Origin of the sequence: Sphingopyxis sp. JAI128 (assembly GCF_014207235.1) — a bacterium.
Taxonomy (GTDB): Bacteria; Pseudomonadota; Alphaproteobacteria; order Sphingomonadales; family Sphingomonadaceae; genus Sphingopyxis.
Window position 1 is genome coordinate 114,732 of sequence record NZ_JACHDA010000009.1, and the last position, 53,842, is coordinate 168,573.

Consider the following 53,842-nt stretch of genomic DNA (forward strand, 5'->3'; position numbering starts at 1 on the left):
GTAGGAAAGGCCTTTTTTGCAGGCGTCGGATTTGGGGACCTCACGCCATCAGCCCCTCCGTCAGCGCTGCGCGCTGCCACCTCCCCATGGCTTCGCCACAGGGAGGAGCGAACGGCAGTTTGCCGTCGCTGTGCGAAGTTGTCTGATACGCAGCGTCCATGTCCCGTCGATGCAGGTCCTTCCCCCTTACCGGCATGGGTCTCCCGCATATTTTTCCGGATCCTGTCACGCGCCGCAGCTTGCTTGACCAAAAGTTTCAGGTTGCTACTCATCTTCGACATAAAGAAAGCAACGATTCCCGGAGATGATGCCCGATGCACCCCTCAGTCCACGCGCGTAGCAATCCTGACAAAGCCGCGATCATTGTCGCCGAGACCGGCGAGACGATCAGCTATGGCGAACTCGACGCGGCGTCGAACCGCGCCGCGCAGCTCTTCCGCTCGCACGGGCTGGGCCATGAGGATGTCGTCGCCTTCATGCTCGACAACACGCCGCATTATTATGGCCTGACCTGGGGCGCACAGCGCGCGGGGCTCCGCTATGTCTGCATTTCGTCGCGACTGACGCAGGACGAGACCGACTATATCCTCGACAATTCGGGCGCGAAAATCCTTGTCGTTTCGGCGAGCCTTGCCGCCGCGGCGCAGCAGTTGACCACAGGGATCAAACGATTCGTCATGGGCGGCGAAATTCCGGGCTACGCAAGCTGGGAGGATGCCGTTGCCGCCATGCCCGCGACGCCCGCCGCCGACGAGCGCGCCGGGGTCGATATGCTCTATTCGTCGGGGACCACGGGGCGTCCCAAGGGCGTGCGCGTGCCGCTGCCCGAAGATCCCGCGATCGATGCGGCGAACAGTCTCGTCATGCTTGCGTCCGCCGTCTTTCAGATCGATTCGGACAGCATCTACCTGTCGCCCGCGCCGCTCTATCACGCGGCGCCGCTGCGCTGGTCGATGACGATTCACCGGTTGGGCGGCACGGTCGTGCTGATGAAGAAGTTCGACCCCGAAGCGGCGCTGGCGCATATCGAGAAATATCGCGTGAATTCGAGCCAGTGGGTGCCGACGCATTTCGTGCGGATGCTCAAGCTGCCCGATGAGGTCCGCATCCGCTACGACACCTCGTCGCTGAAGGTCGCGATCCACGCGGCGGCGCCGTGCCCGGTGCCGGTGAAGCAGGCGATGATCGACTGGTGGGGACCGGTGCTCTTTGAATATTATGCCGGGTCCGAAGGCAATGGCATGACCTTCATCTCCAGCACCGACTGGCTGACGCACCGGGGCAGCGTCGGGCGTCCGATCCTTGGCACCGTGCATATCATGGGCGAGGACAATGAGACCGAGCTTGGCGCAGGTGAGGAAGGCACGGTTTTCTTCGAGAGCGAGAATGTTTTCGAATATCACGGCGATGACGAAAAGACAGCGTCGAGCCGCAATTCAAAGGGTTGGTCGACGCTCGGCGATGTCGGCAAGCTGGACGCCGAAGGCTTTCTCTACCTGACCGACCGCAAGAGCTTCATGATCATTTCGGGCGGGGTGAACATCTATCCGCAGGAAATCGAAAATCATCTCGTCACTCATCCCAAGGTCGCCGACGTCGCGGTGGTCGGCGGTCCGCATGAGGAGATGGGCGAGGAGGTTATCGCGGTGATCCAGCCCGCCGACATGGCCGAGGCAGGCGAGGCGTTGCGTGACGAACTCATCGCCTTTGCGCGCGAGAAGCTGTCGGGGGTGAAGATCCCGCGCCGGATCGACTTCCTCGAAGCGCTGCCGCGCCACGACACGGGCAAGCTCTACAAGCGGCTGCTGCGCGACCAATATTGGGAGAAAGCGAAGGCGGAGGCCTGAGTATGGCCGCGCGCGTCGAATTTTTCTTCGACCTCTCTTCGCCCTGGACGTGTCTCGCGTTCCACAATCTGCCGGCTGTGCTCGATCAGACGGGTGCGACCGCGATCTACCGGCCGATCCTTGTCGGCGGGGTGTTCAACGCGGTGAACCCGGCCGTCTATGCGGCGCGCGAGCAGGCCGATAACCGGCGGCTCCAGCATAGCTGGAAGATTTTGAAGGACTGGGCGCGGCTCGCGGAGGTTCCGATGAATTTCCCGTCGAAGTGGCATCCCGCGAAAAGCATCGCCGCGATGCGTTTCTGCTGTGCGCTCGAAGGGGATCAGGCCGCGCTCGTACGGTTCGCGCGCGGCGCTTTTGCGAGCTATTTCGACCGGCAGGAGAATCTCGACGATCCCGCCGTGCTCGCCGCGGTCGCCGATGCCGAGGGCCTCGACGGCGCCGCGCTCGTCGCCGCCGCCGCCAGCGACTCGGTCAAGGCGCGGCTGCGCGCGAATACCGATGAAGTCATCGCGCGCGGCGGCTATGGGTCGCCGACGATCTTCGTCGATCGCGACGATATGTATTTCGGCAACGACCAGCTTCCGCTCGTCGAAGCCGCCTTGAAGCGCTGAAAGGGACGCTCCCGTGAAAGACCGCATTTCGATTACCATGCTGGAAGGCGGCATTGCCGACGTCCGGCTGATCCGCTCCGACAAGATGAACGCGCTCGACCCGGCGATGTGGGAAGCGCTCGCCGAGGCGGTCGACCGGCTCAAGGCGACCGCGGGCCTGCGCGTCGTCGTGCTGTCGGGCGAGGGGCGCGCTTTCTGTGCCGGGCTCGACCTCTCCAGCCTCTCGGGCGATCGCGACCCGGGCGCGAGCAGCGCGGGCGGCAGCTTGGCCGAGCGCACGAAGGGCATCGCAAACAATGCCCAATATGCTGCATGGGGCTGGCGCGAACTGCCGGTGCCAGTGATCGCTGCGGTGCACGGCGTCGCGTTCGGGGCGGGGAGCCAGATCATGGCCGCGGCCGACATCCGCATCGTCCACCCCGACACGCGCATCGCGATCATGGAGATGCGCTGGGGCCTCGTCCCCGACGTTGCGGGCATGGCGCTGTGGCGCACGCAGGTCGCCGACGATGTGCTGCGCGAGTTGATCTATACCAACCGCGAATTCAACGGTTCGGAGGCGAAGCTGCTCGGCTTCGCAACGCATGTTTCCGACGACCCGCTGGCGAAGGCGATGGAACTGGCCGCGGTGATTGCCGACAAGAATCCGCACGCGATCCGCGGGGCGAAGCGGCTGTGCAATATGCTGGCCGACGCGAGCGATGCCGAAATATTGCAGGCCGAGAGCGACGAGCAGGTGAAGGTCATCCGCACGCCCAACCAGATGGAGGCGGTGATGGCGGGAATGCAGAAGCGCAAGCCGAATTTCGTCGACTAGAGCAGGGTCAGGAATCGCGCCGCATTGTCCCAGTCGCGCTTGTTCGCCGCGCGCGCCTTTTGCGCTTCGCTGTCGGCGCCCCAGCGGCGTTCCTGATAAAGATCGTCGAGGCTGACCGCCTGCCACACGGTGTCGGCGTCATAGGCTTCGGCGAGCAGCGCGAGGCCGGCGACGAGCGAGCCGCCGATGGTCGTCAGCGGCGTCAGCGCGGTGATGCGCCATTGGTCCTGCGCGAACACCGCATCCTGCAGCGCCGCGACGGTCGCCTGGGGCTGGTCGACTGGCAGCACGCCCTGCGTCAGTGTAAATTCGATGGCGTACCGTGCTTCGGCCCAGGCAAGCAGGGGGTTCCATGCCGCCGCCTGTTCGGCCTGCAACGCCGCATCGCGGGCGTCGCGGTAGCAGAAGAGGTCGCCCGCGGCATAGGCCGCGACCGGCGCGGCAAAGGCGGCGAGGTCGCGCGCGGCGAGGTCGATCGCCGCGTTGGCGAGCCCGGTCATCGGCATCGCGCCGGGATCGATCGTTTCGCCGACGTCGCGCCATTCGGCGGCAATCGCCTCGGCCAGCGCAATGCTGCCGACCGCCAGCGGCGCGCGCTGCGGCGTGCGCACCGGCCGGCCGTCGAGCGCAATCCCCCAGCCGCCGTCATCCCGGGCGACGGCGACCTCTTTCCAGAAGCGCTTCACAGATCTTTGGGCGAGCGCCAGCGGCGCGCGAGAAGCAAAGGCATCACCGCGAAATCGAATGCGCCGACCAGCACGATCGCCGTGCCGATCCAGCGATCGGTCGGCTGGCCCGCCAGGGCAAAACCGCCGCTGATCAGGATGAACCCGATCGCGACGAAAGCCGCGCCCATCAGGCGCATCAGGTTGAGCGCAAAAAAGCGTTTCCTGGCGAGCGCATCATCGATTTGGTTCATGCGCCTTCCCTATCGCTGCCGAGGTGGCGCATCAACTGCGCGAGCGCGCCATGGCCGGTCGCCTCCAAGCCCGCGACGACCCTGTCACGTTCATCGGCGGACTTGTTCTGCGACAGCTTGATCGTCGGGCGCCAGGCGGCGATCCGCATTTCGAAGCCGACTATGGCGCCGGTCATCTTGCCGAACAGCGCGGGGTTCATCTTGTCGCGCGTCCATGGCGGGTCGGCGCCCACGCGCGTTTCATGCCGGGCGGACAATGTGTGGAGCTGCGCAACCAGTTCGGTGTCGTCCAGTCTGCGCGCTACGCCTTCCATTTCGACCGCGACATAATTCCATGTCGGCACCTGGTCGGCGTCGGCGTACCAGCTCGCGCTGACATAGGCGTCGGGGCCCTGCACGACGGCGAGCGCGGTTGCGCCATCGAGGTGGCGGGTGAGCGCATTGCCGCGTGCGAGGTGGAATTGCAGCGCCCGCCCGTCGTCGCTCAGCACCACCGGCGCATGCGCGACGCGCGGTCCGTCGGGGGTCGCTGCAAAGATCGCGGCAAAGCCGATTTCGCGCACCAGCAGTTCGGCGAGGTCGCCCTGCTTTGGCCGAAAGGCGCTGTTCGGGTGCATCAGCGCGGCCGAGCGGGGCGGGGTTGCGGTTTCTTGGTGCCGGGCTTGCGGTTCGCGGGTTTGCCGCTCTTCGCCTTCGGTTTGCCGACATGGTCGGTGGGCTTGCTCGTCGCGGTGCGGCCGCGTCGTTCGCCCCGCCTCGCCTTGCGGATCGCCTTGCTATGCGCCTTTGCCGCGGCTTTCTCGGCGGCCTTGGGCGAGGGGCCCTTGGCAAGATCGTCGACGCCGACCTCGCCGAGCAGCGGGTCGAAGCCGAGCGCATCGAGGCTCGCGGCGAAATGCTCGGGCACCTCGGCGCTGATGTCGATCGCGCCGCCGTCGGGGTGGTCGATGCGCAGGCGGCGGCTGTGCAAGTGCATCTTGCGGCTGATCGTCCCGGTCAGGAAGGCACTCTTGCCGCCATATTTGCCGTCGCCGACGATCGGATGTCCGATCGCAGCCATATGGACGCGCAACTGGTGCGTGCGTCCGGTCAGCGGTTGCAGTTCGACCCACGCGGCGCTGTTGCCTGCGCGCTCGATGACGCGGTAGCGCGTCTTCGACGCGAGGCCGCTGTCATGGACATGCATCTTCTCGCCGCCCGACCCCGGTTGCTTGGCGAGCGGCAGGTCGATTTCGCCTTGCGCGATATCGGGCACGCCGACGACGATCGCCCAATAGGTCTTGCGCGCGCTGCGGTTCGAAAAGCTCTTCGCGAAATAGGCCGCGGCGCGCGGGGTGCGCGCGATCAGCAACGCTCCCGACGTATCCTTGTCGAGCCGATGGACGAGCTTGGGGCGTGTCGGCCCGTCGAACTTCAGCGCGTCGAGCAAGCCGTCGACGTGGCTCTCGGTCTTGGTGCCGCCTTGCGTCGCGAGTCCCGGCAGCTTGTTGAGCACGATCGCGCTCGCGTCGCGGTGGATCATCATCCCGGTCGCAAGTTCGATGTCGGCGTCGGTCAGCGGTCGCCCCTTTCGCGCTGGTCGCGCTTCGGCCTCGACCGGCGGGATCGGCATGACCAGCTTTTGCCCGGCCGCGATCCGGTCGGACACGTCGGCCTTCTTGCCGTCGAGCGTGAGTTGCCCCGAGCGCGCCCAACGCGCGAGCAGCGCGTGCGGCGTACCCTCGCGGTGGCGCTTGAACCAGCGGTCGAGGCGGATGCCGTCATCCTCCTCGGCGATCGTCGCGCCGTCGAGCCTGGTCTTCGGCTCGCTCATGCCGGCACCTGCCGTATGACGAACAGGCCGAGCCCGCAGGCGGCGATCGCGCCGATCACCGATGCGAGGACATAGGCGGCCGCCTGAGCATTTTGACCGCGTTCGAAAAGCATCCAGAATTCCATGCTGAAAGAGGAAAAGGTAGTGAAGCCGCCGAGGATTCCGACACCGATAAACAGGCGCGCAGTCTCGCCCCCATCGCTGCTCCGCGCAAGTGCGCCGATCAACAGCCCCATCAGGAGACCGCCGGCGATATTGATCGACAGCGTCCACCACGGGAAGCCGGGGCCGAGCCGCGCAAGCATCGCCTGGCCAACCAGATGGCGGGCGCCGGCGCCGATCGCGCCGCCGATCATGACGGGAAACAGGCTGTTCATATGGCTCGCCCTAGCCGGAAACTGCGGCGAGGCATAGCGGGTGCGTCGCTGGGGGCGGCCTGACGCTAAGCGTCGGGCCAAGTCAGCGCGGTAGCCGGCCGTTCATGCGCCGCGCGCCAGTCGGCGGGCCGCACAAAATCGCCTTGCCAGATCCCGCGCCGCTTCGCCCGAGCCTCGGCCTCTTCGATCCTGTAGGCATCGCCGGTCGCGACCGCGCCGCCGAGCCGCACCATCTCGGCCCCGATGTCGATGCCGCCGGGCAGGGGGCGGGTGCGGCAGGCGGCAAGCGTGCGGTCGTACCGATCCTTTGCGGCGATTTCGCAGGTGAGGGGACCGTCGCCCGCAATCTTTACCAGCATCGCGCGCGCCTCGCGGCCGCACGGCCAGCGAGTCGCATCGGCGCGCCCGCAATCCTGCAGATATTCGGCAGCGTCGATATCTGTCAGGCGGATGGTCAGCGTGGCGCCATCGTGCCGCACGGTCAGGCTGTCGCCATCGATGATGTGGACGAGCGGGAGGGTCGCAACGGGCGCGGGGAACCACGACCATGCGGCCAGCGCGAAAACCGCGAGCACCAACAGTGCGGCCAGCGATCGCAAGCGCCGGCGCCAACGCATGCGGCTGAGGGGAGACGGGCAGCGGATCATGGCCCCCGAGTGCGCGAGGAGCCGCCGGATTGGCAAGCCCGAATAAAAAGTTGACGAAGAGAACAAACCATGTCCAAAATGGATCATATCGGCCCGGCCCGCATGCTGCCGACCCGGACAGGTCATGTGCTTGGGTCCGGATTGGCGGCAAAGAGGAGCGAACAAAAAGTGAATGGTGCCGGAATGACGACATAGTTACGCCAAGGTGGAGCGATGGAAACGGGGGACTCGGCATGATGGACCAGAAGGTGCAAATCGACTTTGATGGGATGACGGTCCCCGAAGGCGGTTTTTATTCGGGCGAAGTGTGGGCCGGCCCCCGAAGGGGCGATCAAATCCCGGGAGCCGTCGCGTCGCCGCTACTGGTGGTCGGCAGCCGGTCCGACTTGCCGGATATGGCTCTCCTCCCTGACATACGCGTCGCGGCGACGCTCGCGGCGTCGGATGCGGGGGGGCATATCCGGCAGTCCGATACGCTCGACATCATATGGCTGGCGGCGGCAGACACGATCGAGACCGACCTGCTGGCCGATATCTGCGCGGCAGTGGATGAGCGGGGTTGCAACCTGATTTGCGAAACCTCGATGGCGGGTCTCGACAGGGTTGTCGCAGCGATTCCTGCGACGTTTTCGGCGCAATTGCTGGTCGATGCCGACCCGGCGGACAAGCTCGTCGCGCTGGCGGCCGCACGGCGGACGCGGCATGCGCTGCTCCACGATATCGCGCGCGACGATGCGATGGAGCGGATCGACCGGCTGCAGGAGGAGGTCTCGCGCATTTCGCGCCTGCTCGGCGATATTGCGGGGCAGCGGGGCGGGCTTCCTGGCGCCCCCGCCGATTATGCGCCGCGCGTCGACGATCTGGCCGGTCACGCGGGGCAGGTGCGGGCCCCCGCGCGCGATTTTGCAGCGATGCCGCGCAGCTTCTTTCCCGAAGAACGTACGCTCGATCGGCAGCGAGCCAAAGCGGTGCGCCGGATGCTGCGCCAACGGCGGATGCGCGAGCAATATTTTCCGGCCGATCTGTTTGCCGACCCGGCGTGGGATATGTTGCTCGACCTCTATGCGGCGCGGCTCGAGCGCCAGCCGGTGTCGGTGTCGAGCCTTTGCATCGCGGCAGCGGTTCCCGCGACGACGGCGTTGCGCTGGATCAAGACGATGACCGACGCAGGACTGTTTCTGCGCGAAGCCGATCCGCACGACGGGCGCCGCATCTTTATCGCGCTGGCCGAGGGCGCATATGATGCGCTGGCCCGCTATTTCGAAGCGCTCGAAGAATAGGGTTGCGCTTGCCAGCAACGCCGGCTTGTGGCAGGGGCGCACCTCCCTTCGGGGGCGCTTAGCTCAGTTGGTAGAGCATCTCGTTTACACCGAGAGGGTCGGCGGTTCGAGCCCGTCAGCGCCCACCATCCTCCCGCTCCCTTCGATCGCGCGTCCGTGCAAGCAGACGCTCACGGCGCGAAACGGGCGCGTCCCATCCTAAAGGCTCTGTCGGAGCGGCGCGTCAGGAGATTGCGGGACGCGCGGATTGCCGCGCGCGCCAGACGCTCCACAGCGTGAACAGCCCCATCCCGGCCCAGACGATGTTGAGCACAGCGGAGGGGAGCGCGCCGTTATAGCCCGAATTGACGATGAAGCCGCCGGCGCCGGTCACATTCATCCACTGATAGAGATAGCCGCGTGGTTCGAGCTTGCCGAGCGACAGCAGGATATAGGCGGCAAGAATGATCGCGGCCGCGGTCCAGCCGATCACCTCGATGACGATGATCTCCGCGTTCATGCGGCCCTTCTCCAAATGAAAACGCCCGCCCCGATCGGGGGCGGGCGCTCATAGCATCAGTTATGCGCGACGTCAGGCCGCAAGCTTGCGCAGCACATAGTGCAGGATGCCGCCGTTCATATAATATTCGACCTCGTTCGCCGTATCGATGCGGCAGAGCGTATCGAAGCTGAAGGTCGATCCGTCTGGGCGGGTAACGTTGACCGTCACCGTCTGGCGCGGTTTCAGGTCCGCCACGCCGGTGATGGTGAACTGGTCGTCGCCGGTGAGGCCGAGCGTTTCGCGCGTGTCGCCACCCGTGAACTGGAGCGGCAGCACGCCCATGCCGACGAGGTTCGAGCGGTGGATGCGCTCGAAGCTCTCGACGATCACCGCGCGGACGCCGAGCAGGTTGGTGCCCTTCGCCGCCCAGTCGCGCGACGAGCCGGTGCCATATTCCTTGCCCGCAACAACCACCAGCGGAGTGCCGTCGGCCTTGTGGCGCATCGCGGCGTCATAGATCGGCATGACCTCTTCGCCATAACGCGACATGCCGCCTTCGATGCCGGGGACCATTTCATTCTTGATGCGGATGTTGGCAAAGGTGCCGCGCATCATCACGTCGTGATGGCCGCGGCGGGCGCCGTAGCTGTTGAAATCGGCCTTGCTAACCTGATGTTCCATAAGCCATTTTCCGGCGGGGCTGTCCGCCTTGATGCTGCCGGCGGGGCTGATGTGGTCGGTGGTGATGCTGTCGCCCAAAATCGCGAGCGGCTTGGCATTCACAATGTCGCTGACCGGCGCGGGGGTCATTTCCATGCCCTCGAAATAGGGCGGGTTGGCGACATAGGTCGAGCCTGCGCGCCATTGATAGGTGTCGCTGCCCTCGACATTGATCTTCTGCCAATGCTCGTCGCCCTTATAGACATGGGCGTAGCGCGCCACGAACATGTCGCGGTCGACCGCGCTTGCAATCGTGTCGGCGACTTCCTGATTGGTCGGCCAGATGTCGGCGAGGAACACGTCCTTGCCGTCCTGGTCCTGCCCGATCGGGGTGGTGGTGAAATCTTCGGTCACCGTGCCCTTCAGCGCATAGGCGACGACGAGCGGCGGCGAAGCGAGGAAGTTGGCGCGCACGTCGGGCGACACGCGGCCTTCGAAGTTGCGGTTGCCCGACAGGACCGAGGCGGCGACAATGTCGTTGCCGTTGATCGCGGCCGAAATCGGCTCGGCCAGCGGCCCCGAATTGCCGATGCAGGTGGTGCAGCCATAGCCGACGAGATTGTAGCCGACCGCGTCGAGATGCGGTTGAAGCCCCGATTTGACCAGATAGTCGGTGACCACTTGGCTTCCCGGCGCGAGCGACGTCTTGACCCACGGCTTGGGCTTCATGCCCCGCTCGTTCGCCTTTTTGGCGACGAGGCCGGCGGCGACCATCACGCCGGGGTTCGACGTGTTGGTGCAGCTGGTGATCGCGGCGATGACGACGTCGCCGTCGCCAATGTCATGATCCTTGCCCTCGACGGCGACGCGCGCGGGCTTGTCCTTGCCGTAAAGTTTTTTGAGGTCGGCGTTGAACACATCGTCGACTTCGGTGAGCACGACCTTGTCCTGCGGACGCTTTGGCCCCGCGAGGCTGGGCACGACGCTGCCCATGTCGAGCTCGAGCGTGTCGGTGAACACCGGATCGGGCATGTCGGCCGAGAGCCACAGGCCCTGCGCCTTGGCATAGGCTTCGACCAGCGCGATATTTTCGTCGCTGCGGCCGGTCAGGCGCATATAGTCGAGCGTCTTTTCGTCGATGCCGAAAAAGCCACAGGTCGCGCCATATTCGGGCGCCATATTGGCCAGCGTCGCACGGTCGGCCAGGCTGAGGGTCGACAGGCCGGGGCCATAATATTCGACGAAACGCCCGACGACGCCCTTGGCGCGCAGCATCTGCGTTGCGGTGAGCACCAGGTCGGTCGCGGTCACGCCTTCCTTCAATTTGCCGGTCAGTTTGAAGCCGACGACTTCGGGGATCAGCATCGACACTGGCTGCCCCAGCATCGCGGCTTCGGCCTCGATCCCGCCGACGCCCCAACCGAGTACGCCCAGGCCGTTAATCATCGTCGTGTGGCTGTCGGTGCCGACGCAGGTGTCGGGATAGGCGACGGTTTCGCCCGACCCATCCTCGCTCGACCATACCGCCTGCGCGATATGTTCGAGGTTGACCTGGTGGCAGATTCCGGTGCCCGGGGGGACCGCCTTGAAATTGTCGAGCGACTTCGATCCCCATTTCAGGAAGTCATAGCGTTCGCCGTTGCGATAATATTCAATCTCGACATTCTGTTCGAACGCCTTGGGATGGCCGAATTCGTCGACCATGACGCTATGGTCGATGACGAGATGGACGGGGACCAGCGGATTGATCTTCGACGTATCGCCGCCCAGCTTGGCGATCGCATCGCGCATCGCCGCCAGATCGACCACACAGGGAACGCCGGTAAAATCCTGTAGCAGCACGCGCGCGGGGCGATACTGGATTTCGCGGTTCGATTTGGGGTCCTTCTGCCAATCGACCAGCGCCTGAACATCGTCGGTCGACACGGTAAAGCCGCCATCTTCAAAGCGCAGCAGATTTTCGAGCAGCACCTTCATGCTGAACGGCAGGCGCGACACGTCGCCCAGCTTTGCCGCCGCCTTGTCGAGCGAATAATATGCGTAATTCTTGCCGCCGACGCTCAGCGTCGAGCGGGTGCCCAGCGTGTCGTTGCCCGTGGTGGTCATAGGATTGCAGTCCCCATGTTGGCGCGGCGGGGAATGACGGCCGAGGCCCGTTCGGGAGAGCGGAGCCGAGCGGAGTCGCACGCGCAGGTTTATGTTGGCGCCGCCTTACGCCGGGGGGTGGGAAATGCAAGGGGTGAGGGTGGATGGTTTGCGCGGAGATGCGGAGGCGCGGAGAAGAATGAGCGCGCTCATCCTTCTTGCCACCCCGGACTTGATCCGGGGCGACGAGGCACGTTATGTAGTCCTTGACTACAATGTAGCAATAAACTACATTCTCGCCAATGAAGCCGATCAGCTACACGCGATCCGCGATCAAGGCGCTACAACGCATGCCCGCCAACATATCGGCGCGGATCGTCAGGAAGATCGAGGCCTATGCCGCCGATCCGGCCTCGCAGGCGAATAATGTGGAGGCGCTGAAAGGCCGCGACGGCATCCGGCTGCGCGTCGGCGACTGGCGCGTGATGATGGAGGACGGCGTTGTGCTGGCGGTGCTCGAAATCGGCCTGCGCGGCAGCGTTTATGAGTGAAGGAATGAGCCCGTGCACAAGATGGTGACGATCCCCCAAGAGGAATATGACCGCCTGCGCGAAGCGGCCGAGGATCTGGCGGACCTCCGCGCCTATGACGGCGCCAAGGCGGCACTGGCGGCACTGGCGGCGGGCGAGGAAGAACTGGTGCCCGCCGACTATGCCAAGCGGCTGATTGCCGGCGAAAGCCCGCTGCGCGTCTGGCGCGAGCTGCGCGGGCTGTCGCAGGTGGGGCTGGGGAAGGCGTCGGGCGTCAACCGGGTGCAGATCGCCGATATCGAGGCGGGGCGCGGCAAGGGGTCGGTGGAGACGGTGCGGAAGCTGGCGGATGCGCTGGGGGTGGCGGTAGACGATTTGGTTTGAGAAACTCTAATTGGGGATTGCTGAACCTTTCACCCCAATTGGCGCAAAATCATTGATGCGTTTGCTCGTCGAGCAAGGCGTGGATGTTTGGTTCGATGAATGGGAACTTCGCCCAGGCGATTCTATCGTTGGTGGCATCGAAGAAGGACTCAGTAATGCTGGGGTCGCGGCGGCGCGCGGCGAGAAGGCCGGCGGCGACGAAAGGGGCGTGTATGGGGGCCGCTAGCGATTGAGCGCGTCGTTGATCGTCGTGAAGATGGTTTCGAGATTGAGCCCGAGCGTCTGAAAGGCGATGAGGCACGCGAGCGAAATCAGCGCGGCGATCAGCCCATATTCGATCGCGGTGGCGCCGCGCCGGTCCTTCAGCAATGTCGTCATTCGCATCACGCTTCGATCCTTTTTTCCTCTTCGGGCCCCCCGCGCGCCGCATAGCCGGGCGGATGTCGCGCAACGGTTCGCGAAGGCGGTTAACGCAGGCGAAACGCCATCCCGGACGGATCGGCGCGATATCGATGCTATGTTTTGCATGGATAAATTTACGTAAAACATAAAATAATCATTGTGGGATGGTTGTTTGGGCGCTATGGGGCTTGGTGAAAGGAATTCGTCATGCCGATTCGCCTGCTTCGCATCCTGCTGACCGTCGCGCTGGGGCTGGCGTTGCTCGGCACGGTCGCCGGGCTGGGCTTCTGGCTCTTTGCGCTCGCGACAGGGCAGCCGCTGCAGACCACGCTTGCGGTGGTGACCGATACGCCGGGGCGGGCGCTGCCGGTGGTCGACACGGCGGGGCGCGCGGTGGGATCGATGCTGTTCGACCATGGCCGGCTCGACGTGCAGGCGGGTGGGGCGGGTTACCGGATATTGCAGGGGATCGACCTGGCGGCGAGCGGCGGGCTGACGATCGCGATGCTGCTGTGGCTGCGGCGGCTGACGCTTTCGATCGGCGCGGGCGCGCCCTTTGCCACGCCCAATGCGGGGCGGTTGCGGCGGATCGGCGCGGCGATGGTCGCCCTGTCGCTGTGGCGCGTGGCGAGCGATGTGCTGGCGCAGGCGCTGCTGCTGCCGCGCATCGCGCCGGACGATCCGGGCATTGTGCTGTTGTCGTCGGTGTCGGCGGCGGTCGCGGGCAAAGCCGTTGTGCGCATCGACGTGACGATCGACCCGGCGCTGCTGCTCACCGGGCTCGGCATCCTGGCGCTTGCCGAGGCGTTCCGCGCCGGGGCGGCGCTGCGCGAGGAAAATGAGGGGTTCCTCTGATGCCGATCATCGTGAACGTCGATGTGATGCTGGCGCGACGCAAGATGTCGCTGAGCGAGCTTGCGGAGCGCGTCGGCATATCGCTGACCAACATGTCGCTGCTCAAGACGGGCAAGGTGAAGGGGGTGCGTTTCGCGACGCTCGAGGCGATCTGCGCGGCGCTCGACTGCCAGCCCGGCGACATATTGGAGTATCGCGCCGCGGCGGACGGGTGATGTGGGGCGACGCGTCGCTGCTCGCCTTTATCGCGGCGTGGCGCGGCGGATTGTTCGCGCGCGCCGTGCGCTCAGGCGGTGCCACGGACGACGAGGCGCACGGGGATGCGCGTGCCGCTGCGCGTGCGTTCGTCATCCTCGAGCGCCATCGCGACGAGCGCCTCGCCCGCCGCGTCGAGATCGGGTTCGAGCGTGGTGAGCGCGGGATCGGCGAGGGTGCCGGCGCGGATGCCGTCGAAGCCGATCAGCGCGACATCGTCGGGAACGCGGCGCCCGGCGTCCTTGAGCCCCTGAAGCACGCCCAATGCGAGCATGTCGCTGGCGGCGAAGATCGCGTCGGTTTCGGGATGCGCCGCTAGCAGGGCCTGCACCGCGGCGACGCCCTGCGCATGGCGGTCGGCGGCGGGGGGAGGCTCGGCGACAGCGGGGGTGAGGCCGTGCGCGGCGAGCGCGGCGGTGAAGCCGTCGCGGCGCTCGTCGAACTGGCGTTGCGGCGACTGCTGCGGCCCGACGAAGGCGATGTGGCGGCGCCCGGTCGCGATGAAATATTCGGCGGCGAGCTGGCCGCCGATGTCATTTTCGCTGCGCATCCAGTGGAAGGGGCTGCCCGGGCTGCCCCAGCAGACGAAATCGAGGCCGGCGGCCTGCGCGTCGGCGAAATATTTCCACGCTTCGCGGTTGCTTGTCGTGCCGATGACAATCATCGCGTCGGCGAGCCCCGAGGCGACGAAATCGGCGCGGAAATTGTCGGGATTTTCCTGGAAGGAGACGAGCAGGTTGAAGCCGCGCGCCGAGGTCGCGGCGGCGATGCTGCCGAGGAGGGCGAAATAAAAGGGGTTGATCGCGCTGCGATCCTCGCCCGGACGGCAGATGGTGACGAGCGCGATCGTCTCGCTGCTCTTCAAACGCAGCGACGAGGCGTGGCGATCGACGACATAGCCCAGCTCGCGCGCGGCGGCCGAGACGCGCGCACGTGTCTCCGCGTTGACGCCAGGGCTGTTCCGGAGCGCGCGCGAGACGGTCGATTGCGACACGCCGGCGCGCTCGGCGACGTCGAACGATGTCGGGCGCAGCGTCTTCATTGGCAGTCCTTCTCCCCTCACGCCGTCTCTTGCCGCGAGGGCCGGGCTTGTCAATCCGGGGTGCAGCCGAGCTTCTTTCCCTCGTGATGCTGAAACAAGTTCATCATCACGAGATAAACGACGTCGAGCGCGTCAAAGCCCGTCGAGCGCGAGGAGGGCGAAGCTTGCGAGCCAATGCTCGCCCATATAGTCGCCGGTGACGTGCGGGAGCGCGGCGGCCAAATGGCGCTCGGCGGCAGCTTCGGCGACCGGGCTGACGGGGTGCGCGGGGCCGAGCGCGGCGGCGATGGCGCGCCAGCTCCACGCGCGACTGAGGTTGAGGCCGTCGAGATGCGCGATCTTGCCGTCGCTGCGGTCGGAGACGGTGGCGGGGGTGAAGAGGGTCGCGGGCTGTTCGCTGGCGGCGCGGGGCAGGAAGGCGTCGAACCAGCGAGGGAAGTCATCGCCGAGGATGACGGCCATCAGATGCGCCTCGGTGAGCGCCGGGGAGAGGAATTCATCGCCGCCGGGCTCCCACGCCTGGCAGTCGCGGTCGTCGGCGAACCATGCCGTGGCGGCGGCGTCGATCAGCGTCACGAGCGCGGGGTCGCGCATCCTTGCCCAGTGGCGCGCGAGGAGGAGCGCGAAGGCGATGTTGAAATGGGTGCCGACGCGCAAGGGGTAGGTGAGTTTGGGCAGGAAGGCGTGGAAGCGCGCGGCGAAGGCGAGCGCGAGCGGTTCGAGCGCGGCGGCCCAAGGGGCGTCGCGCGCTTCGGCCTCGGCGTGGAGCGCGAGGAGCCAGGCCCAGCCATAGGGGCGCTCGAAAGCGGCGGAGTAAGGGCGGTCGAGGAAGGCGAGTTCGCCCGCGACCTTGTCCGCGACGAGCATCGCGTCGGCGCGCGCGCGAATCTCTGCGGCGACGGGGAGGTCGGGGAAGCGGCGCGCGAGGCGCAGGACCTGCCACCAGCCATGGACGCAGCTGTGCCAGTCGAAGCTGCCGTAGAAGATCGGATGATGCGCGCGCGGGGGCCTGGCGTCGTCGCGGCCGGTGAGGACGAGGTCCATCTTGTACGGATATTCGCGGCCGAGGTGGGCGAGCGTGGCGGTGGCGAAGCGGGTGGCGTGGTCGGCGGTGAGGTGCATGCGCTGTCTCTAGTCCAGATGATCCTCCCTGTCGCGAAGCGATGGGGAGGTGGCAGCGCGAAGCGCTGATGGAGGGGCTTTGGCGCGAGGTTGCTGGCCCCTTCACCACCCGCTTCGTGGGCGGTCCCCCTCCCCATGGCTCGCCACAGGGAGGATTTAGAAAGCAAACAGCCAGATGAAGACGATGTTCATCGCGAGCAAAGGCACCGCGGTGCCGATCTGCGCCTTGATCACGCCATAGGGGTTTTTGAGTTCGAGCAAGGCGGCGGGGACGAGGTTGAAGTTCGCCGCCATCGGGGTCATCAGCGTGCCGCAGAAACCCGCGAGCATGCCGATCGCCGCGACGACCGCGGGATCGCCGTCATATTGTTCGATGAGCAAGGGCAGGCCGACCGCGGCCATCATCACCGGAAAGGCGGCAAAGGCGTTGCCCATCACCATCGTGAACAGCGCCATGCCGAGCCCGAAGGCGAGCGTCGCGCCGAACAGGCTGCCTTCGGGGATGGCGGTGCCGATGAGGGTGCCGACGACTTCGCCGACACCCGCGAGCGCGAACACCGCGCCGAGGCTGGCGAGCATCTGCGGCAGGATCGCCGCCCAGCCGACCGAATCGAGCAGGCGGCGGCCCTGTTGCAACGGGAGCAGGGCAGGCGGTTTGAGCCGTGCCATGCCGACGGCGAGCGCGATGAGGACGCCGAGCGCGAGCGAGATCAGCGTCGCCTGCTTGGGGTCGGCAAGGCCGGGCACCCATTTGAAGAGAAAGGTGCCCGCGAGCGCGGCGGCGGGAATGATCAGTGCGACGAGCAGGAGGAAATTGCCGTGGGTCGCGGCGCGGGTCGCCTGGACCTCGGCGGGAATGTCGCCACCGGGGGCGCGGCCGATCCGGCCGGCGCCGGCGATCGCGACGAGCGCGAGGACGAGCAGGCCGTTGCCGAAGTCGCCCAGATAGTCGCCCGCGAGCATCGACAGCGCAAGCAGGCCCCAGAAGGCGGCGTTGCCGAAGCGTTTCGGGTTGCTGCGATCGTGCAAACCGAGCGCCGCGAAGGCCGCGAAGGTCAACCCTGCGAGGACATAGACGAAGCCGAGCGTGATCATGCGCTCGCCTCCTGCTTCATCATCCGCTTTTCGAGATGGCGGAGGCGGAGGCCGTGGATGAGGAAGGCGGCAATCGCGGTGGGGATTGCCCAGAGCGAGAAGTGCAGCGGCTCGATCTGATAGCCGTAGCCGTCGAGCAGGCCCTTCATCAGCAGGATCGAGCCGATCGCGAGGAAGATATCCTCGCCGAAGAAGAGGCCGACATTGTCGGTCGCGGCGGCGAAGGCTTTCACCTCTTCGCGCTGGTCGTCGGTGAGTGCGCCGTTCCTTGCCTCGGCGGCGGCTTCGGCCATCGGCGCGACGAGTGGGCGGACGGTCTGGGCATGGCCCGCGACCGAGGTGAGGCCGACCGCGGCCATTGCCTGACGGAGCAGGAGGTAGCCAGTGAGCAGGCGCCCGAGCGTTGCGCCCTTCATCCGGTCGATCAGGCTGCGCGCGTGCTGCTGGAGGCCATAGGCTTCGAGCAGGCCGATGACGGGGAGGACGATCCAGATGATCGAGACATAGCGCGTGTCGTTGAACGCCTTGCCGAAGGCGGCGACGATCGCGACGATATCGAGCCCCGCGGCGAGCCCGGTCGCGAGCGCCGAGGCCATGATGACGAGCAGGGGATTGAAGCGGAGCAGGAAGCCCGCGATGATGATGAGGATGCCGATCAGGACGAGCATGGCTAATTTCCTCCCGCTCGATGGGGGAGGCGGCGAGACTTGCCAGCTTGCCGGCCCGTCGCAGCGGTAGGGGTGTGCTCTCGGCTTGGGATGGCGGTACGCGAACGCGCCTTCACCCCCATCCTACTTCGCCTAATCGCTGCGCGATAAGACGGCGTATCCTTCTCCCCTCGAGGGGGAAGGAGTCCGTGCCGCTGTGCTGTCAATCCAGATCCCCCTCCGCCTTGCCATAACCCCCGCCGCCGGGCGTTTCGATCACGAAGGTGTCGCCCGCTTCGAGCCGTGCGCTGCCGGTGGCGGCGAGCATTTCGACCGAACCGTCGGCGCGCTCGACCCAGTTGCGCCCCGGTGCGCCGTCGCTGCCGCCTGCGAGGCCCGCGGGGGGTATCTTGCGGCGGTTGGCAAGGATGTTCGCGGCCATCGGCTCGCGGAAACGGATGCGGCGCGTGGCGCCGTCGCCGCCGTGCCATTGGCCCGCGCCGCCCGAGCCTTTGCGGATCGCGAATTCTTCGACGATGACGGGGAAGCGCGTTTCCATGACTTCGGGGTCGGTCATCCGGCTGTTGGTCATATGCGTCTGGATCACGCTGGTGCCGTTGAAGCCGGGGCCGGCGCCCGAACCGCCGGCGATCGTTTCATAATATTGGTGGGTGTCGCCCCCGAAGGTGAAATTGTTCATCGTCCCCTGCGCGGGCGCCATCGCGCCGAAGGCGGCGAACAGCGCGTCGGTGATGACCTGGCTCGTCTCGACATTGCCCGCGACGACCGCGGCGGGATAGCTTGGCGAGAGCATCGAATCCTCGGGGACAACGAGCGTGACCGGGGTGAGACAGCCTTCGTTCATCGGGATCGGGTCGTCGAGCATCGTTCGCAGCACATAGAGAACGGCGGCGCGAACGACGGGCAGCGGCGCGTTGAAATTGTCGGGGAGTGTCGATGAGGAGCCGGTGAAATCGATGGTGACGTGGCGCGCCTTGCGGTCGACCCTGACCGCGACGGCAACCTCGGCGCCATTGTCCATCGCGTAGGTGAAGGCGCCGTCGTCGAGGCGCGCGATGAGCTGGCGCACCGCGGCCTCGGCCTGGCGCTGGCCGTGTGCCATATAGGCGGCGACGGTCGCGGCGCCGTGCGCGGCGGCGAGGTCGGCGAGCGCGCTGGCGCCACGCTGGCAGGCGGCGACCTGCGCCTTCAAATCGGCGATGTTGAGCGCGGGGTTGCGCGCGGGCCAGTCGCCGGTCGTGAGGTGCGCGTGGACATCGGCGTCACGGAAATTTCCGTCATCGACGATCAGCATATTGTCGAAGAGGATGCCCTCCTCGTCGATGCTGCGGCTGTCGGGGGGCATCGAGCCGGGCGCGATGCCGCCAAGGTCGGCGTGGTGGCCGCGCGCGGCGACGAAGAAACGGGGGGTATCGCTGCCCCCCTCTTCTTGGGCGACGAACACGGGCATGATGACGGTGATGTCGGGGAGATGCGTGCCGCCGTCATAGGGGGCGTTGAGCGCATAGGCGTCGCCGCGTTTGATCCCGCGGCCGTCGTCGGTGCGCTGGCGCAATATCGTGCGCACGCTTTCGCCCATCGAGCCGAGGTGGACGGGCATATGCGGCGCGTTGGCGACGAGGCTGCCCGCGCCGTCAAAGATCGCGCAGGAGAAATCGAGCCGCTCGCGGATGTTGATCGACGAGGCGCTGTGCTGGAGCGCGCCGCCCATTTCCTCGGCGATCGCCATGAACAGGCTGTTGAAGATTTCGAGGCGGATCGGGTCGGGGTCGTCCGCGGGATTGGTGAACCCCGGCGAAGGCCGGGCCCCATCTTCGTGCGCGATTTCCGTTTCGCTGGGCACCGACTTTCGCCGGGGGGCACGTGTGACGCGCAATGTCCCTTCCGGCTCGACCGTTGCGGTCCAGCCGGGTTCGACTACCGTCGTCGACAGCGCGTCGATGATGATCGCGGGTCCGGCAATGGCGCGACCGGCGGCGAGGGCGCTGCGCTGGTGGAGCGGGACGTCGTGCGGCGCACCGGCGAGCCAGGCGGTGACGGTTTCGGGGTCGCTCTCGGCCGATGGTGCGGGCGGGGGCAGGGCGGCGGGGGCGTCGCCCGCCTCGGTCAACTCGACACGGATGCGGTCGACGACGAGATTGGCGTGCGGGGCATAGCCGAAGCGCTGGCGGAAGGCCGCGGTGAAGGCGGTCCTGACGTCGGCGGGTGACGCGAGCGGGAGTTCGATCGCATTGTCGCTGTCGGCGAGGCGAACGAAAAGCAGCGTTTCGTGGGTCGTGTCTGTGCCGGGCGCGAGGTCGGCGTGGGCCTGTTCGGCGAGCTCGGCTTCGGCGGCGGCGAGGCGGGCGGCGCAATCTTCGTCGAGTGTCAGCGCCAGCGTGCGCTCGCGGATCGCCGAGGGTCTGGCGAGACCCATGCCATAGGCCGAGAGCACGCCCGCGAGCGGATGGAGCAGGACTTCGTTCACCCCGAGTGCGTCGGCGACCAGACAGACATGCTGGCCCGCGGCGCCGCCGAAGCCGACGAGGCTGTAGCCTTGGGTGACGTCGTGGCCGCGGGCGATGGTGATGCGCTTGATCGCGTTCGCCATCTGCTGGACCGCGATGGCAAGCAGGCCTTCGGCGAGAGCTTCGGAGGTGATGCCCCCGACCTTGGCCGCCATCTCGGCGAATTTTTGCACGACGACCTCGCGGTCGAGCGGCTGGTCGCCGCCCGGACCGAAGAGCTTCGGGAAATGGCCCGGCTGGATCTTTCCGAGCAGGACGTTGCAGTCGGTGACGGTCAGCGGCCCGCCGCGGCCATAGGTGGCGGGGCCGGGGTTGGCGCCGGCGCTCTGGGGTCCGACGAGGAGGCGCGCGCCGTCCCAGCGGCAGATCGAGCCTCCCCCGGCGGCGACAGTGTGGATGCGCAGCATAGGGGCGCGGATGCGCGTGCCCGCGACGATGGTTTCGTTATCGCGCTCAAGGCGGCCGGCATAATGGCTGACGTCGGTCGAGGTGCCGCCCATGTCGAAGCCGATCAGCCGCGCCTTGCCGAGCGGCGCGGCGCTGCCGACCATGCCGACGATGCCGCCCGCGGGGCCCGAGAGGATCGCGTCGCGGCCGTGGAAGGCTGCAGCGGCAGCGAGGCCACCCGAGCTTTTCATGAACTGCGGATCGACGCCTTCGCCGAGCTGCGCGACGAACTGGCGGACATAATGGTGGAGGACGGGCGAGAGATAGGCGTCGGCGAGCGTCGTGTCGCCGCGCTCGACGAGCTTGATCAGCGCGCTGACATCGTGGCTGGTCGAGATTTGGGTGAAGCCGATCTCGCGGGCGATTTCGGCGAGGCGTATCTCGTGCGCGGGGTGGGCGTAGCCGTGCATCAGTACGATCGCGATGCTCGCGAGGCCGCGGCCGCGCGCAGCTTGCAGCGATGCGCGCGCGGCGTCCTCGTCGAGCGGGGTCAGGATATCGCCTGTGGGGGCGAGGCGCTCGACGATCTCGGCGACTTCGGCGTGCGGCGGGGCGATGCGGTCGAGGCGGCGCGCGAACAGGTGGGGGCGGTCCTGATAGCCGATCGTCAGCGCGTCGCCGAAGCCGCGCGTGATCGCGAGCAGCGTCGGTTCGCCTTTGCGTTCGAGCAGCGCGTTGGTCGCGACGGTCGACCCCATGCGGATCGCGAGCGGTGGCAGCGGGCCCGCACCCGCGCCGGTGAGGTCGCGGATCGCGTTGACCGCGGCGTCGCCGGGCTTCGCGGGATCCTCGCTCAGATATTTGGTGGTGACGACTGCACCGTCGGGACTGCGCGCGACGACATCGGTGAAGGTGCCGCCGCGGTCGATCCAGATTTGCCAGTCAGTCGGAGATGCCATCGTCCGGCCAGCGAATGACGATGGCGAGACGCTTGTCAACCGCGGTGCGGACCCAGCTGCCCTTGAGCTGCCGTTCGATCAGGGTGCGGATAAACTGGGTGCCGAAGCTTTCGCTTTCGATGCGCGGCGTTTCGGCGAGGTCGCTTTCGATCCAGTTCAGTTCGATGTCGCCGCCGTCGCGATGCCATTCGATCTCTAGCTCGCCCCGGCCCGACAGTGCGCCATATTTGATGCTGTTGGTGACGAATTCATGGATCGCAAGCGATATGGCCTGCGCACCCTCGTCGTCGAGGCGGACCTCGGGGCCGGTGGCGGCGGCCATCCGTGCGTCCGAAACGCCCGCAAGTTCGAGCTCGCGGCGAACGATGCGGCCCAGCTCGACGCTGTCGACGGCGCCGGTGACGAGCATCTGCTTCGCGTCGGACAAGGCCCGCATCCGGCCGTCGAACTTGATCTCGAATTCGTCGAGGTTGGCGGATTCGCGCAGCGTGATCCGCGCGAGCGCGCCGATGCGGGCAAAGGCGTTTTTCATGCGGTGCGCCATTTCGCCGATCATCAATTCGCGATCTTCGGCGTGCCGGGCCTTTTCCTCGGCCAGCGCCTGCGCCTCGCCGACGCGGCGCTGCTGAACCCGGTGAAGCTGGGTTGCAAGCACGGCCAGCGCGAGGCCGAAGAGGAGGATTGCGAGCGGGCGTCCCAACTGTTTGAGTGGCCGGCTGTAGGAGATACGCATCGTCCATTGCCGGTCCGCGATGCGCAGCACCTGTTCGTGCGCACCCCATCCCATCTTGCCGTGCCGGAAAACGACCGGCGCCGACGGACCATCGCCAGCGATGATTTCCAGCCCGTCGACCCGGTCGAGCCGCGATCCGAGGATCGCCGCCACCATGTCATTCACCCGGAAAGGTGCATAGATGAAGGCTTCGATCGGCCGCGTCCGGAGTGCCGTTGCGATCGTCTGTCTCGCGGCGTCTGCCGGTTCGCGGGCATAGACGGGAAGATAGATGAGAAACCCCGGTTGCTTGACGGTCGCGGCCTCTTCCTGCGCAAGCTGGACAATGCCGCTCGCGGCGGGGCGGCCGGTCTGCCACGCCCGGCGCATCGCCTGGCGGCGCACGGGTTCGCTGTACATGTCGAGCCCCAGCGCCAGATGGCGGCGAGGCGTATGGGGTTCGACCAGGATGACAGGAAAACCGATCGGCTGATCGGTCGCCGGCCAGACCCGGATATCCGTACCGTAATTTTCCCTGAGCCGCGCCTCGACCGCCGCGGGCTCGCCCGCGCGCATCGCGGCGGCGATGCCGATCCCTTCCATACCCGGCGATTGCACCTGCGGTTGTAGCGCGGCGAGATAGGCGCGGATGCCGGGGCCGCTGGCGGCTGCGTCGGACTGATAGAGCGCGCGCACCCCTTCGAGGATCGCGACCTGGTCGCGCAGCCGGAGGTTGAACTGCGCCGCGATTCGCGCCGCCTGATCTTCCTCGTCCGACTGGTTGTAAAGGAAGCTGGCGGTCGCCGCCGCCAAGGTCGCGAGCAGGATGACCAGCCCGACGAAGCGGACCAGTAGCGCCAGCAACCGATCAGCCCAAGTGGAAGGGCGCATTGATGATATCCTGCTTGAATGCTGCCGCGCAGCGCCCCCCTCCATCGCAAGATGTTTCATGCGAACGCAAGGATGGCAAGCGAATTCCATGCCGTTCCGGCGCCATCGCATGTCGCGCCGGCACGGTGCGGCCATCGGGGAAAGGCGATGCGCGAGGGCGTGGCGACCCGTGCGATGGGTCAATATTCGACGAAAATCCGAACCCTGTCGATGCTGAGCCCGACGGCTTCGGCGATCTGTTCGCGGCATCGGTCGACCAGATCCTGAATCTCTTCGCCCGGCGCATCGTCCACCAAGTCGGATGCCTCGACGCCAAGGATGGCGGCGAGCTTTGCCATGCGGCCATGCTTGGGCCGCGCCCGGCCGTTTTCCCAGCTGGAGATGGACGGCGCGCTGACGCCCATCTGTTTGCCGACGTCAGCCTGGCTGAGCCCGGCGTCGATACGAAAATGTTGCAGGCGGGCGCCAAAACCGTCGTCGGCGAAAGGTGCGGCCGGTTCCTCTTCGATCTCGGACACCGCGTCGATGGCGCTTTTCAGCTCGACCGCGCTCAGCGTCGCGGGCGATACCGGGCCTTCGAACTGGCATCCGAAAAGCCGTCCGCTGGCCCAGATGACCTTTGCGGTGATGTCGCCGGCGTGGGGAAGCTCGATCTCGATCCGGTCGCCGGCGGCGAGCTTGATGTCGCTTTCGAACAACAGGCCCGTTCCCGAGATATTGTGGATCTGGACATCGATCCCGGCGCCGTCGCGCTGTGCGCCGCGCGCGAGCAGGCTGAGTTTCCGGCGTGCGTCGAGGCGCCGGTCGGCGTCGGATGCCGAAGGGAGGAAATATCCGGAAATGGCCATATGTCCGTGATGTAGGCGGCTGGTTAAAAGAATGTTAGCGGCGCGCCGAAAGCTGGCTTGCGGGTATGAAAATCTTTGGGGCGGGGCCGCTGCGCCGCGATCTGCCGAGCCGGAGACAGGTTGCAGGTAAAAACCTTTGGCCTATGATGCGGCAACGTCATGGGAGAAATGCAATGATCATTTACGGGTCGGTGGTGTCGCCGTTCGTGCGCAAACTGCTGGGCTTTCTGGGCGAGAAGGGGGTTGCTTTCGAACTGAAGGGCGTCGGCATCGGCGATCCCGACCCCGGTTTCCAGGCTGCGTCGCCGCTCGGCAAGATGCCCGCGATGGACGACGACGGCTTCCTGCTCGCCGATTCGAGCGCGATCATCCAATATGTCGAGGCGAAATATCCCGAACCTGCGCTGATCCCTGCCGACCCGCAGCAACGCGGCCGGACGATCTGGTGGGAGGAGTTCGGCGACACGGTGTTTGCGGCATGCAGCGGCAAGATGTTCTTCAACCGCATCGTCGCGCCGAAATTCCTGGGCCGCGAAGGCGATCTGGCTGCCGCGGCGCAGGCCGAGAGCGAAGAGCTGCCCAAATTGCTCGCCTATCTGGAAAGCGCGATCCCGGCGTCGGGCTTCCTCGTCGGCGACCGGCTGACGCTCGCCGACCTTGCGGTCGCGTCGCCGCTGATGAACCTGCGCCATTGTGGCGCGTGCATCGATCCCGCCACCCATCCAAAAATCGCCGCTTGGAGCGAGGCGATCCTGTCGCGCGCGAGCATGGCGCCGTGGATCGAAAAGGAAGAGCGGATGATGGCGCGGGTGCTGGCGGGATAGGATCGCGGCGGCTTTCGACCGATTGCGGACGTTCGATCCTCCCTGTGGCGAAGCCATGGGGGTGGCAGCCCGCAGGGCTGACGGAGGGGTTAATGGCGCGACGCTGCGGCCCCACCACCACGCCCTGCGGGCGCGGTCCCCCTCCCCATGGCTTCGCCACAGGGAGGATTGGAGGTCGCTGACGCGTAATCGCGATCCTTTATTTGATCGTCATCCCGGACTTGATCCGGGATCCATAGCCGCCTCGTCGTCCTGGATCCCGGATCAAGTCCGGGATGACGAAGCTAAATGAGCAACGTCCGCTCACCACGCCAAAGTCGCCGCTGTTCGGTTTGGGAGCAAAGAAAAAGGCGGCCGTCCTTTCGGAGGCCGCCCTCGATCTTTTGGCGACGAGGCGAAGCTCAGGCTTCGGCCATGTCTTCGTCGAACTGTTCGACCGGACCCGAATCCTGGCCCTTGGCATCGACGTCGCGATCGACGAATTCGATGATCGCCATCGGCGAGGCGTCCGACGCGCGGATGCCGGCCTTGATGATGCGGGTATAGCCGCCGTTGCGGTCCTTGTAGCGTTCGGCGAGAACGTCGAACAGCTTCACGAGCTGCGCGTCGTCCATCAGGCGGCTCATCGCGAGGCGGCGGTTGGCAAGGCCACCGCGCTTCGCCAGCGTGACGAGCTTTTCGATATAGGGACGCAATTCCTTCGCCTTGGCGACGGTCGTCGTGATCTGCTCATGCTTGATGAGCGAAGCCGACATGTTCCGGAACAGGGCCGTGCGGTGCGCGCTCGTGCGCTGCAGTTTCCGGCCACCCGATTTATGACGCATAATCCATTCCTTCGTTTGTCAGAGGGGCCGTGTGAGGTACCCCAAGCCAGGTCGATGTGCGGGCCGACCCCTTCCCGTTTGTCTGGACCCCGGCTTGCGCCGGGGCACAGCTCCGGAATTAGCCGAGAAGTTCCTGTTCGAGCTTCTTGGCCATTTCCTCGATATTCTCCGGCGGCCAGCCGGGGATGTCCATACCAAGGCGCAGACCCATCGACGACAGCACTTCCTTGATTTCGTTCAAGGATTTGCGGCCGAAGTTCGGCGTGCGGAGCATTTCGGCTTCGGTCTTCTGAACGAGATCACCGATGTAGATGATATTGTCGTTCTTGAGGCAGTTGGCGCTGCGGACCGACAGCTCGAGCTCGTCGACCTTCTTCAGGAGGAAGCGATTGAGCTGGTTGACGTCCGATTCGTCGGCGGTGGTCGGCGAAGCCGCCATGCCGATGAGGCCGCTGTCGTTCATCGCCTCTTCGAAGTGGACGAAGACCTGAAGCTGGTCCTGAAGGATGCGCGCGGCATAGGCGACGGCATCTTCGGGGGTGACCGTGCCGTCGGTTTCGACGGTCAGGTTCAGCTTGTCATAGTCCAGTTCCTGGCCGATGCGCGCATTGTCCACCTTGTAGGCAACCTGGCGCACGGGCGAGTAGAGCGAATCGACCGGGATCAGGCCGATCGGCGCATCGACCGGACGGTTGGCGGTCGCGGGGACATAGCCCTTGCCGGTGTCGGCAACGAGTTCCATGTTCAGCGTCGCGCCATCGTCGAGGTGGCAGATGACATGGTTCGGGTTCATCACCTTGATGTCGCCCGACACCATGATGTCGCCGGCCTTGACGGTCGCGGGACCGGTCGCCGAAAGCTGGAGCCGCTTGGGGCCTTCGCCTTCCATCTTGAGCGCGATCTGCTTGACGTTGAGGACGATGTCGGTGACGTCTTCACGCACGCCGGCCAGGCTCGAGAATTCGTGGAGAACATTCTCGATCTTGATCGACGTAATGGCCGCACCCTGGAGCGACGAGAGCAGCACGCGGCGCAGCGCGTTGCCGAGCGTCAGGCCGAAGCCACGCTCAAGCGGTTCGGCGACGAAGGTCGCCTTGCGCTTGCCGTCGCTGCCAGCCTTGATTTCCAGGTTGCTGGGCTTCTTCAATTCCTGCCAGTTCCGGATATTGACAGTCATGGATTTCCCTTTGCTTTGGGCGGGACGGGCAGGGGTCGGCTTGCCTGTCCAGCGAGGAGTTTTATGCGGGCGGCGCCCCGGTGTGAGGCGCGCCCGAAAAGACGTCAGACGCGGCGGCGCTTGGCCGGGCGGACGCCATTGTGCGGGATCGGCGTCACGTCGCGGATCGACGTGATGTGGAAGCCGACCGCCTGCAGCGCGCGCAGCGCCGATTCGCGGCCCGCGCCGGGACCCTTGACTTCGACTTCGAGCGTACGGACGCCATGTTCGGCGGCCTTTTTGCCGGCATCTTCGGCGCACACCTGCGCGGCGTAAGGGGTCGACTTGCGGCTGCCCTTGAAGCCCATCATGCCGGCGCTCGACCAGGCAATCGCATTGCCCTGTGCATCGGTGATGGTGATCATCGTGTTGTTGAAGGTGGCGTTGACGTGCGCGACGCCCGACGAGATATTCTTGCGTTCGCGCCGACGAAGACGCTGCGGTTCACGAGCCATGATGAAATCCTAATCCTAAATCCTGAACGACCGGGGCGCTGCGACGGGAGCGGCCTCCGGCGGAGAAATAAGGAAAACCGTCCCCCGGACGATTTTCTGATCTTATTTCTTCTTGCCGGCGATCGGCTTCGCCTTGCCCTTGCGGGTGCGCGCATTGGTGTGCGTGCGCTGGCCGCGGACGGGAAGGCCCTTGCGATGACGCAGGCCGCGATAGCAGGCGAGGTCCATCAGGCGCTTGATGTTCATCGCCGTGTTGCGGCGAAGATCACCCTCGACCGTGAGACCGGCATCGATCGTTTCGCGGATCTGCAGGACTTCGGCGTCGCTGAGGTCCTGAACGCGGCGGCTGTGATCGATGCCCAGCTTGTCGGCGATGTCGGCGGCGGTCTTGCGACCGATGCCGTGGATGTAGGTGAGCGCGATGATCACGCGCTTGTTGGTGGGCAGGTTGACGCCCGCGATACGTGCCATTGGTAACTTTCTCCTGCTCCACAGGGCGCGCTGGCAATCGGCCCCATCTCAAAGCGTCTGAATTTCCAACGCAAAAAACGGACCACGATGCGCACGAAGACGCTTCGCCGTCCGGTCAGGCTGTCGGAATGTCCGCGCAGTTAGGGTGAGTCGTGCCGAAAGTCAAGCGAACTGCGGCGAATGACTTGTCGTAAGGGCTGGTCACGGATGCGATGTAAGAGCGACGGCGCGGTCGTTCAAGCGCGCGACTACCGCGCGGTGGATTCCGGGGGCGCAGGCGATGACACCAAAGGCCTGCGCGCGCGGCGTATTAAACTTCAGCGGCTCGCCGAAAGCGTCGGTGACGGCCGCGCCGGCTTCGGTCGCGATCAGCGCGGCGGCGGCGACATCCCATTCGAAACCCCAGCGCAGTGTCGCGACCAGGTCGGCGCGGTCGTCGGCGACGAGCGCCATGCGCAGGGCGATGCTGTTCGGCTTGGTGACCATGATCAGGTCGCGGTCGATTTTGGGCAGGCTGTCGGCGGGGACGCGCGATCCATCGAAGATCATCCGGCGGCTCGCGCGCAGCGTCTCGCCGTTCAATGTCGCGCCCTTGCCCTTTTGCGCGACCCACAGCTCGTCGAGCGCGGGGGCGTAGAGCACACCGAGTTCGGGGGTGCCATCGACGACGAGCGCGACCGACACGCACCAGCCGGGGCGGCCACGGATGAAATCGCGCGTGCCGTCGATCGGATCGACGCACCACATCGCGCGGCACGCCAGCCGATCTTCATTGTCGGCGGTTTCCTCGGACAGCCAGCCTGCTTCGGGCACCATCGCGCCGAGCACGGCCTTCAGCCGCGCATCGACCGCAAGATCGACGTCGCTCACCGGATTGTCGTGCGACTTGTGCCACACGTCGACCGCCTTGCCCTCGCCGCGCCAGCGCGCCATCGCCATGTCGCCGACCTCGCGCGTCGCGGCGATCACGGCTTCGAGGTTGCGACCGGGCATCGACTGCCGGCTCTCAGCTGCTCGCGACGGTCATGCCGTCGATGCGCAGCGTCGGCGCGTTGGTCGCATGGCGGAACTCGAGGTCGTTCGCGGGGGTCAGCGCGGCGAACATGTCGACCAGATTGCCCGCGATGGTGAATTCCGCGATCGGTCCCGCGATCTCGCCGCCCCGGATCAGGAAGCCCGACGCGCCGCGGCTGTAATCGCCGGTCACCGGGTTGACGCCCTGGCCGATGAGTTCGGTGATGTAGACGCCCTCGGCGATGTCCTGGATCAACGCCGAGGGCGTGGCGCTGCCCGCCGCGAGATGCAGGTTGCTCGCGCCGACCCCCGAGGCGCCGCCGCCGCGGCTGGCGTGGCCAGTCGGGGCGAGGCCGAGCTGTCTTGCCGACGCATTGTCGAGCAGCCAGCCGGTGATCTTGCCGTTCGCCACGATGTCGCGCGGCGCGGTCGGCAGGCCTTCGCCGTCGAAGGCGCGGCTCCTGAGCCCGCGCGCGCGGTGCGGTTCGTCGCGGACGACGATCGCGCTGTCGAACAGCATCTGATCTTCCCTACCGAGCAGGAAGCTCGTCCCGCGCGCGATTGCGGGGCCGGCGATGGCGCCGAGCAGATGGCCGACGATGCCGCCGCTGACGCGCGGGTCGAGGATGACGGGGAGCTTGCCGGTCGGGGCCTTGCCGGGGTGCAGCCGCGCGACCGCGCGTGCCCCGGCGCGCGCGCCGATCTCGGCGGCGCTTTCGAGGTCGGCGAGGTGATGCGCGCTGTGCCATCCGTAATCGCGCTGCATGTCGGCGCCTTTACCCGCGATCACGCTCGCCGAGAGGCTGTGGCCGCTCGACCCATAGCCGCCGGCAAAGCCATGGCTGGTCGCGAGCGCGAAGCGCGTGCGGCTGTGGCTTGCCGAGCCGCCCTCGCTGTTCGTGACACCGGCAACGGCGCGCGCTGCCTCTTCGACCGTGAGCGCGGCGGCGCGCAGCGCGGCGGGATCGGCTTCGCTGCCATCGTCGAGGTCGAAGTCGGGGACGGGGCCCTTGAAGAGCAATTCTTCGGGGGCGAGTCCAGCATAGGGATCCTCGGGCGCCTCGCGCGCCATCGCGACGCAGCGTTCCACGAGCTTCGCAAGTTCGCCAGCGTCCATGTCGGCGGTCGACACGCTCGCGCTGCGCTGCCCGACGAAGACGCGCAGCGAGATATCCTGTCCTTCGGACCGCTCGACATCTTCGAGCGCGCCGAGCCGCATCGAGACCGAGGTTGCGGCGTTGCAATAATAAAGTGCGTCGGCAGCATCGGCGCCGGCTTTGGTCGCGGCGGCGCACAGCATCTGCGCGCGATCGAGGGCTTCGGAAACGGTGAGCATGCCCGCGCCCTAACCGGCGCGGAGCGAAGCGTCAAAATCTAAGTCGGATCAGCGAATGATCGCCGCGATCGCGTCGGTCGCGGCCATCGCGCCGCTGACCCAGAGGAAGGGCAGGGTGAGCGCGGCGATCCACAGGCGACGGACATCGCGGCGGAAGCGTGCGTGGAGACCCCAGCTGGCGAGCGCCTGGCGGCTGAGATGATACCAGCGGCGTTCGGTCGACCGCACGACCGGAAGCGCCAGCGCGAGCAGGATGACGAGCGCGACGATGATAAAGGCCGAGGGTGCACCGGCGGCGACCGCCCCCATAACAACCCAGATCTGAAGCGCGGCAAAGGCGAGGAGCGCGGCAGCGGCGTGCCAGGTCATTCGGCGGCCCAGGCTTCGTGCCGGCGGCACGCTGACTGCCGTGCGCCTCCACAGGCGCGGTCCGAATGCTGATGCCATATTACAGCCCCCTTAGGCTGGCGATTCCCAGAACCGCACGATTTGCCCCAAAAATTCCCAAGTCAAGACAGGTTGCCAGCGATTCGTTAATTTTCCGCTCGATTCGTCGCGGATTCGCAACCAAATCGCGCCGGATCGCCAAAATACTGCGAAATCGGCAATTTTAGGGAGCCGAAGCCCGCGTTGCGGGCTGCCCGGCCCCGGGGGCGGTCAGTGCCGCTGCGGCGGGGTCGGCAACGGCTCGGCGTCGGCCTCGTTGGTGGCTTCTTCGGGGGCAGTCGGGGTCGGGGCCTGGCCGCTTGCCTGCCGCTCGAGTTCCTCGGCCGCCTTCTGCCGTTCGGCGAGCGCCTTTTCCTCGGCGACGACGGCGGCCTCGACCTCGGCCGCTGCGGCGTCGATGCCCGCGAGGCGCTTGGCGCGTTCGTCGGCGATCATCGCCTGCCAGTCGGTCTTGTCAGCCGCCTTTTGTTCGGCCCGGGCGCCGGCGACGAGCGCCTGCGTGCAGCCGGTGAAGCCGCCGAGCCCGGTCGGCGAGCAGCTGTCGGTGCCGAAGCGGCCGACGCGTTCGAGCGCGACGACCTTGTTCGCCCATGCCTCGTTGCGCACATCGAGCGGGTTGCCGCGCAGCATCGGGGGCACGCGATAGCGTTCGGATTCGGGTAGACGGTTGCAGACGACGATTTCGTCGGGGCTCGACGGTTCGCAGCGGTCGTCGCCGTATACAATGACCTGGTTGATCTTGTCGACGTCGGCCGGAGCCTCCTGCGCGGCGGCGGGCAGCGCGGGGGCGCTGCCGGCAAGGATCAACGCGAACAGGGGCAGGCGGGGCATCGGATATTCCTTTTCACTTTGGCGCGGCATGACACCGCGACCCTGCATCCGTCATGAACGGCGCGGCGGAGCCATGGTATCAAATACGTTTCGACAGCGCGATGGCTGCACGGCAGCCGGCGCGAATCGCGAAGCTCAAAATCGGGTAGCCGGGGGCGCTTTCGGCGCCTGCTTTGAGCGCCGCTTCCTTATGCTCCAACTCCTCGGCACGGAAATCCGCAACCGCGGCGCTGAGTTCGGGGTCGCTGTCGCCGAGTTCGTCCAGTTGGTGCTGGTAATGGCGGTCGATTTCGGTCTCGACTGCGGCAGTACATGCCATCGCGGCGCGCGGGCCCATCGCGGCGGTCGCCGCGCCGAGCGCAAAGCCCGCAACGTTCCAAAACGGCTGGAGCGCGGTCGGGCGCACCCCGCGCCGGGCGATCATCGCGTCGAAATATTTGCGGTGCCGCTGTTCCTGTTCGGCCATATGCGCGATCTCGCGCGCCATCGGGTGGCGATCGCCCATCACCGCAAGCTGACCCGCATAGATGCGCGTCGCACCATATTCGCCCGCCTGGTCGACGCGGATCATCGATGCGGTGCGTTTATTTGTCATGCCGCCGATGTGGTCTTCCGCCGCAGCAAGGTCAAGACGAGAGCGGCGGCGCCAGCCGAGAAGATCGCGTTAAATCCCGCGAGCGAGATGCCGAAGAGCGTCCATTGCGCGGTGTCGCAGCGGATCAGCGGCGCGTTCATGATCGAATCGAGCGTCACCGGACCGCCGGCGCCGGTCGCGCAGGTGGTAATCCCTTCCCAAAAGCCATATTCGACCCCGGCGTGAAAGACGCCGATCGCCCCGCTGATCGCGATGGCGACGGCCGCGAGCAGCGTGAAGATACGCATCGCCCGGTCGTTGCGGCGCAACAGCAGCGCGAGCAGCGCGAGCAGGATAGCGGCCTGGTGGGGCCAGCGCTGCCAATAACACATCTCGCACGGGTGGAGCCCGAAGCCATATTGCGACACGAGCGCGCCGCCATAGAGCAGCAGCGGCGCGAGTAACGCGACGACGGGCGCAGCCAGGCGCGATGGAAACATCAAGGCAACCTCATTGGATCATCATCCCGGCGAAGGCGAAGGCCGGGGTGACAGGAAGAAACATGGGTGTCAGTTGCGACGGGCGGCTTTGGCACCGGGCTTGCCCGCCTGCGCCATGCGCGGCGTCGGCGGGCCGATGCGGCCGATCGTTTCCAGCGCATAATGCAGCTGGAAATCCTCGATACCCTTGGCCTTCAGTTCCTCTGCCGTCGCGCTGAAGCGCGGATCGGCCTTCTCATCCTTTTCGATCAGGCCGTTGTCGACCTTCTTTTCGTTGATGAGGTGGCGGCGCAGGTCGCTTTCGCGGAACTTTGGCCGCGATGCATAATCGGGGTCGCTGAGCTGCGGCACGCGAATGTCGGGGTCGATCCCGCCTTCCTGTACGCTGCGCCCCGACGGCGTATAATAGCGTGCGGTGGTGAGGCGGAGCGCCGTGGTGTCGGTCAGCGGCAGCACCGTCTGCACCGATCCCTTGCCGAAGCTGCGTTCGCCCATCACGACCGCGCGATGCTGGTCCTGCAAGGCGCCCGCGACGATTTCCGACGCCGAGGCCGAGCCCGAGTCGATCAGCACGACGACGGGCGCGCCGCCGGCGAGGTCGCCGGGTTCGGCGAAATAGCGTTCGATATCGCCCTTCTTGCGGCCGCGCTGCGAAACGATCTCGCCCCGTTCGAGGAACAGGTCGCTGATCCCGACGGCTTCGTCGAGCAGCCCGCCGGGGTTCGAGCGCAGGTCGAGAATCCAGCCGCGCGGTTTCTTGCCGAGCGATTTTTCGACAGCCATCATCGCTGCCTTGAGGTCGGTGGTCGCGTCAGCCGAGAAATTGGTGACCGTCAGCACGCCGACATCGCCGCTGACTTCCCATTTCACGGGTTTGAGGTCGATGATCTCGCGCGTCAGCGTCATCTCGATCGGCTTGTCCTGGCCTTCGCGCACGATCGTGACGTCGATCTTGGTCCCCGGACGCCCGCGCATCTGTTCGACGGCTTCGTCGAGCGTCATGCCGAAGATCAGTTCCTTGTTGATGTGGGTGATATAGTCGCCCGCCTTGATCCCCGCCTTGTCGGCTGGCGTGTCGGCGGTCGGTGCGATGACCTTGACGACGCCGTCCTCCATCGTCACCGACAGGCCAAGTCCGCCATATTCGCCGTCGGTCTGGGTCCGAAGATTCGAAAAGCCGCGCGCGTCGAGATAGCCCGAATGCGGGTCGAGGCTGGCGAGCATGCCGTTGATCGCGCCTTCGATCAGCTTCGAATCGTCGACCTGTTCGACATAGTTGGACTTCACCTCGAGATAGACGTCCATGAAGCGTGAAATTTCTTCCTGCGTCTTCGTATCGACGGTCGCCATCGCACCGGTCGCGAGCGGCACGAGCGCCAGCGTCGAAAGCGCGGCGGCGCCTTGCCACAGCGCGAAGCGGCGCTTCGGGGACGATGCGGTTTTGGTCGAGTCGGTCATCAGCGTCTTTCACTCAGGCGGGATTTCCCGCCATATATATCCCGGCGCGCCATCCTCCTACGCATTTGCGCAGGCGTCAAGCGGATGATCCCGATACGGAACAGCGACGGAACGCGCGATTAACGGGGCGTCAGCCGATCATCGCGACGATATCGACCGGGCGCCCGGCGCGGCGCAGTTCGACGGTGATGCGGCTGTCATCCGACCCCGCGCGGCCGACGGGCGTACCGGAATCGAGCGTGTCGCCGACCCCGACCGACAGGGCGATCATGCCGGTGAGCAGCGACACCCAGCCGCCGCCATGGTCGACGATGACAATCTTGCCATAGCCGCGATAATCGCCGGCGAAGCTGACGCGACCGGGGGCAGGGGCGACGACCTGCCCGCCGGGCCGTGCGGCGATCGTCACGCCGCGTGACCGAACGCCGCTTTCATTGACTTCGCCCAGCCCGGCGACGATGCGGCCGACGACGGGCAGCCGGTAGGCGCCCTGCGTCAGCTCGGCCTCGGCGGGGGCGGGCGGGGCGGCGCCGGTGACGGCGCCGGCAGGATTGCGCGGGCGCGGCAGCGGCCCGGCGAGCTGCGCCAGTTCGGCGCGCACCGCGCTGTCGGCTTCGAGGCTGTCCATCAGCTCGACGATATCGCGCGCCTTTTCGCCGAGCCCCAAGGCCCGGTCGGCCTCGAGCTGCGCGCTGCTCATCAACTCGCGCGAACGCAGCCGGCCTTCGTTTTCGAGCCGCGTCAGCGCGTCGCGGCGCTGTGCCAGCTGCGCCTTGCTCGACGACAGCGCCTGCAGAGCGATCCCCTGCTGGCGCCGCGTGGTGTCGAGCGCGGCGAGTTCGCGCCGCACGCCGGCGGTGCGGCGTTCGATCACCGGCATGGCGGCATCGATCACCGCGCGGGCATGGACGATGTCGGTCAGCGATCCGGGCTGCGCCAGCACGCTGACCGGCGGTTGGCGGCTGAGCTGCTGGAGCGAGGCGGCGAGTTCGAGCAGGGGTTGCTGTTGCTCGGCGAGCCGCGCGCGCTGCGCCGACAGGCGGCGGCTGACGAGCGCGACGCGCGCCTCGCCCGCGCTGATGTCAGCTTCGGCCGACTGGATGCGCGCGGCGAGCGCGGCACTGCGTTTCTTGAGCCGGTCGGCCTCGCTGACCGCCGCCACGGCCTGTTTTTCAAGCAGCGCGCTGCGCGCCATCGCCGCCGCCGATTGCTGCTTCGCGTCGATCAGCTGGTCGCGTTCGCGCGCTGCGATCGCTGCGGGATCGAAGATGTCGCTCTGCGCGAGCGCGAACGCGCCGCCCGCGACAGCGGCGATCAGGCCGAGCGTGGCGGCGAGGCGCCTCACTGGCGACCTTCGCGGTGATAGGGGTGGCCGGCGATGATGCTGGTGGCCCGCCACAATTGTTCGGCGAGCATCGCGCGCGCCATCAGATGCGGCCAGGTCGCGCGGCCGAAAGCGATGACCTTGTCGGCGCCCTCGCGCTCTTGCGCGGTGAAACCGTCGGCGGCGCCGAGGCAGAAACGCGCCTCGCGCACCCCGCCGTCGCGCCATTTTTCGAGCAGTTTCGCGAATTCGAGCGAGGACATCTGTTCGCCCCCCTCGTCGAGCAGCACGATGCGGCTGCTGTCGGGTGCGGCGGGCATCCGCCCGCCGGTATCGGGAAGTTCCGAAATCTTCTGCGACCAAGTCACGCGCTTCATATAGCGCTCGACCAACTCGGCCTCGGGAGAGCGCCCGATGCGCCCGCGCGCGATGATGTGCAGCAACATGGAATATTCGTTCCTGGCGGAAGCGGTATCAGCCCGCTCCCCCACCCGGCCTCCCAAACCAGTTTACCCTGTGGGTGGCCGGGTGGGGGAGGGCTGGTACCGCTTGGGTTCGGACGTCAGTCCGAACAGAAGAGCGCCGTCAATTCGCTGCGGCGACCGGCGGCGCGTCGCCGAACGACCACATACGCTCGAGGTTGTAGAAGCTGCGAACCTCCGGGCGGAACAGGTGGACGATCACGTCGCCCGCGTCGATCAGCACCCAGTCGGCATTGGGCAAGCCTTCGACCCGGACAAGCCGGCCCGCTTCCTGCTTGATGCGCTGCGCCAGCTTGTCGGCGATCGCCGAAACATGGCGCGTCGACCGGCCGCTCGCAATCACCATATGATCGGCGATGCTGCTTTTGCCGGCAAGCGGGATGGAGATGGTTTCCTGGGCCTGATCCTCGTCCAGCTGGTGGAGGATCAGCGCGTGGAGCGCGTCCACACTATCATTGGCTGCGGCGCCGGGCGCGGCATCCTTACTGGCTGCTATCAAGCGGTTTCATTCCTTTCGTCCATGGCCAGCCGCGAATGCGTCAGCGGGTCGCGCATCGCGCGGCCAGCATAGCGTTCGAACCAGCGGGGGTTGGCCTGCCGTATTGCAGTTGCGGATCGCACATCGGGCGAAAAACGCAGGAACACGAGGGCAGGCGGTCTCCAGTCCGTCCAGTGAAGTTTCTGGTCCGCGGGCCGGACGTAGCGCCGAAGCCAACCCATCGCCTGCGCGGCATGGGCCCGGCCACTATAGCCCGGGCGCGCGACAACCGCAATCGGCATCAGTCGCGCAATTCCCCGCCAGTCGCGCCATTGGGGCAACTGGGCCAGATTGTCGGCACCCATGATCCAGATGAAACGGCGATTGGGGTAGCGCCGGACGAGCTTTTTGAGCGTGTCGATGGTGTAGCGTGTGCCGAGTTCGGCCTCGATCGCCGTCGCGCGGATCGGCGAGCGTCGCGCCATGCGCTGCGCCGATCCGAGCCGCGCGGGGAGCGAGGCCATGCCGGCCTTGGGTTTCAGCGGATTGCCGGGCGACACCAGCCACCATAATTCGTCGAGCCCCAGCGCTTCGATCGCGTTGAGGCTGATCGCGCGGTGCCCGCCATGCGCGGGATTGAAGCTGCCGCCGAGGAGGCCGGTGGGGATCATGAGGAGGGATGCCAGTCTTCGCGATGGTGACGAACCCTGACAATCCGGATCGCAGCCTTTTTAAAGCGATAGAAAAGAAGGAGCGGCGAATCCGCTACCCGCCATTTGCCATAGGATGTCCCGTGGACGACAGGTCCAGCGAAGGGATTTTGGGAGAATTCGTATCCATTTTTCAAATGTATCATTTGCATACAAGTGATTCAAGATTAGCCTGACCCCTTTCCACCGGAGTGTTACGGATCATTCGGGGAAGGACTTCACCACCCTGATATGCCCGACGATCGCCCGGTTGAAATTGGGCAGGTCTTCTGCCGGTATCCAATATTCCTCATGCTCGCGGCCTCCGGCCTGCTCGACCTTGTAGTTCGCGAGATAATCGGTGCTTACATCAAATTCGGTGACGAACCCGGATCCCGACTTCGGCACATTCCAGTCGCGCGCGATTTTCACGGCATATTCGTATGTCGTGACGGGATAGAAAATGGGCTGTTCGGGCAGACGCGGCGGGAATTCGCGCATTGCGCTTTTGGTAATGAGGGCCAGTTCATTGGGGCCAACCGGCCGCCAGAGGCGAATCGTGTTGCTCAAGGCCGAACCTGCCCCGTCCCGCGCACCAGCCATTTATAGGTGGTGAGTCCTTCGAGTGCGACCGGTCCCCGCGCGTGCAACCGTCCCGTCGCGATGCCGATTTCGGCGCCGAGGCCGAATTCGCCGCCGTCGGCGAACTGCGTCGAGGCGTTGTGCATCACGATCGCGCTGTCGACGCCGGTCAGAAAGCGCTCGGCGACCCCCGCATCCTCGGTGACAATCGCGTCGGTGTGCTTGCTCGAATGCGTGTCGATATGCGCGAGCGCGTCGGCAAGGCCGTCGACCAGCGCGACCGAGACGATCGCGTCGAGATATTCGGTGTCCCAGTCGCCGGCACTCGCGGATTCGACATGCGGGCTGAGCGCCGCGATGCTCTGGTCGCCGCGCACTTCGCAGCCCGCCTTGACCAGCGCGTCGACGATCGCGAGCGGCGCGGGATAAGCGCGGTCGATCAGGATCGTCTCGGTCGCGCCGCAGACGCCGGTGCGCCGCATCTTGGCGTTTACCGCAAGTCCGACCGCCTTCTCCGGATCGGCGGCGCCATCGATATAGAGGTGGTTGATCCCGTCAAGGTGCGCGAGCACGGGCACGCGCGCCTCGTCCTGGACGCGCGCGACAAGGCCCTTGCCGCCGCGCGGGATGATGATGTCGATCAGCCCCTGCGCGCGCAGCATCGCGCCGACCGCGGCGCGGTCCTGGGTGGGCACGAGTTGTACCGCGTCGGCGGGCAGGCCCGCTTCGACGAGGCCAGCAGCGAAGGCGGCGTGAATGGCGCGGTTCGAATGCACCGCCTCGCTGCCGCCGCGCAGGATCACGGCGTTGCCCGACATGAGGCCGAGCGCCGCCGCATCGGCGGTCACATTGGGGCGGCTTTCATAGATGATGCCGACGACGCCCAAGGGCACGCGAACGCGGCTGAGCACCAGGCCGTTGGGGCGGGTCACGCGGTCGATTTCGGCTCCCGACGGGTCGGGAAGCGCCGCAACATCGGCGATCGCGTCGGCGATCGCATCAAGGCGCCCCGCGTCGAGTCGCAGCCGGTCGAGCATCGCGCCCGACAGACCGTTCTTCTGTCCGGCGGCCATATCCTCGGCATTAGCCGCCAAAATGGCGGCGGCCCGCGCACGGATCGCCGCTGCGGCCGCGATCAGCGCCGCGGCCTTGTCCGCCGTCGGCGTCATCGCAAGCCGTTTCGCGGCGGCGCGCGCGCGCGCGCCCATGTCGGCGATCAGGGCGGCGGCATCGCCGGGCAAGGGCGGGGCGGTCAGAGCTTCGGCGTTCATGGCGCCGCCACTACCATGTTTTCCGCGTATCTCGAAAGCCCCGTTGCGCGGCGCTGCGCGCGGCTTTAGGCAAGGCGCCATGACAGGGGATATCGAGGGTATCGGCGGTGCCGTCACGGCGGGCCTTGCGGCGCGCGCGGTCGAATCGCGGCACGGCGGCCCGGCGCATGGTCCCGCGCCGCTGCGCTGCCTCAACTGCGGCGCCAGCCTTGCCGGGTCGCACTGCCATCATTGCGGCCAGCGCGCCGACGTGCATCGCAGTTTCGGCGCGATCGGCCACGATCTTGTCCACGCGATCTTCCATTTCGAGGGCAAGATCTGGAACACGCTGCCGCTCTTGACCTGGCGGCCGGGCGACCTGACGCGCCGTTATATCCACGGCGAACGCGCGCGTTTCATTTCCCCGCTCGCTTTGTTCCTGTTCGCGGTCTTCCTGACCTATGCGGTGCTTGCGATGGTCGGCAGCGGCGGCGGGCTGGGCGAGGAGTTGAACAAGGCCGCAGCCGAGCAGACCCGCGCCGCGGCGATCAAGGACAGCATGCAGGTCGAGGTCGACCGGATCGACGCCGAACTGGCGAAAACCGAGCTGCCCGCGTCCGAGCGAAGCGCGCTGGAGACCGAGCGCGACATCTTGCAGAAAAGCGCGGGCTACCTCGGCATAGCGCGCAGTCGCAGCAAGAGCGAGCGCGCCGCCGATCGCGCCGCGGGACCGCCGGTGCTCGACGATCCGGTCAGCCAGGTGGCGACGAGCGCCGACTTCATCTCGCGAAACAAGATCGACACCGGGATTCCCTTCATCGACCACGGCCTGCAAAAGGCGTTCGCGAACCCGGCGCTCGTCCTCTATAAATTACAGGCGAACGCGTATAAATTCGCCTGGGCGCTGATCCCGCTGTCGCTTCCCTTCATGTGGATGCTCTTTCCGTTCAGCCGGCGCTTCCACACCTACGACCATTTCGTCTTCGTCACTTACTCGATCTCGTTCATGCTGCTGCTGTTCGTCGTCGTGCGGCTGCTCAACCTGACGATCTTCGGCGACGTCGCGACATTTTTCGCGATGCTCTACGTGCCGTTCCACATGCACCGCCAACTGCGCGGCGCCTATCGCTCGTCGCGCTTCGGTGCCTTCGTGCGCGCGAACCTGCTCCTCCTTTTCAGCCTGTTCGCGGTGATCTGGTTCATGCTGCTGTTGCTTGCCGTCGGTATCAGCGGATAGGTTCCGGTCCCGCGCGCGCGAAGCTGTAACAAAGACCGGCCACAGACCCGCGACGCGGGAGGACATGCGATGCATCAGCTGTGGAACGAAATCGATCGCCGCTTGCTCATCAAGCTCGGCACCGCCGGACTCGCAGCGCTGTCGCTTCCCGGCGCAGCGGCGGCGGCGATGGCGCAGGGCTTTACCCATGGCGTCGCGAGCGGCGAGCCAAGTGCGCATTCGGTGCTGCTGTGGACGCGCTATGCCGCCGCGAATGATACCACGCTGACCGCCGAGCTTTCGGAGAGCACCGACTTCGCCAAGGTTGCGACTGCAGGCAGCGTCTCCGCCAAGGGCGATCGCGACCATACCGCAAAGATCGTGATCGACGGGCTCGAACCCGGGCGCTGGTATTATTATCGTTTCGTCGCCCCCGACGGAACGAAATCGGCTATCGGTCGGACGCGGACGCTGCCGGCCGGGCCGACGAGCGCCTTCACCATCGCGCTCTTTTCCTGTTCGAACCTGCCTTTCGGCTGGTTCAACGCCTATGCCCACGCGGCGGCGCGGAACGACATCGACCTTGTCGCGCATGTCGGCGATTATCTGTACGAATATCCGGTCGGTGATTATCCTTCGCTCGTGGAGGCGTTGCCCGGCCGCGCTATCCAGCCGACGCACGAGCTGGTCAGCCTCGCCGATTACCGGCTGCGATACGCCGCTTATCGCGCCGATCCCGACCTCCAGCACATCCACGCTTTGTTCCCGATGATCGCGCAGTGGGACGATCATGAGTTTACCAATGACGCATGGAAAGGCGGCGCCGAAAATCATAATGACGGCGAGGGCGAATGGACCGCGCGTGCCGCCGCCGCCGAGCGCGCCTATCGCGAATGGATGCCCGTCGCCGACACGCGTTGGCGCGATTACCAGGTCGGCGATCTCGCGACGATTTTTCTTCCCGAAACGCGCGTCACGGCGCGCGATCGTCAGTTCGAAATCGACGAAATCGTCGCGGGCGCGGGCGACCCGGCGGCAGAGCTCAAGCGCTTCGCCGAAGGTGCCTATCGCGACCCCGCGCGTCAGATGATGGGTGCTGAGCAGGAGAAGTGGCTGTTCGACGGCCTCGCCCGCTCGACGAAGGCGGGAACACGCTGGCAGGTTTGCGCGCAGCAGGTGGTGATGGGCAGCCTGTTCACGCCGCCCGAGACGAGCGACTGGTTCGGTGCCGACCAGCCCGACTATGTCCGCCGCCGCGTCGAAACCGGGCAACTCGCGGCGAAGGTGGGGCTGCCGTTCAACTTCGATGCGTGGGACGGATATCCCGCCGCGCGGTCGCGCCTGCTTGCCGCTGCGCAGCGCGCCGACGCCGACCTGATCACGCTGACCGGCGACACGCACAATGCCTGGGCGTTCGACCTCGCCGAGGACGGACGCCCTGCGGGGATCGAGATTGCGGGGCAGAGCGTCACCTCACCCGGCTATGAAGCTTATACCAAGGGGATCCCGGACGCTGCGCGCGTGTCCGCGCTGCGCCGTTCGTCGCCCGAACTCAAATGGGCGAATACCGAGGATCGCGGTTATGTGACGGTGCAGCTGACGCGCGAGCGCGTCACCGCGAACTGGCACAGCGTCGAAACGATCCGCACGCATAGCCCCGCGCTCAAATCGACGCACAGCATGCGTGCGCAGCGCGGGCGGCGCGCCTACGATCCCGCCTGACCGCCGCAATCGGGCGGCCACGACTGGTCGGGTTCGGGCATCAGATCGACCAGGAACATTTCGCCCGACCGGTCGCCGTGCCGCTGCGCGAAGAGCAGCCGATCGCCCTTCGGCGACAAGAGCGGGCCGACCTGGAACTGGGCGGGGTCGGCCGGGATGCGCCCGACCTCGACCCAGCGGCCATCCTTACGGCGATAGCGGTAGAGGTGCGACCGGTCGCCGCGGTCGGACACGGCGATCAACGTCCGGCCGTCGCGCGAAATCTCAGCCTCATATTCATAACCGCCACCGCTTACCGGCGGGCCGAGATTTTCGACCTGCCATTCGCCGGGGCGGACTTCGGTCGCGGCATAGATGTCGCCGCCGCCCGCGCTGCCCGCCCGGCTCGACCCGAAATATAGGCGGCCATCCGCGTCTGTGCGGGGGAGGAGCTCGGCCGCAGGCGAATTGACGGGTTCGGGCAGGCGTTGCGGTTCGCTCCACGCGCCCCCATCGATGCGCTCGACATACCAGATGTCGAAATCCTCTTTATCGGGCGCGTGGCGCGACGAGATATAATAGAGCCGCTTGCCGTTGGACGTGATGAACGGATCGGCCTCGATCACGGGGAACGGTTTGGCGAAGGGCGGCGGCACGGGCTTGCTCCAGGCTCCCTTCTCGCACTGCGACTGCATCAGCCTGAAGGTGCCGAAATCCTTGTCGGCCGCGAGATAGATCATCGTTCGTCCATCGGGGGTGAAGGTTGGCGAGGATTCATAGCCCGGTCCGGAAATCGCCGCAGGGGTCCAGAGCGTCGCGGTAGCGGGTTCCGGCGTCTCCGCCGCGATGCCGCAAGCGGCGAGCGCGGCGGCGCAGGCGAGTGCCGGGGCGCGATTGGCAAAGGCCATGGACTTTCTCTCCGGCAAGACGCTAGCAGGTGCGCGGAGTGTCGCCGGACGGCGCGCCGATGGCCAGCGTCCGATCGGCGGCGGTGGCGCCAAAGTGACGGCGGGGAGAGGATGATGGACGCGATCGACCGGCAAATCGTGGCGATGCTGCGCGGCAATGCCCGCCTGCCGCTGAAAACGATCGCGGCGACCGTGGGCCTCGCGCGCAGTTCGGTGCGCGAACGGCTGTCGAAGCTCGAAGCCGCCGGGACGATCGGCGGCTATCATGCGCGCGTCGTCGACGAGGGCGGGATCGCCGCGATCCTGCAACTGCGGCTCGCGCGCACCCCATCGCCCGATATCGTCGCCGCCGTCACGGGCATGACCGAGGTCGCGCGCTGCTATTCGCTGAGCGGCGAGATCGACCTGCTGGTCGAAATCGAGGCGCCCGATGCCGCGACGCTCAACGCGGCGCGCGACCGGATCGCGCTGATTGCGGGGGTCGAGGATACGACGACGGCCTTGATCCTGAAGCGCGACAAGGATCGCTAAAGGGGATCGCTAAGCGGCCGCGATCGCCTCGATCTCGAGCAACCAGGCGTCGTCGTAGATATCGGCGATGATGATCGTCAGCGCGGGCGAATGGCCGCGCAGCACTTCGTGCCTCACCTTGTAGTTCGCTTCGCGATAGCGGCGGTCCGACAGGAAGACGGTGACTTTGACCAGATCGTGCAGCGTCATGCCGCCCGCATTCAGTTGCGCCTCGATATTGCGCCAGACGAGCCGGCATTGGTCCTCAAAACCAGCGGGCACCGCGTCCTTCTCATCGACCGGAATCTGGCCGCTGACGAACAGCCAGCGCGTCGGGTCCTCGACCAGATGCGCCTGCGCGTAAGAGATGCCGGTGGGGTTGATCGCGCTATTGGGCATAAGGGGCCTCGTCATTCCGATGGACGGGACGAGCATCCCCGCCAGTACCCCGGCGCAGACCGAGCGGCGCGCGAGGGGCAGGCGAAGGGCGTCCGATGGGTTCATCGCAGTATCTAACGCGCAGGCGAGGCCAAGCTCCAACGTCCGATGGGCGGGGCGCCCGCCATAAAGGCGACGCTTGACACTCATAACTATCTGGTTATGAGAAAATACATAGCCAGTGAGTTATGAATTATGACCGACGTATCACCCGACCTTCTGTTCAAGGCGCTCGCCGATCCCAGCCGGCGCGCCTTGTTCGAACGGCTTTGCATGGACGGCGAACAAACGGTCGGCGCTCTCACCGCAGGCGCCGGCATCTCGCAGCCCGCTGTGTCGAAGCATCTCGGCTTGCTCAAGCAAGCGGGGCTTGTGCTCGATCGGCACGAAGGCCGCCAGACGCATTACAGCGCGCAGCAGCGCGCGCTCGCGCCGCTCGTCGACTGGACGGGGCGCATGAACCGTTTCTGGGAAGCGCGGTTCGACGATCTCGAAGATTTGCTCAAAAGGATGGATCAATGACCGATACTGAAGTTCGCACTGTCACGGTCGAGCGCGAGATTCCGCATTCCGCCCAAAAGATCTGGCGCGCGCTGACGACGCAGCATCTGATCGAGGAATGGCTGATGAAGAACGACTTCGGTCTCGATCTCGGCCACCGCTTTCAGCTTAGCGGCGACTGGGGCCATGTCGATTGCGAAATTCTGGACGTCGATCCTGGACGCAGCCTGTCCTATACGTGGAATCACGCGCACGACGATCCGGCCTACCGCCTTCAAAGCACCGTCACCTTCACGCTCGAACCGAAGTTGGCGGGAACGCTGCTGCGCATGGAACAGACCGGCTTTCGCCCCGATCAGAAACAGGCTTTCGGCGGCGCCAAGGGCGGCTGGAAGATTCACCTCGAAAATCTCGAGAAGGTCGTGGCGACGCTCGGCTGACCATCAGACGGGGAGAAGATTATGAACTGGAGCCTTTGGATCCGGCAGTTTCACCGCTGGGTATCGATCCTCTTTTCGACGATCGTCCTCGCCATTTTCGTGATGCTGGGTATTGGTCAGCAGCCCGCCGAGTGGGTCTATTACCTGCCACTGCCGCCGCTCTTCCTGCTGATTCTGACCGGGCTCTACATGTTCTTCCGGCCGTATTTCAGGAAGCGCGGCGGCGCGGCGGGCTGACGCTCAGCTATAGGGCGGCGCATCCTCGAACTCGGCGAACGAGGGATAATCGTTCGCGACGCTCGCGGTGAAATTGGGTGCGCGCTTTTCGAGGAAGCTGGTGACGCCCTCGGCGGCGTCGGGGCTGCGCCCGCGCGAAAAGATCACGCGGCTGTCCCAGCGGTGCGCGCTCATCGGGTGGGGGGCTCCGAGCATTCGCCACAGCATGTGGCGCGTCAGCGCGACCGATACGGGGGCACTGTCGGCGGTCATTTCGCGCGCCTTGGCGATGGCGGCGTCGATCAGCTCGCCCGGGGCATGGACCGACTGGACGAGGCCCTTCTCCTTCGCTTCAGCCGCCGAAATCAGGCGCCCCGAATAGCAAAGGTCGACCGCGTTCGCGATGCCGACGAGACGCGGCAGGAACCAGCTCGACGCGGCCTCGGGCACGATGCCGCGCCGCGCGAAGACGAAGCCGTAGCGCGCGGTGTCGCTCGCGAGGCGTGCGTCCATCGGCAGCGTCATCGTCGCGCCGATGCCGACCGCGGCGCCGTTGATCGCGCCGAGCACGGGTTTCTTCGCTTCGAAGATACGCATCGACACGCGCCCGCCGCCGTCGCGGATCAGCGGGTGCGACCAGTCGATCGTGCCATCCTCGGCAACCGGGCTCGCGGGCATGCCGTCCGGCAGCATCGCCAGCTTGTCGCTGCGCTTGTCATAATCGAAGGTGGCGGCGCCGCCGCCAAGGTCGGCGCCCGCGCAATAGGCTTTGTCGCCATGCCCGGTGAAGATGACGGCGCGAACGGCGTCGTCGGCGTCGCAATCGTCGAGCGCGGCGATGATTTCCAGCATCATCTCTCCGGTAAAGGCGTTCATCCGGTCGGGCCGGTACAGCGTCAGCAGCGCGATGCCCTCATGCTTGTCGAGGCGAATCTGGTCGAAGCTCATCTCTCTCTCCTTTGCTTCCAGCTTACGTAAGCGTAAGGGCTTGTCCAGTGGGGATGACGCGCCCTTGCTTTGTCGCTATAGGCGCCCCGACCGCCCCGGCGCCGCGTCTCCTCCTGAGTCGCTTGCCGGGGCCATTCATTTGGTTCCGACAGAAAGTTGACCGCCATGGCCCGTCGCCGCCAGATCTACGAAGGCAAAGCCAAGATTCTCTATGAAGGCCCCGAACCGGGCACGCTCATCCAATATTTCAAGGATGACGCGACCGCGTTCAACGCGCAGAAGCGTGGGACGATCAACGGCAAGGGTGTGCTCAACAACCGGATTTCGGAGCATGTCTTCACGCTGCTCGGCAATATCGGCGTGCCGACCCACTTCATCCGCCGCCTGAACATGCGCGAGCAACTCATCCGCCAGGTCGAGATCGTGCCGATCGAGGTGATCGTGCGCAATGTCGCCGCGGGAACGCTGTCGAAGCGGCTCGGGATCGAGGAGGGAACGCAGCTCCCCCGCACTTTGATCGAATATTGCTACAAAGACGATGCGCTCGGCGATCCGCTTGTCGCCGAAGAGCATATCGCCTGCTTCAACTGGTGCAGCCAGGACGAGCTTCACGACATTCAGGACATGGCGATTCGCATCAACGACTTCATGTCGGGAATGTTCGCCGCGGTCGGCATCCGCCTCGTCGATTTCAAGCTCGAATTCGGGCGTCTTTACGAAGGCGACTTCAGCCGCATCATTCTCGCCGACGAGATCAGCCCCGACGGCTGCCGTCTGTGGGACATGACGACGAACGAAAAGCTCGACAAGGATCGCTTCCGCCGCGACCTCGGCGGCGAGGTGGAGGCCTATCAGGAAGTCGCGCGCCGCCTTGGCTTGATGCCCGAGGGTGGCGAGAATGCCGTGCTCGACCTTGAAAGCCACCGGAAGAAGAAGGGCAACTGAGGCTCCTCACGCGAACCTCTATTTCCGTTCGTGTCGAGCGAAGTCGAGACACGTCGCGGCTGGGCGCTGCCCCTCGGTGCATCTCGACTTCGCTCGATGCGAGCGGGTAGTTTGAGCCGGGCTAAATATTGATGCTCGTCGGGATCAGGCTCGGCTGCAGATAGGGATAGGGCTGTATCCGCTGCGCATTGCGCGCCACGATCTGCGCTTCGACGCCTTTCAACGCCGCCTGAAACCACGCCAGCGGCCCTTCGGCGCCCGTCACGCGCGGGTCCTGGAACCATGTGGGGTAGGGGAAGGCGTTGCTGCGATAATCGCCGAGCGGGCGGTAGTGAACCGAGCCCAACAGTTCGAGCACATTCAATTGTTCGAGGGCGAGCGCCATCGGCGGCATCAGTGCGAGCCAGCCCGCCTTGTCGTGCCCGCGCTGCCCGTTCGGCGCCGCCTGCCAGCCCGCGCCGGTGACCGCGGGGGCAAAGGCCATAATGTCCTTTTGCGGGAAATTGACCGCGGCATGCTGCGCGCTCGCGGTGAACATCACCATCGCGCACACCTCGGCAAGCTGTGCGCGCGTGGTGATCGCGGTGAAATTCCTGATCTTCGCTTCGCCCGCAAGGCAACCGGCCCAGGCCGTCAGCTCGGTGTCGGCGACGATATCGGCGTCGCTCGTATAATAAAGGTCGATATATTGCCGCGCCCATTCGTGGATCGCGTCCCACACGAGCAGCGCATCGTCGCGGTACGGATAGTCGACAAGCGCCGAATCGACGCCGACGCCGCGCGCGGCGAAGTCGGCGTGCGGCATCTTGCCATAGAAGTCGAACGCGAGCCGCGCATCGACCGCGGCGCGCTGGCTCGACGCGATCGTGCCCGCGAAAATATGGTCGATCGGGCCGTTCGCCGCGATCAGCGAGGTCGCCGCCGCTTCGTTGATGAAGAGCGTGCCCTCGAAATGCGGGACGAGCAGCGCCCACACCGGATGCACTTCGGCCAGATGGCGATGCGTCGCGACCGCGAACGCCTCGATCACGAGATGCGTGCGCGCAAGATGGGTGAACAGCTCGTGATAATTGCCATCGGCGACCTGCACGACGAATTTCGCCATTTCCCAGCCCCACAGCTTGTCGCTCGCGGGCGAGGGGGTGAAGATCGGCCAGTCGGCGGAGTTCTGCCCGCATTGGATCGCGACGGGCACCAGCGACGATCCGCCCGGCGGGATCGCGAATAGCGCCATCGGCTGCCAGGCATATTTGGCGAGGCCGCCATAGGTGCCGGGGTCGAGGACTTGGAGCGGCTTGTAATCGAGCAGGAACAGCCGTCCTTCGGCGAGCGCGGCGGCGAGTGTGTCGCCGTTCACGACGGCGGCATATTGCGCGGCGCCGAGCGGGAAATTCGCGGGCAGCGCGTCGTCCACCGCGGCGATCAACATGCAGTTCGGCCCCTGCACGCGCAGCCGTGCGAATTCGCTGTCGTCCTGGAACATATAGGAGATGCCCGGGACGGGGAGCGTCCTGAACAGCGCGCGATAGGCTTCGATGCTACGCACCGTCTTGCTGCCGAGCCCTTCGACGTCCTCGACCTTCATCAGATCCTCGATCCGCTCCTTATAACCTTTGAGCAACGCGACGTGCGCGTCGCGCTCGGCGGCGGCGACGGTTTGCTCGACGTCGCCGATCATCCGTTCGAAGATGTTGCCGCCGCTATGGACGCCATGTCCGACTGCTATCTTGGCGGTCGAAGCCTCGATCGCGTCGCATTCGGCGAGCGCGGCTTCATAATGGGCGCGCGGGCTGTCGACTTCGCCTTTATCGACGCCGCCGAGCTTCACCGTCAGCGCGTTGCGCACGATGTCCAGCCCGACGCCGATCAGGATCACGAACCAGGCGATCGTCGGCTCGTCATTCTTTGGCACGTCGGTCGCGAGTGGCACGCCGGGCAGGGTCGGGACGTCGGTCGTCCATGTATAGACGGTCTGCGTCGCGGTCAGCTGCGCCGCGCGCGCCGCCTGTCCGGCTGCGGTATCGTCCTGCGGGAGCGTCGGATCGGCGGGTGGCATCGGCACGCCCGGCGCGGTGCTGGAGGGGGTAAGCGGCGGCAGCATCGGATAAGACATGGCGTGGCTCCTGTCGGACGCGAAACGAAGGGCCGCGCTTGTCGGGGAACATGGTTAATATTTCGCAAGCCACCTGCCTCGGACACGCTCCTAGAGCCGTGATAAGACGAGATTTCGTTCCTTAACCCCTGCTTTACCCGCCCTTGCTATCCCGGCCCTATGACGGGGGTCTATCATACGCTGCAGGCGCGGCTTTTTCCGCCGATTCCGGATACGATCCGGGACGATATCGCCGTGCTTCGCGCCAATCGCGTCGAGACGCTGACGCCGATGCTGTTTCTCATGCTGGCGGCGACGACGCCGACCGCGATCTACGCCGGGGTCGATACCGTGCATCCGGTGATCCGGATCGGTTTTCCGGTCATCCTCGCCGTCGTCGGCGTGCTCGGCTTTCTGTTCCTGCGCCATAATCGCGGTCGCCGGATGAGCCCGCGCCGCGCGCGCCGCGTCATTCGCGAGGCAAGCTGGGTGTCGGGCATCACCGGCGCGATGTGCAGCCTGTGGACGGCGACCAACTGGCTCGCCGCGCCGCCCGAAGCGCACAGCTATTATGCCATGATCATGGCGATGGGGTCGCTTGCGACCGCCTATTGCCTGTCTTCGATCCGCTTCGCGACCTTCCTCAATCTCGGCGTCGGGCTGGCGCCGGTGTCGGTGCTGATGCTGACCTCGGGCAACCCGCCCGAAATCGCTGCGGGCACAAGTCTCGTCATCGCGACCTTGTTCCTGCTGCGCATGGTCGTCCAGCAGCACGGACAGGTGATCGACCTGCTCGAACTGCAGCGGCAGATGCGCGAACTGGCGCACACCGACCCGCTCACGGGCCTTGCCAATCGCCGCGAATTCGACCTGCGGCTCGACGAGGAATTCGCCAAGTCCGATGAGCACAGTCCGTTCGCGATCGCGTTGCTCGACCTCGACGGTTTCAAGCCGATCAACGACCAGCATGGCCATGCGATCGGCGACGGCGTCTTGTGCGAGCTTGCCGCGCGGTTGCGCAGCGCGTGCGGTAACCACGCGATCGTCGCGCGACTGGGCGGCGATGAATTCGCCATCCTCGTACCCGCCGGCTCGCCGCTCCTCGACACCGCGCTCGCCGACCATATCCTCGCCGCGCTGGCGGCGCCCTATCGCATCGATGGGCGCATGATCGGCGTGGGCGCGGGCGTCGGCACCGCGATGTGGCCCGAGCACGGCATGGGCGCGCGCGACCTGCTCGAAGTCGCCGACCGTGCGCTCTACGCTGCAAAGGCAGCCAATCGGGCGCAGATGTCGTCCGTCGAACGCGTCGGTCGGGTTGCGTGACGGCGGCTTGACCGCCCGCCGGGCGGACGCCAAACCGGCGCGATGACCAAAAACCTTGTCCGGCGCACGTCGACCGCGCTGTCGCCCCTCATTCTCCTCCTCGCCAGCACCGCTCCGGTTTATGCGAAGGAACCGCCCGCAACGACGCCGGCGCCCGCCGCCGCCAATCCGCAAAGCGACGCGGCCAAGGCATGGAATTTCGCCGCCAGCGACGTGCCCGTCGATCCGAATATCGTTTTCGGCGTGCTGCCCAACGGGATGAAATATGCGCTGCTCAAGAACAGCACGCCCAAGGACAGCGTCGTACTACGCATGCGCTTCGACGTCGGCAGCTTCGCCGAAGCCGACGACCAGCGCGGCCTCGCCCATTTCCTCGAACATATGGCGTTCAACGGATCGACCAATGTTCCGGAAGGGGAGATGATCAAACTGCTCGAACGCAAGGGTCTCGCGTTCGGCGCCGACACCAATGCATCGACTGGCTTCGACGAGACGGTGTACAAGCTCGACTTGCCCAATGCGTCCGACGACCTGATCGACACCGGGCTGATGCTGATGCGCGAGACCGCGAGCGAGCTGACGATCGACCCCGCCGCCGTCGACCGCGAACGCGGCATCATCCTCTCGGAACGGCGCGCGCGCGACACCTATCAGCTGCGCAGCCTGATCGACCAGCTCGATTTCCAGATGCAGGGGATGACGGTCGCAAGCCGTATCCCCGTCGGCACCGAAGAGGTGATCAAGACCGCGCCGTCGGCGCGCATCCGCGATCTCTACGACCGCTATTATCGTCCCGAACGCGCGACGCTCGTGATGGTCGGCGATTTCGATCCGGCGGGGGTCGAGGCGAAGATCAAGGCGCGCTTTGCCGACTGGCGGGGACGCGGCCCCGCGGGCGCCGACCCCGATATCGGCGATGTCGATTATGGGCGCGCCGCCGCGGCCGACGATTTCGTCGATCCGGCGATCCAGGATTCGGTGACGATTGCGGCGTTCAAGCCGTGGGTGAACGAGCCCGACAGCAGGGCGAAGCGCGCGCGCAAGCTCGCCGAGGATGTCGGCGAGGCGATCGTCAGCCGCCGGCTCGCGAAGATCGCGCTCAAGGAAGATTCGCCGATCCTCACCGGCTATTTCAGCGATGCCGAGGGGTGGAAGAAATTCGACCAGGTGACGGTCGGTGCGGTCGCCAAGGAAGGCGCGTGGAAAGAGGCGCTGGCGCTCATCGAACAGGAACAGCGCCGCGCGATCGAACATGGCTTTACGCAGGCCGAGGTCGACGAGCAGCTCGCGATCCGGCGCACCGCCTTTCGCAACGCCGTTGCGGGCGTGACGACGCGGCGCAGCGACGCGCTGGCCGATGCACTGGTCGCGGCGGCGAAGGGCGATTTCGTCTTCACGCGCCCCGAAACCTCACAGGCGCTGTTCGAGGCCGCGGTGCCGTCGCTCGATGCCGCCGCGGTCACCGCCGCCTTCCGGGCGCGCATGGACGGGCTGAGTGCGCCGCTCGCGCGTGTGACGACGAAGGTCCCGGTCGAGGGCGGCACCGCCGCGATCCTTGCCGACCTGCGGGCCTCGGCGAAAGTCGCGGTCGCGGCGCCGAGTGAGGCCGCGAATGCCGCCTTCGCCTATGATAATTTCGGCACGCCGGGAAAAATCGTCAGCGACGAGCGTGTCGAGGATCTCAATATCCGCCGCATCCGCTTCGCGAACAATGTGATGCTCAACATCAAGACGACCGATTTCCAGAAGGACAAGGTCATGCTGTCGCTGCGCGTCGACGGCGGCAATTTGCTCGCGACGAAGGACGATCCGACGAAGGTGTCGCTTGCGGGATCGCTGATGCTCGGCGGGCTCGAAGCGCACAGCTATGACGAGCTGCGCTCGATCCTCGCGGGCAAGACGATCAGCCCGGTCTTCGGCAATGCCACCGACAGCTTCGGCGGCAGCGCGGTGACCTCGCCCGAGGATTTCGCGTTGCAGGCGAAGCTGATGGCGGCCTATCTCACCCACCCAGGCTATCGCGCCGACGGGCTGGCGCTGATCCGCCGCGTGCTGCCGCAGCAATATGCCGCGAACGATGCGACGCCGGCGGCGGTGATGGGGCGCGATGCGGGCGGCATCCTCGCGGGCGACGATCCGCGGTCGCAGACCCCGCCGCTGGACAAGGTGATGGCGCTCGACTGGGCGCAGCTCCAGTCCGCGGTCGCCGACAGCTTCGCGCATGGAGCGATCGAGATCGGCGTTGTCGGCGACATCGGCGAACAGACGGCGATCGACGCGATCGCGGCGACCTTCGGCGCCTTGCCCGAGCGGCGTGCCGCCTTCGACCCGCGCGCCGACGCGCGCGTGCGGCACTATGCGACCGATCGCAGCGAACGCACCTTGATCCACAAGGGACCGGCGGAACAGGCCGAACTGCGCGTCTATTGGCCCGCGCGCGACGATAGCGATCTGGGCGAAGCGATGCGGCTCAACCTGCTCGCACGTGTGATGCAGCTGATGCTGACCGAGGAACTGCGGGAAAAGCTTGGCGAAAGCTATAGCCCCACTGCGGCCGCGAGCCTGTCGGACGAGTTCCCGGGCTATGGCCACCTGCTCGCCGCGAGCAACGTCGATTACAAGGATCTCGCGACGACGCGCGCGGCGATCTTTGCGATCGCGAAGGAGTTGCGCGACAAGCCGGTCGATGCCGACCTGCTCGATCGCGCGCGGCGTCCGCTGGTCGAGGCGATGGTCAAGTCGCGGCGCGAAAACGCCTATTGGCTGAACTATGTCAGCGAAGCGGCGAGCCACGCCGACCGCCTCGACCGCAGCCGCAAGGGCATTGGCGAGGTCGAGGCCGCGACACCGGTCGAGCTGCAAGCGCTCGCGAAACAATATCTGGTCGATGACAAGGCGCTGGTGATCAAGGCGGTTAGCGACAAGGCGGGGAAATAGGGTCGTCGGGCAGTGAGCGATTGCAGACGCTCGGGCCTATTCTAACCCGTTCGCATCGAGCCCCTCGACTGCCCGCCGGGCGGGCGCTCAGGGCTCGGCACGAACGGACAAAGAGGTTCGTCGTCTAGCGAAGGGGGTGGGGGAAGTTGATCTCCCCCCCCCCCCCTCCCGCTTGCGGGAGGGGAAATCAGTTCACAATCTCAAAGTCCGCTCACCACCCCAAAGCGGACCCCATCTAAACCCGCCCCGGCGCCCGTGCCCGGATGAAACCCTCCAGCGCGACGAACAGCATCTCGCGCGCGTCGCTGCCGAGCATCTCGGCGGTCAGCCAGTCGAAATGGACGCGGTCGCCACGCGACGACGCGCCGACCATCGCCGCCAGCAACGCTTCGTCGAAGCTGACGTGCGGGCAGCAGGGCGGGGCGACGGCAAAGGGTTCGGGCCAGATATGGGCGATTGCCTCGACGACAAGGCGATAGCGGCGCGCGGCGAGGATATTGCCCCAGCGCCGTTCGAGTTCGGGCATGGGATCGCGCGCGGCGCGGCGGCAGAGGATGCAATAGCGCAGCGCCAGCACCGCTTGCGCGGCTTCGGCCGGGAGATCGCGCACCAGCGACTGCTGCGACAATTGGCGGATCAGCGCGCTGCTTTGCATGAGGTTTCTGTCTCCCGGCCCATTCAGTCCGTCGGTCCGTTTCGCCCCGGTAGGGAAAAA

Annotated in this window: 58 protein-coding genes and 1 tRNA gene; 20 read left to right on the forward strand and 39 right to left on the reverse strand. The window is 66.1% G+C overall.

Annotated elements, in window-relative coordinates:
- Positions 1–314 precede the first annotated feature (314 nt).
- From HDC35_RS18295 to HDC35_RS18305, 3 genes are read left to right on the forward strand one after another with little or no spacing between them, the layout of a single operon-like run.
- Complete coding sequence (locus tag HDC35_RS18295) at positions 315–1,847, forward strand: acyl-CoA synthetase (RefSeq protein WP_184648833.1); 1,533 nt, start codon at positions 315–317, stop codon at positions 1,845–1,847.
- 2 nt (positions 1,848–1,849) lie between these two features.
- On the forward strand, positions 1,850–2,458 hold the full coding sequence (locus HDC35_RS18300) for a 2-hydroxychromene-2-carboxylate isomerase (RefSeq protein WP_184648834.1): 609 nt from the start codon (positions 1,850–1,852) through the stop codon (positions 2,456–2,458).
- 13 nt (positions 2,459–2,471) lie between these two features.
- Positions 2,472–3,275, forward strand: a complete 804-nt coding sequence (locus HDC35_RS18305; RefSeq protein ID WP_184648835.1) for a crotonase/enoyl-CoA hydratase family protein — start codon at positions 2,472–2,474, stop codon at positions 3,273–3,275.
- Here the strand turns inward: HDC35_RS18305 and HDC35_RS18310 are convergent.
- The 6 genes from HDC35_RS18310 to HDC35_RS18335 all read right to left on the reverse strand — a co-directional run bounded on the left by HDC35_RS18310 (position 3,272) and on the right by HDC35_RS18335 (position 6,983).
- Positions 3,272–3,961, reverse strand: coding sequence for an ATP12 family protein (locus tag HDC35_RS18310; protein ID WP_184648836.1), 690 nt, complete (start codon positions 3,959–3,961; stop codon positions 3,272–3,274). The two genes, HDC35_RS18305 and HDC35_RS18310, sit on opposite strands and share 4 nt — an antisense overlap.
- Entirely contained in the window at positions 3,958–4,194 is a 237-nt protein-coding gene (locus HDC35_RS18315) for a hypothetical protein (RefSeq protein ID WP_184648837.1), read from the reverse strand. Before HDC35_RS18315 ends, HDC35_RS18310 begins: the two co-directional genes overlap by 4 nt.
- Complete coding sequence (locus HDC35_RS18320; RefSeq protein WP_184648838.1) at positions 4,191–4,811, reverse strand: FMN-binding negative transcriptional regulator; 621 nt, start codon at positions 4,809–4,811, stop codon at positions 4,191–4,193. The genes HDC35_RS18315 and HDC35_RS18320 overlap by 4 nt, the downstream gene beginning before the upstream one ends.
- Positions 4,811–6,007: an RluA family pseudouridine synthase gene (locus HDC35_RS18325; protein WP_184648839.1), complete on the reverse strand. Its 1,197-nt coding sequence runs from the start codon at positions 6,005–6,007 to the stop codon at positions 4,811–4,813. The genes HDC35_RS18320 and HDC35_RS18325 overlap by 1 nt, the downstream gene beginning before the upstream one ends.
- Positions 6,004–6,384: a fluoride efflux transporter CrcB gene (gene crcB, locus HDC35_RS18330; RefSeq protein ID WP_184648840.1), complete on the reverse strand. Its 381-nt coding sequence runs from the start codon at positions 6,382–6,384 to the stop codon at positions 6,004–6,006. The genes HDC35_RS18325 and crcB overlap by 4 nt, the downstream gene beginning before the upstream one ends.
- A 65-nt stretch (positions 6,385–6,449) precedes the next feature.
- Positions 6,450–6,983 (reverse strand): thermonuclease family protein, encoded by a 534-nt coding sequence (locus HDC35_RS18335; protein WP_184648841.1) that lies wholly within the window; start codon positions 6,981–6,983, stop codon positions 6,450–6,452.
- A 281-nt stretch (positions 6,984–7,264) separates the two neighbouring features.
- Between HDC35_RS18335 and HDC35_RS18340 the strand changes: the two genes are divergently transcribed.
- Entirely contained in the window at positions 7,265–8,311 is a 1,047-nt protein-coding gene (locus tag HDC35_RS18340) for a winged helix DNA-binding protein (protein ID WP_184648842.1), read from the forward strand.
- Positions 8,312–8,363: 52 nt separating this feature from the next.
- A tRNA-Val gene (locus HDC35_RS18345) sits at positions 8,364–8,439 on the forward strand.
- 95 nt (positions 8,440–8,534) lie between these two features.
- Here HDC35_RS18345 and HDC35_RS18350 read toward each other — a convergent pair.
- Both HDC35_RS18350 and acnA read right to left on the reverse strand, forming a co-directional pair.
- Positions 8,535–8,810, reverse strand: a complete 276-nt coding sequence (locus tag HDC35_RS18350) for a CBU_0592 family membrane protein (protein WP_184648843.1) — start codon at positions 8,808–8,810, stop codon at positions 8,535–8,537.
- 72 nt (positions 8,811–8,882) lie between these two features.
- Entirely contained in the window at positions 8,883–11,558 is a 2,676-nt protein-coding gene (gene acnA / locus HDC35_RS18355; protein WP_184648844.1) for an aconitate hydratase AcnA, read from the reverse strand.
- Between the two features lie 281 nt (positions 11,559–11,839).
- Between acnA and HDC35_RS18360 the strand changes: the two genes are divergently transcribed.
- The 3 genes from HDC35_RS18360 to HDC35_RS18370 are packed head-to-tail and all read left to right on the forward strand — an operon-like array spanning position 11,840 to position 12,677.
- The gene (locus HDC35_RS18360; protein ID WP_184648845.1) at positions 11,840–12,088 is read left to right on the forward strand and encodes a type II toxin-antitoxin system RelE/ParE family toxin; all 249 of its coding nucleotides are present in this window, start codon (positions 11,840–11,842) and stop codon (positions 12,086–12,088) included.
- 21 nt (positions 12,089–12,109) lie between these two features.
- A complete protein-coding gene (locus HDC35_RS18365) occupies positions 12,110–12,451 on the forward strand; it encodes a helix-turn-helix transcriptional regulator (protein ID WP_260397842.1) in 342 nt (113 codons plus the stop codon).
- A gap of 10 nt (positions 12,452–12,461) precedes the next feature.
- Positions 12,462–12,677: a toll/interleukin-1 receptor domain-containing protein gene (locus tag HDC35_RS18370; RefSeq protein WP_221438332.1), complete on the forward strand. Its 216-nt coding sequence runs from the start codon at positions 12,462–12,464 to the stop codon at positions 12,675–12,677.
- Here the strand turns inward: HDC35_RS18370 and HDC35_RS18375 are convergent.
- Complete coding sequence (locus HDC35_RS18375) at positions 12,674–12,835, reverse strand: Flp family type IVb pilin (protein WP_221438340.1); 162 nt, start codon at positions 12,833–12,835, stop codon at positions 12,674–12,676. The genes HDC35_RS18370 and HDC35_RS18375 overlap by 4 nt on opposite strands.
- A 225-nt stretch (positions 12,836–13,060) precedes the next feature.
- Here HDC35_RS18375 and HDC35_RS18380 point away from each other — a divergent pair, with 225 nt between their 5' ends.
- A complete protein-coding gene (locus tag HDC35_RS18380; protein ID WP_184648847.1) occupies positions 13,061–13,708 on the forward strand; it encodes a DUF2975 domain-containing protein in 648 nt (215 codons plus the stop codon).
- Entirely contained in the window at positions 13,708–13,923 is a 216-nt protein-coding gene (locus HDC35_RS18385; protein ID WP_136175755.1) for a helix-turn-helix domain-containing protein, read from the forward strand. The genes HDC35_RS18380 and HDC35_RS18385 overlap by 1 nt, the downstream gene beginning before the upstream one ends.
- A 71-nt stretch (positions 13,924–13,994) precedes the next feature.
- Here HDC35_RS18385 and HDC35_RS18390 read toward each other — a convergent pair whose 3' ends face one another.
- The 7 genes from HDC35_RS18390 to HDC35_RS18420 form a co-directional block, all read right to left on the reverse strand.
- Positions 13,995–15,005 carry a LacI family DNA-binding transcriptional regulator gene (locus HDC35_RS18390; protein WP_184648848.1) on the reverse strand — a complete coding sequence of 337 codons (1,011 nt, stop codon included), beginning with the start codon at positions 15,003–15,005 and terminating at the stop codon, positions 13,995–13,997.
- 132 nt (positions 15,006–15,137) lie between these two features.
- Entirely contained in the window at positions 15,138–16,127 is a 990-nt protein-coding gene (locus HDC35_RS18395) for a DUF2891 domain-containing protein (RefSeq protein ID WP_184648849.1), read from the reverse strand.
- Between the two features lie 156 nt (positions 16,128–16,283).
- Positions 16,284–17,222 (reverse strand): DUF979 domain-containing protein, encoded by a 939-nt coding sequence (locus HDC35_RS18400; protein WP_184648850.1) that lies wholly within the window; start codon positions 17,220–17,222, stop codon positions 16,284–16,286.
- The gene (locus tag HDC35_RS18405) at positions 17,219–17,890 is read right to left on the reverse strand and encodes a DUF969 domain-containing protein (RefSeq protein ID WP_184648851.1); all 672 of its coding nucleotides are present in this window, start codon (positions 17,888–17,890) and stop codon (positions 17,219–17,221) included. The genes HDC35_RS18400 and HDC35_RS18405 overlap by 4 nt, the downstream gene beginning before the upstream one ends.
- A 202-nt stretch (positions 17,891–18,092) precedes the next feature.
- Positions 18,093–21,743 carry a hydantoinase B/oxoprolinase family protein gene (locus HDC35_RS18410; protein WP_184648852.1) on the reverse strand — a complete coding sequence of 1,217 codons (3,651 nt, stop codon included), beginning with the start codon at positions 21,741–21,743 and terminating at the stop codon, positions 18,093–18,095.
- The gene (locus tag HDC35_RS18415; protein ID WP_184648853.1) at positions 21,727–23,346 is read right to left on the reverse strand and encodes a CHASE domain-containing protein; all 1,620 of its coding nucleotides are present in this window, start codon (positions 23,344–23,346) and stop codon (positions 21,727–21,729) included. The genes HDC35_RS18410 and HDC35_RS18415 overlap by 17 nt, the downstream gene beginning before the upstream one ends.
- 179 nt (positions 23,347–23,525) lie before the next feature.
- On the reverse strand, positions 23,526–24,194 hold the full coding sequence (locus HDC35_RS18420) for a helix-turn-helix domain-containing protein (RefSeq protein WP_184648854.1): 669 nt from the start codon (positions 24,192–24,194) through the stop codon (positions 23,526–23,528).
- A 173-nt stretch (positions 24,195–24,367) separates the two neighbouring features.
- Here HDC35_RS18420 and HDC35_RS18425 point away from each other — a divergent pair, with 173 nt between their 5' ends.
- On the forward strand, positions 24,368–25,018 hold the full coding sequence (locus HDC35_RS18425; RefSeq protein WP_184648855.1) for a glutathione S-transferase family protein: 651 nt from the start codon (positions 24,368–24,370) through the stop codon (positions 25,016–25,018).
- 401 nt (positions 25,019–25,419) lie between these two features.
- Here the strand turns inward: HDC35_RS18425 and rplQ are convergent, their stop codons facing one another.
- From rplQ to HDC35_RS18515, 18 genes are all read right to left on the reverse strand, one after another.
- Positions 25,420–25,842, reverse strand: coding sequence for a 50S ribosomal protein L17 (gene rplQ, locus HDC35_RS18430; RefSeq protein WP_184648856.1), 423 nt, complete (start codon positions 25,840–25,842; stop codon positions 25,420–25,422).
- A gap of 118 nt (positions 25,843–25,960) precedes the next feature.
- Entirely contained in the window at positions 25,961–27,019 is a 1,059-nt protein-coding gene (locus HDC35_RS18435; protein ID WP_058803170.1) for a DNA-directed RNA polymerase subunit alpha, read from the reverse strand.
- Between the two features lie 104 nt (positions 27,020–27,123).
- Positions 27,124–27,513: a 30S ribosomal protein S11 gene (gene rpsK / locus HDC35_RS18440; RefSeq protein WP_003040416.1), complete on the reverse strand. Its 390-nt coding sequence runs from the start codon at positions 27,511–27,513 to the stop codon at positions 27,124–27,126.
- Between the two features lie 102 nt (positions 27,514–27,615).
- The gene (rpsM, locus tag HDC35_RS18445) at positions 27,616–27,984 is read right to left on the reverse strand and encodes a 30S ribosomal protein S13 (RefSeq protein ID WP_184648857.1); all 369 of its coding nucleotides are present in this window, start codon (positions 27,982–27,984) and stop codon (positions 27,616–27,618) included.
- A gap of 201 nt (positions 27,985–28,185) precedes the next feature.
- The gene (locus HDC35_RS18450) at positions 28,186–28,977 is read right to left on the reverse strand and encodes a 3'(2'),5'-bisphosphate nucleotidase CysQ (protein ID WP_184648858.1); all 792 of its coding nucleotides are present in this window, start codon (positions 28,975–28,977) and stop codon (positions 28,186–28,188) included.
- A 13-nt stretch (positions 28,978–28,990) separates the two neighbouring features.
- Positions 28,991–30,334, reverse strand: a complete 1,344-nt coding sequence (locus HDC35_RS18455) for a TldD/PmbA family protein (protein ID WP_184648859.1) — start codon at positions 30,332–30,334, stop codon at positions 28,991–28,993.
- 48 nt (positions 30,335–30,382) lie between these two features.
- The gene (locus HDC35_RS18460; protein ID WP_184648860.1) at positions 30,383–30,781 is read right to left on the reverse strand and encodes a hypothetical protein; all 399 of its coding nucleotides are present in this window, start codon (positions 30,779–30,781) and stop codon (positions 30,383–30,385) included.
- 210 nt (positions 30,782–30,991) lie between these two features.
- Positions 30,992–31,612 (reverse strand): hypothetical protein, encoded by a 621-nt coding sequence (locus HDC35_RS18465; RefSeq protein WP_184648861.1) that lies wholly within the window; start codon positions 31,610–31,612, stop codon positions 30,992–30,994.
- Between the two features lie 79 nt (positions 31,613–31,691).
- The gene (locus HDC35_RS18470; protein ID WP_184648862.1) at positions 31,692–32,207 is read right to left on the reverse strand and encodes a demethoxyubiquinone hydroxylase family protein; all 516 of its coding nucleotides are present in this window, start codon (positions 32,205–32,207) and stop codon (positions 31,692–31,694) included.
- Complete coding sequence (locus HDC35_RS18475) at positions 32,204–32,686, reverse strand: disulfide bond formation protein B (protein WP_184648896.1); 483 nt, start codon at positions 32,684–32,686, stop codon at positions 32,204–32,206. Before HDC35_RS18475 ends, HDC35_RS18470 begins: the two co-directional genes overlap by 4 nt.
- Before the next feature lie 69 nt (positions 32,687–32,755).
- Complete coding sequence (locus HDC35_RS18480; RefSeq protein WP_184648863.1) at positions 32,756–34,144, reverse strand: S41 family peptidase; 1,389 nt, start codon at positions 34,142–34,144, stop codon at positions 32,756–32,758.
- A gap of 130 nt (positions 34,145–34,274) precedes the next feature.
- Complete coding sequence (locus tag HDC35_RS18485) at positions 34,275–35,489, reverse strand: peptidoglycan DD-metalloendopeptidase family protein (protein WP_184648864.1); 1,215 nt, start codon at positions 35,487–35,489, stop codon at positions 34,275–34,277.
- Positions 35,486–35,914 (reverse strand): 23S rRNA (pseudouridine(1915)-N(3))-methyltransferase RlmH, encoded by a 429-nt coding sequence (locus HDC35_RS18490; protein WP_184648865.1) that lies wholly within the window; start codon positions 35,912–35,914, stop codon positions 35,486–35,488. Before HDC35_RS18490 ends, HDC35_RS18485 begins: the two co-directional genes overlap by 4 nt.
- A 139-nt stretch (positions 35,915–36,053) precedes the next feature.
- On the reverse strand, positions 36,054–36,449 hold the full coding sequence (gene rsfS, locus HDC35_RS18495) for a ribosome silencing factor (RefSeq protein ID WP_184648866.1): 396 nt from the start codon (positions 36,447–36,449) through the stop codon (positions 36,054–36,056).
- The gene (locus tag HDC35_RS18500; RefSeq protein ID WP_058803181.1) at positions 36,446–37,099 is read right to left on the reverse strand and encodes a nicotinate-nucleotide adenylyltransferase; all 654 of its coding nucleotides are present in this window, start codon (positions 37,097–37,099) and stop codon (positions 36,446–36,448) included. The genes rsfS and HDC35_RS18500 overlap by 4 nt, the downstream gene beginning before the upstream one ends.
- On the reverse strand, positions 37,096–37,290 hold the full coding sequence (locus tag HDC35_RS19985) for a type II toxin-antitoxin system RelE/ParE family toxin (protein ID WP_409437961.1): 195 nt from the start codon (positions 37,288–37,290) through the stop codon (positions 37,096–37,098). The genes HDC35_RS18500 and HDC35_RS19985 overlap by 4 nt, the downstream gene beginning before the upstream one ends.
- Positions 37,291–37,339: 49 nt before the next feature.
- Positions 37,340–37,687, reverse strand: coding sequence for a hypothetical protein (locus HDC35_RS18510; RefSeq protein WP_260397831.1), 348 nt, complete (start codon positions 37,685–37,687; stop codon positions 37,340–37,342).
- Positions 37,684–38,970: a glutamate-5-semialdehyde dehydrogenase gene (locus HDC35_RS18515; RefSeq protein WP_184648869.1), complete on the reverse strand. Its 1,287-nt coding sequence runs from the start codon at positions 38,968–38,970 to the stop codon at positions 37,684–37,686. The genes HDC35_RS18510 and HDC35_RS18515 overlap by 4 nt, the downstream gene beginning before the upstream one ends.
- A 79-nt stretch (positions 38,971–39,049) precedes the next feature.
- On the opposite strand from HDC35_RS18515, the gene HDC35_RS18520 reads away from it, so the two are divergent.
- A complete protein-coding gene (locus tag HDC35_RS18520) occupies positions 39,050–40,186 on the forward strand; it encodes a DUF3667 domain-containing protein (RefSeq protein ID WP_184648870.1) in 1,137 nt (378 codons plus the stop codon).
- A 69-nt stretch (positions 40,187–40,255) separates the two neighbouring features.
- Complete coding sequence (locus tag HDC35_RS18525) at positions 40,256–41,887, forward strand: alkaline phosphatase (protein WP_184648871.1); 1,632 nt, start codon at positions 40,256–40,258, stop codon at positions 41,885–41,887.
- On the opposite strand, the gene HDC35_RS18530 is transcribed toward HDC35_RS18525, so the two are convergent.
- A complete protein-coding gene (locus tag HDC35_RS18530; RefSeq protein WP_184648872.1) occupies positions 41,872–42,774 on the reverse strand; it encodes a PD40 domain-containing protein in 903 nt (300 codons plus the stop codon). The genes HDC35_RS18525 and HDC35_RS18530 overlap by 16 nt on opposite strands.
- A gap of 111 nt (positions 42,775–42,885) precedes the next feature.
- Here HDC35_RS18530 and HDC35_RS18535 point away from each other — a divergent pair, with 111 nt between their 5' ends.
- Complete coding sequence (locus HDC35_RS18535; RefSeq protein ID WP_184648873.1) at positions 42,886–43,305, forward strand: Lrp/AsnC family transcriptional regulator; 420 nt, start codon at positions 42,886–42,888, stop codon at positions 43,303–43,305.
- A 9-nt stretch (positions 43,306–43,314) separates the two neighbouring features.
- Here the strand turns inward: HDC35_RS18535 and HDC35_RS18540 are convergent, their stop codons facing one another.
- Positions 43,315–43,683, reverse strand: coding sequence for a RidA family protein (locus HDC35_RS18540; RefSeq protein WP_221438333.1), 369 nt, complete (start codon positions 43,681–43,683; stop codon positions 43,315–43,317).
- Positions 43,684–43,917: 234 nt separating this feature from the next.
- On the opposite strand from HDC35_RS18540, the gene HDC35_RS18545 reads away from it, so the two are divergent.
- The 3 genes from HDC35_RS18545 to HDC35_RS18555 are packed head-to-tail and all read left to right on the forward strand — an operon-like array spanning position 43,918 to position 44,900.
- Entirely contained in the window at positions 43,918–44,244 is a 327-nt protein-coding gene (locus HDC35_RS18545) for a helix-turn-helix transcriptional regulator (protein ID WP_184648874.1), read from the forward strand.
- Positions 44,241–44,663, forward strand: coding sequence for an SRPBCC domain-containing protein (locus HDC35_RS18550; protein ID WP_184648875.1), 423 nt, complete (start codon positions 44,241–44,243; stop codon positions 44,661–44,663). The genes HDC35_RS18545 and HDC35_RS18550 overlap by 4 nt, the downstream gene beginning before the upstream one ends.
- Positions 44,664–44,684: 21 nt before the next feature.
- The gene (locus HDC35_RS18555; protein WP_184648876.1) at positions 44,685–44,900 is read left to right on the forward strand and encodes a hypothetical protein; all 216 of its coding nucleotides are present in this window, start codon (positions 44,685–44,687) and stop codon (positions 44,898–44,900) included.
- 3 nt (positions 44,901–44,903) lie between these two features.
- On the opposite strand, the gene HDC35_RS18560 is transcribed toward HDC35_RS18555, so the two are convergent.
- Positions 44,904–45,827: a crotonase/enoyl-CoA hydratase family protein gene (locus tag HDC35_RS18560; protein ID WP_184648877.1), complete on the reverse strand. Its 924-nt coding sequence runs from the start codon at positions 45,825–45,827 to the stop codon at positions 44,904–44,906.
- A 165-nt stretch (positions 45,828–45,992) separates the two neighbouring features.
- Between HDC35_RS18560 and purC the strand changes: the two genes are divergently transcribed.
- On the forward strand, positions 45,993–46,772 hold the full coding sequence (gene purC / locus HDC35_RS18565; protein ID WP_058803192.1) for a phosphoribosylaminoimidazolesuccinocarboxamide synthase: 780 nt from the start codon (positions 45,993–45,995) through the stop codon (positions 46,770–46,772).
- A 121-nt stretch (positions 46,773–46,893) separates the two neighbouring features.
- Here the strand turns inward: purC and HDC35_RS18570 are convergent, their stop codons facing one another.
- A complete protein-coding gene (locus HDC35_RS18570) occupies positions 46,894–48,885 on the reverse strand; it encodes a lipoxygenase family protein (protein WP_184648878.1) in 1,992 nt (663 codons plus the stop codon).
- A 159-nt stretch (positions 48,886–49,044) separates the two neighbouring features.
- Here HDC35_RS18570 and HDC35_RS18575 point away from each other — a divergent pair, with 159 nt between their 5' ends.
- Together HDC35_RS18575 and HDC35_RS18580 are read left to right on the forward strand one after the other, a co-directional pair.
- Positions 49,045–50,190 carry a sensor domain-containing diguanylate cyclase gene (locus HDC35_RS18575; RefSeq protein WP_260397832.1) on the forward strand — a complete coding sequence of 382 codons (1,146 nt, stop codon included), beginning with the start codon at positions 49,045–49,047 and terminating at the stop codon, positions 50,188–50,190.
- A gap of 42 nt (positions 50,191–50,232) precedes the next feature.
- Positions 50,233–53,127: a pitrilysin family protein gene (locus tag HDC35_RS18580; RefSeq protein WP_184648879.1), complete on the forward strand. Its 2,895-nt coding sequence runs from the start codon at positions 50,233–50,235 to the stop codon at positions 53,125–53,127.
- A gap of 235 nt (positions 53,128–53,362) precedes the next feature.
- On the opposite strand, the gene HDC35_RS18585 is transcribed toward HDC35_RS18580, so the two are convergent.
- On the reverse strand, positions 53,363–53,782 hold the full coding sequence (locus HDC35_RS18585; protein WP_184648880.1) for an addiction module antidote protein: 420 nt from the start codon (positions 53,780–53,782) through the stop codon (positions 53,363–53,365).
- Positions 53,783–53,842: the final 60 nt, after the last annotated feature.

Excerpts from the sequence above, each read along its gene's own strand:
- HDC35_RS18420 (WP_184648854.1), bottom strand. The coding sequence starts at position 24,194 with ATGGCCATTTCCGGATATTTCCTCCCTTCGGCATCCGACGCCGACCGG.
- HDC35_RS18555 (WP_184648876.1), top strand. The coding sequence starts at position 44,685 with ATGAACTGGAGCCTTTGGATCCGGCAGTTTCACCGCTGGGTATCGATC.
- HDC35_RS18475 (WP_184648896.1), bottom strand. The coding sequence starts at position 32,686 with ATGTTTCCATCGCGCCTGGCTGCGCCCGTCGTCGCGTTACTCGCGCCG.
- HDC35_RS18425 (WP_184648855.1), top strand. The coding sequence starts at position 24,368 with ATGATCATTTACGGGTCGGTGGTGTCGCCGTTCGTGCGCAAACTGCTG.
- acnA (WP_184648844.1), bottom strand. The coding sequence starts at position 11,558 with ATGACCACCACGGGCAACGACACGCTGGGCACCCGCTCGACGCTGAGC.
- HDC35_RS18435 (WP_058803170.1), bottom strand. The coding sequence starts at position 27,019 with ATGACTGTCAATATCCGGAACTGGCAGGAATTGAAGAAGCCCAGCAAC.
- HDC35_RS18585 (WP_184648880.1), bottom strand. The coding sequence starts at position 53,782 with ATGCAAAGCAGCGCGCTGATCCGCCAATTGTCGCAGCAGTCGCTGGTG.
- HDC35_RS18415 (WP_184648853.1), bottom strand. The coding sequence starts at position 23,346 with ATGCGCCCTTCCACTTGGGCTGATCGGTTGCTGGCGCTACTGGTCCGC.
- HDC35_RS18535 (WP_184648873.1), top strand. The coding sequence starts at position 42,886 with ATGATGGACGCGATCGACCGGCAAATCGTGGCGATGCTGCGCGGCAAT.
- HDC35_RS18550 (WP_184648875.1), top strand. The coding sequence starts at position 44,241 with ATGACCGATACTGAAGTTCGCACTGTCACGGTCGAGCGCGAGATTCCG.
- HDC35_RS18520 (WP_184648870.1), top strand. The coding sequence starts at position 39,050 with ATGACAGGGGATATCGAGGGTATCGGCGGTGCCGTCACGGCGGGCCTT.
- HDC35_RS18500 (WP_058803181.1), bottom strand. The coding sequence starts at position 37,099 with ATGATCCCCACCGGCCTCCTCGGCGGCAGCTTCAATCCCGCGCATGGC.
- HDC35_RS18410 (WP_184648852.1), bottom strand. The coding sequence starts at position 21,743 with ATGGCATCTCCGACTGACTGGCAAATCTGGATCGACCGCGGCGGCACC.
- HDC35_RS18490 (WP_184648865.1), bottom strand. The coding sequence starts at position 35,914 with ATGTTGCTGCACATCATCGCGCGCGGGCGCATCGGGCGCTCTCCCGAG.
- HDC35_RS18525 (WP_184648871.1), top strand. The coding sequence starts at position 40,256 with ATGCATCAGCTGTGGAACGAAATCGATCGCCGCTTGCTCATCAAGCTC.
- HDC35_RS18575 (WP_260397832.1), top strand. The coding sequence starts at position 49,045 with ATGACGGGGGTCTATCATACGCTGCAGGCGCGGCTTTTTCCGCCGATT.
- HDC35_RS18515 (WP_184648869.1), bottom strand. The coding sequence starts at position 38,970 with ATGAACGCCGAAGCTCTGACCGCCCCGCCCTTGCCCGGCGATGCCGCC.
- HDC35_RS18320 (WP_184648838.1), bottom strand. The coding sequence starts at position 4,811 with ATGCACCCGAACAGCGCCTTTCGGCCAAAGCAGGGCGACCTCGCCGAA.
- purC (WP_058803192.1), top strand. The coding sequence starts at position 45,993 with ATGGCCCGTCGCCGCCAGATCTACGAAGGCAAAGCCAAGATTCTCTAT.
- HDC35_RS18455 (WP_184648859.1), bottom strand. The coding sequence starts at position 30,334 with ATGCTCACCGTTTCCGAAGCCCTCGATCGCGCGCAGATGCTGTGCGCC.
- HDC35_RS18400 (WP_184648850.1), bottom strand. The coding sequence starts at position 17,222 with ATGATCACGCTCGGCTTCGTCTATGTCCTCGCAGGGTTGACCTTCGCG.
- HDC35_RS18405 (WP_184648851.1), bottom strand. The coding sequence starts at position 17,890 with ATGCTCGTCCTGATCGGCATCCTCATCATCATCGCGGGCTTCCTGCTC.
- HDC35_RS18340 (WP_184648842.1), top strand. The coding sequence starts at position 7,265 with ATGATGGACCAGAAGGTGCAAATCGACTTTGATGGGATGACGGTCCCC.
- HDC35_RS18580 (WP_184648879.1), top strand. The coding sequence starts at position 50,233 with ATGACCAAAAACCTTGTCCGGCGCACGTCGACCGCGCTGTCGCCCCTC.
- HDC35_RS18315 (WP_184648837.1), bottom strand. The coding sequence starts at position 4,194 with ATGAACCAAATCGATGATGCGCTCGCCAGGAAACGCTTTTTTGCGCTC.
- crcB (WP_184648840.1), bottom strand. The coding sequence starts at position 6,384 with ATGAACAGCCTGTTTCCCGTCATGATCGGCGGCGCGATCGGCGCCGGC.
- HDC35_RS18480 (WP_184648863.1), bottom strand. The coding sequence starts at position 34,144 with ATGACCGACTCGACCAAAACCGCATCGTCCCCGAAGCGCCGCTTCGCG.
- HDC35_RS18465 (WP_184648861.1), bottom strand. The coding sequence starts at position 31,612 with ATGCCCCGCCTGCCCCTGTTCGCGTTGATCCTTGCCGGCAGCGCCCCC.
- HDC35_RS18385 (WP_136175755.1), top strand. The coding sequence starts at position 13,708 with ATGCCGATCATCGTGAACGTCGATGTGATGCTGGCGCGACGCAAGATG.
- HDC35_RS18470 (WP_184648862.1), bottom strand. The coding sequence starts at position 32,207 with ATGACAAATAAACGCACCGCATCGATGATCCGCGTCGACCAGGCGGGC.
- HDC35_RS18350 (WP_184648843.1), bottom strand. The coding sequence starts at position 8,810 with ATGAACGCGGAGATCATCGTCATCGAGGTGATCGGCTGGACCGCGGCC.
- rpsM (WP_184648857.1), bottom strand. The coding sequence starts at position 27,984 with ATGGCACGTATCGCGGGCGTCAACCTGCCCACCAACAAGCGCGTGATC.
- HDC35_RS18375 (WP_221438340.1), bottom strand. The coding sequence starts at position 12,835 with ATGCGAATGACGACATTGCTGAAGGACCGGCGCGGCGCCACCGCGATC.
- HDC35_RS18395 (WP_184648849.1), bottom strand. The coding sequence starts at position 16,127 with ATGCACCTCACCGCCGACCACGCCACCCGCTTCGCCACCGCCACGCTC.
- HDC35_RS18540 (WP_221438333.1), bottom strand. The coding sequence starts at position 43,683 with ATGCCCAATAGCGCGATCAACCCCACCGGCATCTCTTACGCGCAGGCG.
- HDC35_RS18360 (WP_184648845.1), top strand. The coding sequence starts at position 11,840 with ATGAAGCCGATCAGCTACACGCGATCCGCGATCAAGGCGCTACAACGC.
- rplQ (WP_184648856.1), bottom strand. The coding sequence starts at position 25,842 with ATGCGTCATAAATCGGGTGGCCGGAAACTGCAGCGCACGAGCGCGCAC.
- HDC35_RS18380 (WP_184648847.1), top strand. The coding sequence starts at position 13,061 with ATGCCGATTCGCCTGCTTCGCATCCTGCTGACCGTCGCGCTGGGGCTG.
- HDC35_RS18460 (WP_184648860.1), bottom strand. The coding sequence starts at position 30,781 with ATGGCATCAGCATTCGGACCGCGCCTGTGGAGGCGCACGGCAGTCAGC.
- HDC35_RS19985 (WP_409437961.1), bottom strand. The coding sequence starts at position 37,290 with ATGCAAATGATACATTTGAAAAATGGATACGAATTCTCCCAAAATCCC.
- rpsK (WP_003040416.1), bottom strand. The coding sequence starts at position 27,513 with ATGGCTCGTGAACCGCAGCGTCTTCGTCGGCGCGAACGCAAGAATATC.
- HDC35_RS18365 (WP_260397842.1), top strand. The coding sequence starts at position 12,110 with ATGGTGACGATCCCCCAAGAGGAATATGACCGCCTGCGCGAAGCGGCC.
- HDC35_RS18295 (WP_184648833.1), top strand. The coding sequence starts at position 315 with ATGCACCCCTCAGTCCACGCGCGTAGCAATCCTGACAAAGCCGCGATC.
- HDC35_RS18570 (WP_184648878.1), bottom strand. The coding sequence starts at position 48,885 with ATGTCTTATCCGATGCTGCCGCCGCTTACCCCCTCCAGCACCGCGCCG.
- HDC35_RS18390 (WP_184648848.1), bottom strand. The coding sequence starts at position 15,005 with ATGAAGACGCTGCGCCCGACATCGTTCGACGTCGCCGAGCGCGCCGGC.
- HDC35_RS18450 (WP_184648858.1), bottom strand. The coding sequence starts at position 28,977 with ATGCCCGGTCGCAACCTCGAAGCCGTGATCGCCGCGACGCGCGAGGTC.
- HDC35_RS18560 (WP_184648877.1), bottom strand. The coding sequence starts at position 45,827 with ATGAGCTTCGACCAGATTCGCCTCGACAAGCATGAGGGCATCGCGCTG.
- HDC35_RS18530 (WP_184648872.1), bottom strand. The coding sequence starts at position 42,774 with ATGGCCTTTGCCAATCGCGCCCCGGCACTCGCCTGCGCCGCCGCGCTC.
- HDC35_RS18325 (WP_184648839.1), bottom strand. The coding sequence starts at position 6,007 with ATGAGCGAGCCGAAGACCAGGCTCGACGGCGCGACGATCGCCGAGGAG.
- HDC35_RS18545 (WP_184648874.1), top strand. The coding sequence starts at position 43,918 with ATGACCGACGTATCACCCGACCTTCTGTTCAAGGCGCTCGCCGATCCC.
- HDC35_RS18300 (WP_184648834.1), top strand. The coding sequence starts at position 1,850 with ATGGCCGCGCGCGTCGAATTTTTCTTCGACCTCTCTTCGCCCTGGACG.